A 57,671-nucleotide genomic window follows, 5' to 3' on the forward strand; every position below is an offset into this window, starting at 1 on the left:
CGCGGACGCTCGATCATGTTGGGGTCGATCTCGAGGCCGACACCTTCCAGAAAGTTGACCAAGCCGATACGCTCGATCATCTCACCGGTACGCTCGTGCTCGAGGGCGTTTTCGGCGAAGAAGTCGAGGATCTCTGTCGCCAACTCTTCCAACCACTCGAAATCCTCATCGGTCTCCAGCTTGTGGAAAGGCACGATCACGGTACCCATCAGATCGCCGATCTTAAGGGTTCGCTTACCGCCACAGAGCAGGGTAATACCCTTATCGTCACCGGGAGAGAGTGCCTTGTTCATCACGTTGATGCAGTGCATGCAACGGACACAGGAAGGATTGTCGACCGCCAGGGTATCGTCGTCATTCAGGGACAGGGCCTTGGTCGGGCAACGGGTGATGACATTGTCGATAACATACTTGCGGCCTTTATCAGCGACGAAGTTCTTGACCTCGTCCTGGTCGACCTTCATATCGTCACGCCAGGTACCAATGGTAGCCAGGTCGGCGCGCTGCACGGAGTTCATGCAGTCGTTGGGACAACCTGAAACCTTGTATTTAAACTTGTAGGGCAGCGCGGGACGATGCATGTCATCGAGGGCGTTGTTGACCAGCATACGCATGGTACGGCCTTCATCGAAACATGAATTCTCACAGCGAGCGGCACCGACACAGGACATACCGGTACGTACAGCCGGACCGGCACCACCAAGATCGAAGCCCATCTCGTTAATCTCGTCAAATGCGGGCTGAACGTTGTCGGTGGTGCAACCCTGGAACATGATATCACCGGACTGGCCATGGAATGCGATCAGACCGGATCCGTACTTCTCCCAGATGTCACAGAATTTGCGGATGGTGTTGGTGTCATAGTGCATGCCTGGAGGTGGCATGACGCGAAGAGTGTGGAACTCGGCTGCCGCAGGGAACAATGCTTTTCCGTCGTCACCCTTGAGTTCGGTAAAGCGGGGGATGATACCGCCACCATAACCGATCACGCCAACGGTACCGCCTTTCCAGTAACCCTTGCGTGTCTCGTATGAGGTCTCGAGCTGACCCAGCAGGTCAACCATCATGTCGTTATCGTTGGCGAGACGCTTGAGGCCGGTGACAAACGAGGGCCAGGGGCCGCTCTCCAGCTGGTCAAGCATGGGGGTATCATGCATCTGTTTTGCCATCACTCTTTCTCCCAATGGTCGTTTGTTCAGGTCTTTTTGCTGAATCTTCGCCTGATGTTCAAGCTGCGCCAAACACCTTGGCATAGAAAAACGGCTACAAACCTGCAATCCAAAACCGCGCTACAGGCAACAGGCCTGTTTCTACTGGTGCGAAATTTTAGGGATGTCTAATGCAGACCAATATCCTTCCGATGGGAGGGAAAGAGATATTTATGACTATCCCATTTGGGATATATTTTCATGAATTTTGGGGTAAAAAGGGGTCAAATATGGCACAAAATACAAAGTAATAACAATATGTTAAAGTCTTTAATTCATTTCTAATATTCAAAACACTCCCTTACTTTCATAAGGGTAGGTTTTACCGATAAACTTGGTCAGAAGAGCCTTGATCGAGCATCCCGCATGATGTTCAATATCAATACCTGAGTATTTTACTGCGTTTTGCTACGGCAATCGCCAGACCGCAGGGACAAAGTCAAAAATGCTGTATTTGAGTGAATTAATGATGCAACACCCAGAGGTCGACAGCTTCGATAGACTGCTGGAGGTGGTGAAGGAACGGTCGAAGACTGAGATGTTTTTTCGTATCGATGTCAAACCCCCTTTTTCCGACACCCCCGACAATTGGGAAGACCGCCTGGAAGCGACTTTCACCTGAGGTCGTGACAGAGACATTCAGGGTCAGTCAACAGGCCCCGGCAACAACTGAGAAGATTATTGTGAAGTACCTGGAATCTGAAGCCTTTATCGGTGACAACGAGAGTTCGGAAGATGCGATAAAATCAAGCAAGCTGCTGCAGCTCAAACTCGATGAGAAGCGTGAAGAGCTGTCTGCCCTGTCTGATGATGTCCCCAATGACAAGCGTCTTGAACTACAGCTCGAATCCGCCTATATCCTTCTCGACCTGGACAGGCGACAGGAGGCCGGGCAGATCGGTAAAGCTGTACTGGATCAAGCACTCGACGAGGAGTTGTGGCTAAGGGCCGTTGAAGCCTGCGACATCCTCTACCAGTCGGAGCAGACGAAGTCGATCAAGGCGCTGGCCCACGGAATCTGGCTAGGTGTGACATTCCCCATTGACCCCGAGCTAAGCGTGGCCATGCTGCAACATCTCATCGATGAGACCCCCGACAAATCAGACGGTGCGGCAGTGGCTGCGGTGACCGCCTGTTACGTGGTCGATATCCGTGCCGAGGGACAGGAGCGTGAGGATCTCAAGTTCTTCACCAACCAGTTGCTTGGCCAGGTCGCCAGGCGCCACAGTCAAGTGGAAGAGCAGGAGATCTTCGATTTCTGGGTCGAGCGCATGGAATTGAACGATCCGGGCAAGTTTCTACCCAGGTTGGCCAAGGTACTCGAAGTCATCATTGATGGAGACTGGTGGTTCGACAGGGATGCCCTGCGGGCGAAAATCCCAGCCGACGAGGTTTGATTAAATGAACGCGACCTTCTGGCAGGAAGAACAGGATGAAGAGCAGTTTGTGGTACCGGATAATGTGGTCGATCTGATATTCAGGATCAAATGCCCCTCTCTGCCCGTCGACCATGCCTGGTCCCTCTCCGATGAGATACATAGAGAACTGCCCTGGTTTCCCCTGGAGCCGCAAGCCGGTCTCCACCTGATTTACGGCGCCGACTCAGGCAATGGCTGGGTAAGGCCCAGCGATGGTGGCGAAACCCTCTATCTCTCTCGTCGCACACCTCTGATCCTGAGACTGCCAAAAGAGAGACTCGACGAAGCCACCAAACTCAGTGGTAAAACCCTGGACATCGATGGATTTGCAATGGAGATCGGCAAGTCGCACACCCGGTTTCTCGCTATGACCACAACGCTCTACTGCCGTTACCTGGCCTGTGAGACCGGTCAGAGCGAGGATGAGTTTGTTCAGTCTGCGGTCGAGTCATTGCAGTCTCTCAACCTGCGTTTTAAAAAGGTACTGTGCGGTAAAGGCACCCTGTTCACCACCCCACAGGCACCACTCCTTACCCGTAGCCTGATGGTCGCCGGATTATCCCTGGACGATGCGGTCACATTACAGGAGTACGGTATCGGCCCTCATCGAATTCGCGGCTTTGGCTTGTTTGTACCACACAAGACTGTATAAGATACCGCGCCTATAACCGAATAAATTCCAAAATAGACGGGGAAATGACCCCGCCGTTGTATCTGTTTGTAAGGAGAGATCAATGTCTTATGAAGTAAACGGTAAAACCATTGAGGCCGACGCCAACGGCTACCTGGTCGATCACACTGAATGGAGCGAGGATGTGGCCAAGGCCATCGCTGAGAGCGAAGGCATCAATCTGAGCGAAAAGGCTTGGGAAATCATCAACTTTCTGCGCGACGAATATTTCAATAACAATGGCAACCAGCCCAACGAGCGCAATATGGTCAAACACTTCAAGGGTGTGTGGACCGACGAGGGCAAAGTGGATGCAAAATCCCTCTACATTCACTTCCCCAAGGGACCGGCGAAACAGGCAAGCAAAATCGCCGGTCTGCCCGAGACCAAGCGCAAGGGTGGTTACTGATTGAATATGATGCGAAACGACTGACGTCGTTACTTTCCAAACAAGGCAGCCGTACCCTGGGTGGATTCTGCAGGGTACGGTCGTGTCATTCTGATATATTCCCCATATACGCCATTGGGTCCTCTTATAGTTGCTCATCCTCAACCATACGATGCAGCATGAATCTGAGCTTTACCAGCCCATCCGCATAAAACAACAACACTCACTGCAGATGCACCCGGTTAACGATTATCATTCCATGCACTTCGATGTTTGGATAAACCCACAGTTCGAGATCGTCACCTCCACTCGATTTCTACGTAGACAGGCCTTCTAAACAATTCTGAGATATCTGTATCACTCGATATGGTGTAGGGACAGATCGTATCTCAAGGGTGATCAGTATCTATTATTGAGACAGATCTTTCGGTTGGGATTACAGGCAACCGCCGCCCTCTCCGTTCTGACTGTGCATTCATAAATTGTTATATATCTGTGACGATAGCTAGACATCTACGCTTTACGCTCAATATAACTATTTGGAACAGTCCCTTGGAGTGGGTCATGTCAAGCGTAAACGAAAAGCATCCAAAATATAATAATCAGAGAAATCAAGAACTAAAAGAACTTCTAGCTGCTTGTGCGCTGAATGATCGGAGTGCGTTCGCCCGTCTATATCAACTCACGTCGCCAAAACTGTACGGTGTTGTACTGCATATCCTGAACAGAGAGGCGACTGCGCAAGAGTGCCTGCAGGATACTTATATCAAGATCTGGAACAACGCGGAAAGTTATCGGACCCACCTGGCGGCACCGATGACCTGGATGACGACAATTGCTCGTAACCAGGCGCTTGATCATCTACGGCGATGTCAGCGAGAGGTGATGGAGTCTGATGGCTATAGCTTCATAGAACAGATAGACACACAGCCTCTACCGTTGGAATTTTGTTCACATAGCAAAGAGAAAACCCAACTTATGGCCTGCTTGGATCAACTGAATGAAAACCAGCGACAGATGATCAGTCTGGCCTATTTCAGAGGCCTCACACACAGTGAACTTGCCAGCCGGACCAATACACCGATAGGTACTGTCAAGACACAGATTCGCAGAGGCCTGGAACAACTGAGGGGGTGCCTGGAAACATGACTTCGGGTGTGAACACCACACTCTGGCTGCAACTACTCATCCCCCCACATCCGCAACAGATTTGCATAGGACTTGTCCACCAAACCGGTGCTCTCTGTGTCCGACGCCGTTGCCAACAGATGCTCCCTGGCTTGATCCAGTTCATACAACAGCTCGCGTTGCGCCGGATCCCGCACGTAACTTTGAATCCAAGCCAGCGCCACCAAGCGTTCTCCCTTGGTCACCTCAGCGACATGGTGCAGACTCGATGAGGGATAGATCACCGCACTGCCCGCAGGTAACTTTACCCGTTTCTCTCCAAATGTGGTGCGCACCACCAACTCCCCACCCTCATAGGTCTCGGGTTCGCGCAGGAAGATTGTCATTGAGACGTCGCTGCGAAAGCGTTGTCCGCTGAGCCCCATCAACGGGTCATCCACATGGTCGCCATAGGTCATGCCCGGTTGGTAGCGGGCGAAAATCGGATCTGCCATGCGGTATGGCAGGACCGCAGAACGAAAGGTCTCATTATTCGCCATGGCACTGGTGAGTATTCGGATCAGCAGCTCCATCTGCCTTGGCTCACCCTTCAACTCCTGGTTGTTTTTCACCCGCTGTGCCGCTTTACCTGCAGTCAACTTACCATCGACGAATTCCGCCTGCGCCAATATTTGATCGATCTTGTCCAACTGCGCCTGCTGTAAAAGATCATCGATTTCCACCAGCATCCGCTTCTCCTTACAGATTCTCCAACACGGCCTGCATGCCTGACTCATTGAGGGGGAAGGTTAAAACAGCATGCACAGGATAGCGTTGTTTCACTTTCTCTAAATTATCCAGGTGCTTTTTATCCAACAACACGATCACCTTCGCATTCGCCTGATAACGCTGAAGCGTGGCGAGCAGGGATTCTAGATTACTGAGTCGATCGCGAAATTGAGGATCGGCATAAAACTCCGCCACAACAACGCTGGGTCTGTGCCGCTTCAGCCATGCCTGCGCCTTGCGAACCGAATTCACCATCTCCACTCGATAGCCATAGCGTTGATAGAGAGGCACCAAGTTTGGATATCCTCCAAGCTCGACCAATGCAAGTAATTCCCGATCATCCATATGCTTGATTTTACCTCTCTGGAGCCTGATCATAGCTACTGAAGCCCTGATCGAGGCAGAGGCTTCTCAACGGAATCACCAAGTAGTTTTTTTATTTTTACAGGGTCATGCAACTTAATCTGATTATCGATGACTGGTCAATGGACCTGAAGATCCCCGATGGTTATCTTGAAGCCATGCGCACCTCCTTCGACAACATGGATAAAGACATGGACAGGGGTTGGCAAATTGGCCAAAGATGGGTAAAAAACCCTAATCCAATTCAACGCTGCCAACTGGTCGCCGGTAAGTTGCTGACCGCCCTGGAAAGCGATAATGAACAACTCGCATTGATGATGGGCGGCTATATCCTGTCCCGAATGCCAAATGTCAAACAGGTTGTCATCGACAATACCGGTGTTCCGGAAGAGACTAGCTTCAACACCCAGACGTCATAAACAGGCTGCCGCTCAATTACAGCTTGTTGCCCTCCAGCAAAGACTTGATATCGACCCGGGCCTGATCCGGCTGCTCACGGTGAATCTTCAGCACTTCGCCAGCCAATGCCGACCAGTGTTCCCTGCCCTCCTGTATGGACACTTTCAGGGGCTGCCAATCACCCTCTGCATGCCATCTCTCGTAGGCGGTGATGAGACTGGGAAAGAGGGTTTTGCGCATACCGCTAAGCCCACCGACAAAGAAATGGACCGAGGCGCGATCTTCCCGCTCGATCAGGCGAGGCAGCGTAATCTGACAGTCTGCCCAATGATCACGTACCGCACGCGCCATCAATTCAGCCGGTGAACGCCCAAGCGCCGTCAGTAGCTGATTCCATTCCTCGCCCAGCAGTTTCCCCGCATGATACTCACCCTGCTCATGCAGTAGAACCACATCCAACTCCTGTTCCACCATCTGATCGAGGGCATGCTCAAGATCATCCTCAAAATCGTAATAGGCAAATGCCCGGCCCATGGCATTGTCCGGGCGGTGCCAACGCCAGTTTTCCAGCTTCTCCCATAGCAGGCGCCGGAACGACTCTTGACGGATGAAGATTCGATTGCCTTGACACATTGCCGCAGGGGCCATCAGATCACGTGCCAGTTCACGCCCGGCGACCCATACAGAGGCACCACCGGGCTCTTCCCTGCGTTCCAGATGACCGAGGAAAAAGAGGGGCTTGTTCCTGGAACCATAGCCCGCGCTATAGACCAGACCAAAGGGATCGAGCAGTTCATTGATCCGATCCACATCAAAGGGATCGAATAACCGGCCTGCAAACGGCAGTGGTGTGAAATCGTCATCGCTGAGGGAATCCCAAAGCTGCTCCCGCCTTGTCAGCCACTCGCCTACCGATTCGTTGGTCAACGATGCTCCGTAGTCGAGTCCATTCTCCCAGCGGTAGTATTCGCGCATTTTCAACAGGTAGGTACAGAGACCATAGTCGGCGCCATGACGCGCATCCGAGATATGACAATTCCGTTGAACGGCACAACAGAATTGGCTTAACGAGCCCTTCACTGGTGTGCCTTGCGGTAAAGATATTGAGGACAAACACTATTGGTGAATCTCATATTCCTGCATCCTCACCTATGTGCAATAGAGTCGGGTATATGGCTGTCATTGATTCTGAAGATTCTGACTCTCAATAGCAATCCTATCCCGACAGAGGCCTTTTACCACCCCTATTCTTCAGGGTATTCAATGAGCGGGTAAAATGCGAAGAAAAACAGGTTGTTTCGATTCACCCAAAACGGCCGGCAACAGATCCGATCAATAGTCGACCAGTTCACGCAACAATACCGTAGCGAAGCTCCCTGCAGGCAGAAAAAAACTCAATTCCAGGCACCCATCTCCGCCAAACTGCCATGCGAGATCATGCAAACGTATCCGCAGTGGTCTTCGTTCCTGTTCCAGGCCTACGAATTCGAGACCATGACGCCATGCCTCGAAGTCCAATAGTACCTTCGCCTCAAGTTCAGCGGCCTGACCGCTGACCAAAGGACGGCCACGCCCCCACATAGGCCCGCTTGGATGAATATCCTGCAACTGACAACGTCGTGAAAGATCGGCGCTCTGTTCCGGTTCATCGGCAAACCCTGCCCGACTACCATCAAGCTTGAAGTAATCACCCTGCAGCGGCATGTTCCAGCACCCCTGCTCAATGCGTTCAGCCAGAACCTGATTGAAAAGTTGAGATCGCACCGCTGAGATCACCAATCCGCGCATCTGCCTCTTCATTTGCGGCCTGGTTCGAGAAAAGAGCTGCTCAGCCAGAGTAAGATTCTGGTAATCATGGCCAAAACGCTGTTCACCGAAGTAGTTAGGCATGCCTAGCTCCCGCAACAGGGTCAGTCGACGTACCAGTTCCTTCTTGTCGACACTGAGATCCCGAATGCGGATTTGAAAACGATTTCCCCGCAGGGCCCCCCGGCGCAGCTTGCGGCGATGCCGATGCACCTGCAGAATCTCTACTAGATCACTCTCCAGCTGCCCCCATTCCGGCTCGGGGCGTCCCGCCATGCGTAGGGAGAACCACTGGGTCGTCACCGCATGCCGGTCTTTCATGCCCGCATAACTGACGTCATTACCGGGGATGCCTGCCAGCCTGGCCAATTGCCCGGCCAACCAGTGAGTATTGGTCTGCCGCTTTTTGACATGCAACAGCAGGTGCTCACCCCCTCCGTCAGGTTCGAAGCCCAGTATCTCGTCTACCTGAAAATCGTCAGGGGTAGTGCGTATCACCCCACTTCCAAGCGTAGGACCGCTTGCGCACGGCATCTTTTCAAGGGGCTGCCAAGGAGGTTCAGTCGACAAGCCTAGGCTCCTCCAACAACACAGTAGCCAGGGCGGCGATGCCTTCACCGCGACCGGTAAATCCCATGCCTTCGGTGGTGGTCGCCTTGATATTGATGCGTTGCTCCTCAAGCTGCAGATCCCCGGCCAAACAGTCGCGCATGGCATCCAAATAGGGAGCCAGTTTTGGCTGTTGGGCGATAATAGTCATATCCGCATTGGACACCTGTAAACCCTTGCTGTGGAGTTGTTCCATCACCCGCCGCAACAGTATCCGGCTATCGATCCCGGCATAGGACGGATCGTCATCGGGAAAGTGTCTGCCGATATCGCCAAGTCCGGCCGCGCCCAGCAGGGCATCACACAGGGCATGAATCAGAACATCCCCGTCCGAATGGGCCTTCAAGCCCTGATCATGGGGCACTTCTATACCCCCGAGCACAAGGTGCGAACCGGGTTCAAATCGATGGGCATCATAACCCTGTCCTATACGCATGCGTGTCACCCCACCTTAAAGTGTCATAGTGTAGTGTCGATAGTATTTTCTGACATTGTACGTAAAGCTCAGGTTAAATACCGCCCGTACAATCTAAGGAACCCTCTACAGAGCGACAAGTACATGATTCAAAGAGTTACCTCAGTCACAAGCAACCGTATCAAGAGAGTGCCTCTCCTCAGAAATCTGCCCAAGCGGGTGCTGGATTATGTTTTGAGCGAAACCCATGTAGAGCACCAAAACGCCGGGGTCGGAATTGCAACCGTGGGAGAACGGACAGAGCAGATCTATTACCTGTTGGAGGGTCAGGTCGAGGTGGTTTCAGAGGATGGAAGACGGCTGGCCTGCCAGGCCGATCAACCATGCAGCCTCTCACCGTTGGCGGAAAAGTCACCCAATAAGGATCACATCACCAGCCTTAGCGCAGTGGACCTGCTGTGTATACCCAGGGAGCTGCATGACGCAATCAAGCGTCTTCCGCCGGTGGCCAATACCCGTACCAACCAGACCATGGAACTGAAAGATGCGCAAGGCCCGGAAGATACCCTCTACTGGGAGTTCTACGAAACAATCAAGAACGGTACGCTTGAGCTGCCCAGCATGCCCGATATCACGATGCGCATCGCCAAAGTTATCAACGACGCCAATACCGATAGTGAAGAGATCGCCCGCGTGGTGCAGGCCGATCCCACGGTTGCCGCACGGATTATCAATGTGGTTAACAGCGCCGCATACCGAGGCAAGCAACCGATCGACAATCTCCCCGATGCCGTAACCCGCCTGGGACGCTCTGTCACCCACAATCTGGTGATCAGCTTCGCCCTGGGTAAGCTTTTCAGCAGCCGCTCAAAGCCCTTGAAAAAGCGCATGGTCGATCTCTGGAAGCACCTCAGCTACGTGGCGCCCATCTGCCACGAACTGGCTCAAGTCACTCCCGGTCTGGAAAATGATCAGGCCCTGTTATGCGGCCTGTTGCACGATATCGGCGCACTCGCCATCCTCGGTGCAGCCACACGAAGACCCGAATTAGAGGGGAATCCCAAACAGCTCGATATGATCATCGATCACTTGAAGGCTGAAGTAGGAGCAATGGTGCTACGCAAATGGGAATTTCCAGACTACTTCGTACAGGCTGCCCTGCATGCGGAGGATTGGATGGAGGATATCAGCCATGAACCCGACTACGTTGATTTGGTCGTTGTTGCCCAGTTGCATGCCTATGTCGGCACTTCCAAGATACACACCCTTCCCCGCCTCGACCTGGTACCCGCATTTCATAAGCTGGCACTGGGCAAGCTAACCCCGAGGCACTCTATCGGCATCATAGACAATGCGAAAGAGCAGATTAGGGAGCTACGGGAACTGCTGGCGATCTGATATAGAAGAAGCAGGCCGCGAATGAACGCCAATCACCGCAAATGATCGCGAAAGGGTGATTAGGCTTGATTAGTGTTAACAGGCCCTAGGACGAATTATGCCGAATGAATAATCAGTGCCATGGTATTAGTGTCACTGCCTTACTTTTTTATTAGCGTTTATTTGCGGTGATTGGCGTTCATTCGCGGCTAAATCATCTTTGTCATCAAATCAGTCAGAACGGGAAAGATAATCGGCGGCCAGCTGCAGGTCTTCCGGGCGAGTGATCTTGATATTGCCCGCATCGCCCTCAATCATCTTAGGCTGAAAACCTGCCAGCTCGACAGCGCTGGCGTCATCGGTCACCAATGCGCCTTTATGGATGGCGCTTTCCAGCGCTTGGTGGAGGATACCGATTCGAAACATCTGTGGGGTCAGGGCATGCCAAAGCCCTTCCCGGGACACTGTCCCCTCCACATTGCCCTCGGCATTGACCGATTTCAGGGTATCATGAACCGGCACCCCGAGCAGACCGCCAACAGGATGATTGATCAAGGTGTCGATTAAATGATCGAGATCTTTGCGAGAGAGGCAGGGACGAGCCGCATCATGCACCAACACCCAATCCTCCACGGCAGCCTGATGCTTCAACGCCCGTAAGGCATTCAGTACTGAGTGGCAGCGCTGCTCTCCACCTTCGACACGGGAAATTCTCGCATCATCGGCAAATTCGCATTCCCCCCACAGCCCGTCACGGGCAGAAAGCGCCAGGTATATCCCTGCTATTTGGGGGTGGCACAGGAACCTCTCCAGAGTATGGTCAATGACCCGCCGCCCAGCTATGCTCAGGTACTGTTTCGGTATTTGAGCACCCATGCGTTGCCCCACGCCCGCCGCCGGCACTACCACCCAACAGCAGGGCTTGCTACTCATCCCCTTTCTCTTCTTCGGGAGTTATCACCTGGTAGAAAGTCTCTCCCTCTTTGATCATGCCCAGTTCACTGCGGGCACGTTCTTCAATGGCGGTCTGACCACTGCGCAGATCCTCCACTTCCGCCTGCAGGGCACGGTTTCGTTCACGTAACCCGACCAGCTCCTTCTGCAGCTGGCTGATCTCCTGTTTCAGGTTATTGACTTCAGCCAGGCTCCCCTCGCCCACCCACAGGCGGTATTGCAGAAAAAGCAGTAGTCCGACCAGTATGGCAACCACGACTCGCATGGGCTGGGCCTTGTCAATACTGATCAGCCGATAGTGACAGGAAACGCATCCTTACCTGCATAGACCGCATCCTCACCGAGCTGATCCTCGATACGCATCAGTTGATTGTACTTGGCTACGCGATCCGAACGGGAAAGCGAACCGGTCTTGATTTGTCCGGTGCCTGTCGCCACGACCAGGTCGGCAATAGTCGTATCCTCGGTCTCACCCGAGCGGTGTGACACCACCGCGCTGTAACCTGCGGCTGTCGCCAGATCAATCGCAGCCAGGGTTTCGGTCAAGGTGCCAATCTGGTTGACCTTTATAAGAATGGAGTTGGCGATTTTTTCATCGATACCCCGCTGCAGAATCTTGGTATTGGTGACAAACAGATCGTCACCCACCAGCTGTACCCGCTGACCCAGCTTCTCGGTCAACAGTTTCCAACCTTCCCAGTCGCCTTCATCCATACCGTCCTCTATAGTGATGATCGGGTACTGATCGACCCAAGCAGATAGATAGTCGGCAAACTCGGCCGCGGTAAACTTTCGACCCTCAGATGCCAGGTTGTAGAGACCATTTTCATAGAACTCGGAACTGGCCACATCCAGGCCGAGATAGATATCCTTACCGGCACCGAATCCGACATTGTCTATGGCCTCCAGGATAACCTCGATTGCAGCTTCATTTGAGGGCAGATTGGGAGCGAAACCCCCCTCGTCACCTACCGCGGTAGCCAGGCCACGTTTTTTCAATACGCTCTGCAGGGCATGAAAGACCTCTGCGCCATAACGTACCGCTTCGCGAATGGAGTCGGCACCCACCGGCAGTATCATAAACTCCTGCAGATCGACACTGTTATCCGCATGGGCACCACCATTGATGATATTCATCATCGGCACAGGCAACCTGTAAGGGCCGGACGCCAGTGAGCGATAGAGTGGCAGGGCTCGCTCCTGGGCCGCGCCATGCGCTGCCGCCAGGGAAACCCCAAGTAACGCGTTCGCGCCCAGTTTGGATTTATTCTCTGTACCATCCAGATCGAGCATGCACTGGTCGATGGCCGTCTGATCGGTCACTTCCATTCCCATCAGCGCCTCTTTGATGGCCCCGTTGATATGGGATACCGCCTGCAAAACACCTTTGCCCAGATAGCGCCCTTTGTCGCCATCACGCAGTTCGAGGGCTTCACGGGAGCCGGTAGAGGCACCCGATGGCACCAACGCACGGCCAATGGCGCCGTCCGCAGTGATCACGTCGGCCTCGATGGTCGGATTTCCCCGTGAATCGAGGACTTCTCGACCACGAACATCAACAATTTCAGACATATTGTCTCCGTATTCTGTGTACTTTCAGTAATTATATAGGGTGATATCAGTTAATCGGGATCGTGTTACGGAAGGTGTCTGTAACAGTGTCACAGGGAGGTTTCAGCAAATTCCTTCCCCTTTACCAGGTGATCGATCTCCATCAGCGTCTCGAGCAGTTCCCTCATTTTAGGCAGTGGCCATGCATTCGGCCCGTCGCTCAGCGCCTTATCGGGTTGCGGATGGGTTTCCATGAACAGGCCTGAGACACCTGCAGCAACCGCCGCCCGCGCCAGTACCGGCACAAATTCACGCTGCCCGCCTGAACTGGCACCCTGGCCTCCCGGCAACTGAACCGAATGGGTGGCATCGTAGACGACAGGGCATCCTGTCTCACGCATCACCGCCAGGGAGCGCATATCCGAAACCAGGTTATTGTAGCCGAAGGAGGCACCCCGCTCACATACCATAATCCGGTCGTTACCCGAGGCCGTCGCCTTCTCGACCACATGCGTCATATCCCAGGGCGCGAGGAATTGTCCCTTCTTGATATTCACCGGCAAACCCTGCCGGGCCACATCACCGATAAAGTTGGTCTGACGACAGAGAAACGCCGGGGTCTGCAGAACATCCACCACGGACGCAACCTCTTGCAACGGGGTATCTTCGTGCACATCGGTCAATACCGGGACACCGATCGACGATTTGACCCGCTGCAGAATCTCCAATCCCCGCTCCAAACCCGGTCCACGAAAACTCCCGGCAGATGAACGATTCGCCTTATCGAAGGAGGATTTGTAGATGAAAGGGATACCGAGGTCCCGGGTCAGCATATTCAGTTCCCCGGCGGTATCCAGCGCCAATTGTTCACTCTCTATGACACAAGGACCTGCAATCAGGAAGAGCGGACGGTCCAACCCAACCTCAAAGCCACAGAGTTTCATTCCGTGCCATCCCGGTGCTTTCTCGCCGCTTCGATAAATCCGGAAAACAGCGGATGGCCATAGCGCGGTGTGGAGGTGAATTCCGGATGGAATTGGCAGGCCACGAACCACGGATGTTCAGGGATCTCGACTATCTCAACCAGTCGCCCATCGACTGAACGGCCCGACACCTTCATTCCTGCCGTGACTATATTGTCCAGATAACTGTTATTGAACTCATAGCGGTGGCGATGCCTCTCGGTAATGACCTCCTGGCCATAGAGATGATGGGGTTTACTGTTGGGTTCAAGCTGACACTGCTGTCCACCCAGACGCATGGTTCCGCCCAGATCAGACTCTTCGCTGCGTGTCTCAACCTTACCGTCCGCATTCAGCCACTCAGTGATCAGGCCGATTACCGGATGTGGCGTATCACGCTTGAACTCGGTGCTGTGCGCTCCCTCCAATCCGGCGACATGACGAGCGAACTCAATCACCGCCACCTGCATACCAAGACAGATTCCCAGATAGGGGATTCTGTTTTCGCGGGCATACTTGACTGCGGTGACTTTACCCTCAACCCCGCGGTTACCGAAGCCTCCAGGTACCAGGATGGCATCCATTCCCTCCAGGCTCTCGGTTCCGCTCCGCTCGATCTGCTCTGAATCCACATAGTGTATTACAACCCGATTTCCGGTATGGACGCCTGCATGTACCAAGGCTTCAGATAGCGATTTATAGGCCTCTGTAAGATGAACATATTTTCCTACCATGGCGATCTTGACCTCTTCAGCCAGGCTGTCGAGGCCTTCCAGAAACGCTTCCCATTCAGAGAGGTCCGCTGGCGGCAGATCCAGGTTGAATCGCTGGTTGACCAGTTCGTCCATCTCCTGGGCGTGCAACAGCACGGGAATGCGGTAGATCGAGTCAGCATCTACCGCCGAAATGACCGCTTTTTCGGGTACGTTGGTGAAGAGCGCGATCTTTTTGCGCTCGTTTTCAGGCAACGGCTGCTCGGAACGGCATACCAGAATGTCGGGTTGAATACCGATGGAGCGCAGCTCTTTCACCGAGTGTTGAGTCGGCTTGGTCTTTATTTCACCTGATGCCTTGATATAGGGCACCAGCGTCAGGTGCATGAACATCACCCGCTGCGGCCCCAACTCGACCCCCATCTGGCGGATCGCTTCCAGAAATGGCAGCGACTCAATGTCACCCACCGTTCCGCCGATCTCCACCAGACAGATATCATTGTCATCGGCACCCAACAACACGCTCTCTTTGATCTGATTGGTAATATGTGGGATTACCTGCACTGTACCGCCCAGATACTCGCCCTTGCGCTCCTTGCGAATCACACTGTCATAGATCTGACCGGTCGTGAAATTATTGTTTCGTCCCATGGTGCTGCGAATGAAGCGCTCATAGTGTCCAAGATCAAGGTCTGTCTCCGCCCCATCATCGGTAACGAAGACCTCACCGTGCTGGAATGGACTCATGGTTCCCGGATCAACATTGATATAGGGATCGAGCTTGATCATCGTGACATCGAGCCCGCGGGCCTCAAGCAGTGCAGCCAGAGATGCGGATGCGATTCCTTTGCCCAGGGAGGAGACAACGCCGCCCGTGATGAATATAAATCTAGTCATGAAACTTCTAGTTAACGTGCTGGATAAGGGGAACGGACGGAAGGGAACAGTAACAGATCAGACCGCCTCTCTCAATCGCATAAATGTTGGACTGATGCGATATATCTCATGCGACTGCTCAAGAATGTCATTTAATTCTATCTCCCCAGGGTCTATAATCGATTGGCGATTTCCGCGAATTACAACCACAGAGACCAGTTGGCAGTTACTCGGCGAGACCAAACCAAATTAAGACAGGCTCGGGATCAGCCTATATACACCTACAACACGTAACGACCAACTAATTGTTTTTCAATAGAAAAAGCAGTAATAAAAATCAATCTTTAAAGAGGAAGAAAGCATGATGAAATTTGCTAAGGTCATGAGCGTCGCTGCTCTCGTAGCTGTCTCCACAACCGCATCTGCATGGTGGGGTGGTGGTCCAGGCTGGGGTAACCGTGGCTGGAATAATGATGGCTGGGGCGACGGCTGGGGCGATGGCTCCGGCGATTTCAGCTTTGGCATGAGTGGCAGCGGCCGTGGTTCCGGTTATGGTCGCGGCAACAACTACTACCGCGATTACTATGGCTATGGCCCATACGGCTACGGCGCACCTTACGGCTACGGTGCACCTTACGGCGGCTATGGCGCACCTTACGGCGCACCCTACGGCTATCCGCCTGCAGCGCCTGCTGCGCCTGCGGCACCTGCTGCACCCGCCAAATAAGCGGTCAGCCAATAGCGCATAAAAAAAGCCGGCCTAATGGCCGGCTTTTTTTATGCAATATGATCTAAGATAATTAAATGTTTAAAATTACTTGATCCGGATCAAGAACTTCTGGAAAAATAGAAGCGAGAAGAAGCATCTGACAAGAATGCACCCTTAGCTGGAGCGGTTCCTTGACTAGCAGAAAAGTTGTCTCATTTGAAAATATCAAGGTCGCCTGCAAAAACTGCAGTCTTTCGACCCTATGCCTACCAATGGGACTGACCCCAGAAGACATTGAACGTCTCGACTCCATTATCAAGCGTGGACGTCCCTATCACCGTGGCGATCATCTCTACCGTGGTGGCGACAAGTTCCACAGCCTCCGGGTCATCACCAGTGGTTCAGTCAAAACCTATTCACCCAATGAGGACGGTGGTGAACAGGTCTTGGGATTCCACCTCCCCGGGGAACTGATTGGATTGGATGCCATCCAGGACAACAACCATAACTGCTCCGCAATCGCGCTCGAAACCACTGCGGTCTGTGAGATCCCCTTCTCTCAACTGGAATCTTTAAGTTCCATCATGCCCAGCCTGCAACACCAGATGTATCGCCTGCTCAGTCGCGAGATCGGCCAGGAGACAGAGATGCTCACTCTACTGGGCAAAAAGAGCGCCGAGGAGCGGCTCGCCACCTTTCTACTCAGCTTTTCAGAACGTTTCAAACAGCGCGGATTCTCAGCCAGTGATTTCTTTCTCAGCATGTCGCGCCACGAAATCGGTAACTACCTGGGGCTCGCAGTAGAGACTGTCAGCCGCTTGTTCACACGCTTCCAGGACGAACAGTTGCTGCATGTCGAGAGAAAGCATGTTCAATTGCTGGATATTCCCCGGCTTTATGAAATCGTACAGGGTACGGACAGGACAAAATCGAGTCAGTCGCGAGTCTAGGGCCTATAAACTCTCATCCAATTGGCCCTGCCAGGACTTTTTTCGTCCAACTATGAAAATGGGCGTGGGTGAATGATAACGCCGCGGGACGGAATAACAGCTCGAGCCCTTCGGGTTGCGCCTGATAAAGCACCCATTGGAAGAGTGTTTGCAGGCCCTAGTGCTTCTTTAACCAGATACAGGCCTCACCCATGGCTTTCAGTTGCTGCTCATGGGCCGCGAGTTCCTGCTGATCAGCGTGAACCACCTTCAGTTTTGGCCTGTTCGAAGGCAGACGCTGAATACTATCGACAGAATCATCACCAAACTCATCGCTGGCAACTCCGTCCAAAACCAGCGAAGCCTGCCCTCCGGTCATCATCAGGTAGACATCGGCCAGAATCTCGGCATCCAGGAGCGCTCCATGCAATTCCCTGTGTGAATTATCGATATCGTATCGCTTACAGAGCGCATCGAGGCTGTTTCTTTGACCCGGGTGCATCTTTTTCGCCATCACCAGGGTGTCAGTGACCGCGCACAAACTATCGATTCTCGCAGCACTCTCCATGAGGTGAAATTCATGGTCGAGAAAACCGACATCGAATGGAGCGTTATGAATGATCAGCTCCGCTCCACTCACATACTCGATGAAATCCTGAGCAACATCCCCGAATTTCGGTTTGTCTTCGAGAAATTCGTTGGTGATGCCATGCACCTCTACGGCAGCGGCATCGATCTCCCGTTCAGGTTGCAGATATTGATGGAAATTATTCCCGGTCAACCGACGATCAACCATCTCCACACAGCCGATTTCGATGATTCGGTGTCCATGCTCCGGTTCCAATCCTGTGGTTTCCGTATCCAGTACGATCTGCCGCATCAGTTCACTAGGGCCTGTTGACACTAATCCGATCGGCTCTGCTGGGACTATTTTTTTGCCCAGCAAGGCAGAATGAGTGATGTGTAGTTATTCTACATGAGCGAATGATAACGCCGCTGGGCGGAAAAATAGCCCCAGCCCTGCGGGTTACGCCTGAAAAAGCGCCACTCGGCGTTGCTCGTTGTTCATTTGGAAACACCAAACTTCTCTCCTCGCGCCTTGATTGGCGCTTTTTCAGACGCAACAGAGCCGACCGGATTAGTGTTGACAGGCCCTAGGACCTGTCGACCGGCCCTAACTCCTCGATACCGCGGTTAGCCAATTCATCCGCCAGTTCATTCTCGGTATGGCCGGAGTGACCTTTGACCCAGGCCCACTCTACCTGATGATTGTTGACCTCTGTATCCAACATTTGCCACAGGTCGGCATTCTTGACCGGTCTTTTCGCTGCCGTTCGCCAGCCATTCCGTTTCCAATTGTAAATCCACTGGGTGATTCCGTTTTTCACGTATTGGGAATCCGTGGTCACTTTCACCCGACTCCTTTTCGTCAGACTCTGCAGGCCACGGATGACCGCCATCAGTTCCATACGGTTGTTGGTGGTCTCATGTTCACCACCGAAAAGCTGTCTTTCATGTCGACCGTAGCGTAACACCACCCCCCAACCTCCGGGACCGGGATTCCCACGACAGGCGCCATCGCTATATAGTTCTACAACTTGAGTCATTCAACTTTTCTCATCGTCGGTTCTGCGGCAGTCGGCAGGACCCGCTTTTTCACCCGCCATTTCGACCGTAGCGGAGTCATCGTGACCTCCCGCTTGACCGCGAGTATGACATAGACACCACCAAACAGGGGATAGACTCTCTCACCCAATCGTTCCATAAAGGCCAGTCTCTGCATGATAGGTGAGTTGGTGACCGGGGGACGGAAGTGAAGATAAATCACCTCTTCCAACTCAAAGCCGAGCAACGAGAACCAATCCTGGATCCGCTTTCCGCTGAAGAAGTGCCCACACCAGGGAATCGTGGCAGACCTGAGACGCAGCAGACGCCACAATCCCCATTGACTCCAGGGATTGAAACCACAGAGCAATACCTTGCCCTCGGGGATCAATACCCGTTCAACCTCACGCAACACCTGATGGGGATCGGCCGTAAAATCGAGGGTGTGGGGCAATACCATCCCATCTACACTGTCACTGGCTAGAGGCAGGTGATGGCTGTCGGCTTGCAGATCGATGCCTGTACAATCATCTCCGCTGCCCACGACCACTCGGTTCCGCGCCGGGCTCATCCTCAGAAAATCCTGGTTCCTGCAGGGGAGCCCGAGCTGAACCACATGATAACCGAACAGGGTGGCAATCCTGGGATCCAGGCATTCCGCCTCCTGCTCGGCCAATAGCTTGCCCAAGTCACTCTCGAACCATGTTTGTAGCTGTTTCTGCCTACAAGATCCCAAATTCAACAGCTTATTTTCTCTCATATATCAAGGTATCGACTTTACCACCGACATAACTGTCAGGTAATCTGTGCAGTTCAGTACGCCTCATACGAGGTCTCAGGTTATCAGGCGGTATGCCCGAGTTTATCAGGCGGTATGCCCGAGTGACAGAATAACGGGATACCACGCAATTTGGAGTACCGGCCATGGAAATGATACGCGGCTCTGATACTATTTTCCTCCGATATAGAGTATGTCCACAACAAGCCTTAAAAGATCGATGCCGTTTTTCAAGTCTCCTCTGCGTATCATGAATCTATTCGCCACCTGCCTACTTGCCGCCTGTCAAAGCCTGCCCAATGGGGAGGCGACGAGCGCATTGCAGCAGGTCCCCCTCTCCCCGGCTGCTACGCAAGTATTGCAAACCCACCCGAGTGCAGACGAGAGCACCATGACTGCCGATGAGCTGCCGGAAATCGCCGAGGAGCTGCAGGCCGCCGTCACCGAAATGACAATTGCAGAAAAACCTGCCGATCTCTGGAGCCGGATGTTGGATGGTTATCGATTGACCTTTCCCCACAATCCCCGCATTGACCGCGAACTGAACTGGTACAAACAGCATCCTGGTTACATTCAACGCATTCAGGAGCGCTCACAACCCTATCTCCATTTTATATTGCAGGAGATCGAGAAAAGGGACATCCCCAGTGAAATCGCCTTGCTTCCCGCCGTCGAGAGCGCCTATCGGCCGTTTGCCTATTCACCGGGACGCGCTGCCGGCATGTGGCAGTTTATCCCATCCACCGGTCGTTATTACGGGTTGAAACAGAACTGGTGGTATGACGGTCGGCGGGATGTCGTAGCTTCAACCCATGCGGCATTGGACTATCTGCAGTCACTCAGCCGTCAGTTCAATAATGACTGGGAACTGGCGCTTGCCGCCTATAACTCGGGGGCCGGGACGGTACGCAGTGCGATTCGACGCAATCAAAAACGTGGCAAGCCAACCGATTACTGGTCACTGAAATTACCTGATGAGACCAGCGCCTATGTACCCCGCCTGCTGGCATTGGCTGAGATATTCAGGAATCCACAGCGCTACGAAGCTACGCTGCTTCCCATTGCTGATGAACCCTATTTCACCACTGTCGACATCCAGTCTCAGCTCGATCTCGCCCTGGCGGCAGAGATGGCGGATCTCTCCATTCAGGATCTCTATCTCCTCAACCCAGGCCTGAACCGATGGGCCACCGACCCAGACGGCCCCCACAGACTCAGCCTGCCACTGGACAAGGTCGAGACTTTTCTGCAAAAACTCGAGACGCTCCCCGCCGAAGATCGATTGACATGGAAACGCTACAAGATCAAGCAGGGGGATGCACTGAGTGTCATCGCCCGTAAACATGGTACGACCACTAAGGTGTTGAGGCAGATAAACAAACTCAAAGGCAACAAAATCCGTGCTGGGAAGCACCTGTTGATCCCTGTCTCCAGCAAGGGCCTCAACCAATACACCTTCAGCGCCGAGCAACGCAAGGCGGCTATCCAAAACAGATCCCGTAATGGCCACAAACAACACTATACAGTCAAACCGGGCGATAGCCTCTGGAAGATAGCCAAGGTCCATTCCGTCAGTCATCGTAAACTCGCAGCCTGGAACGGAATGGCCCCGGGTGATCCCCTCAAGCCGGGGCAAACACTCGTCATCTGGGTAAAAAAGGCCCCCGCTTCCGAACTCTCTCTTCTCAACCTACAGCCATCAGGCACACAGAGCAGGCTGCACTATAGAGTCAGACGCGGTGACTCACTCTCCCGTATCGCTCAGCGCTTCAAGGTTTCCGTTGCCGATCTCAAGCGTTGGAACACGCTTGGCAGCAAATATCTTCAACCTGGTCAACGACTTAAACTCTATGTGGATGTCACTGAACAGACCCTCTGAGGCAACACGGATGTGCGGCCGCAACGGAAGCGCCAGATATCTTTCACACTTGATCTGTATCAATAAAAGCCCCTAATTTTTTGACAGCAGGGCAGCGCCTGTCAGAGTATCGGTAAGCTAAGCAGTATTTACGAGATGTTTCCTATGAGTGAAGAGTGCCATTTAAGAGATGGGGTCGAATTAAACCTTGTCGATGTGGAAAAGATCGCACTTGGGCTGAAATCACTGGCAACCTATTCCATGCTTGCCTATGAACATGATGACGATCCGGAAGAGCTGGATGAGATCGTGCAGGAAGGGCTGGATGCTATTGATCGCCTGTTTAACTGCTGATTCGTTCTCAACCTTCTAACCGTTTTCATCCACCCCCTGGTTAAGGCCGTTGCACGCTGATAGCGGCCCAGCTGCAGGTAGTGTTCGATATCGAGACTCCCATCTTCGCGTCGCTTTGGTTCTACCTTAAACTCCCGTTTCATATCAACTGCCTCATCTGTTGACGCGACTGCTGGGTACGTCCTGCATACCCCCAAGCATCCGCGGCCACTTCATGAATGACCACATAGCTCGCCTCGGCGAGTGGACCCACTCGATCATTCAGCATTTGATGGATCGCATCGATCATGCCGGCCTTCTCTTCAGCCGTATTTGTACCGGCGGTAATGGTGATATCCACCTGGGCGGCGCGCAGATGGTCGTTGAGCGCTTCCCCTCCAATCGCCCAATTTGCGGATGGCAGCGACTGCACCATAACCGCGGTTACAGATGGGCGCTTACCCATGATCTCCTCAATCAGACGTGTCGTCGTTCGCTGTAATTCCTGCTGTTGCAACAGGGACAGCTGCCTACCTGAAAGTGCGATTGCGATAACTGGCATTGGTTGCTCCGAAATCTGTAGTGGCGACATGATCAGACTAGCAACAGTAAATTCATTAATAAAATGACTATTATTTAACTAATACATTTGTAATACTTATGAATTATGCCGCAGAATCTTGATATCGACCTGTTGCGAAGCCTGGTTGCCATTGCTGATCATGGCGGCTTTTCTCAAGCTGCGAAGCGCTTACATCGTACACAGTCAGCAATCAGTCTGCAGATGAAACGCCTTGAAGAATCGAGTGGCACTACATTGTTTCTAAAGTCCGGCCGCCGACGTATTCTGACCGAGTCTGGAGAACTGCTGCTTAACTACGCACGACGTATCCTGGATTTAAATGACGAGGCTGCGTCCTTGCTGCGGCCAGACCCGTTGCAAGGGCACCTGCGCTTGGGAGTCGCACAGGATTTCGCCGACCGAGGCCTGGCGGCCATCCTGGCGCAATTCACCCGCAGCCATCCGGCCGTACGCCTCGATGTTCAAATAGATACCAGTTCACTTCTGGTGGCGGCGATCCATGCTGAGCAACTCGATATGGCTGTTGCATTTCAAAGTCCCGGCGATGAGGGCGAATGTCTGGGACTTATTCCAATACAGTGGATCTTACCTGAACCTTTCCTATGGCAGCCCTCTCAAGTCCTACCCCTGGTAGTGTTTGCACCCCCCTGTCTGTTCCGCTCCCGGGTGATCGGCGCATTGGATCAGGCCGGAATCCCCTGGCGGGTTGCCTATACCAGCCCCAGCCTGCCTGGCATTCTCGCCGCAGTCGAGGCAGGCCTGGGAGTCACGGCAAGACTTGCTGCAAAGGGTACTGAGAAATCACCACTGCCTGCACTCAAACCGGTGGAGCTGGCCCTCTATCGAAATTCGTTCCACAGCAGTGATGCACTCAACGCACTCGATATCATTATCCGTGAATATTTAAAGACTGAGGATATAGTGGTTTAGGCAATCCTTGTTACCTTTCATGCTCAGCCATGGAAAAGCGTAGGCCTGTTAACCATGAACACTTCAGAAAGGTTTTTAGTTTTCTGATTACTCACCATTCTCAGCTATGTGCTTTAACCTACCTCACCCTTACTGAGGTGTCTGTGTAAGCAAGCCGCAAATATTCGCAAAACAGTTCTAAGTCCGCAAATGAAAGCGAATAAATAAATCTACTTTAAAACTCTCCACTGGGACGGATTGTATAGAACCTATCCTTCAGCTTGTGTGACACGGCACGAGTGAGGAGTGTCTCACCGTCACTCTTGGTTTAAACTGCTGAAAAAGGTGCTTATTTGCGAAAATTTGCGGACTTTTCATAAGATGCGTCTATTTGCGGCTTGCTAGGGCCATCGGCATGACCAGCTGCTCCCAAATACAATTCAGCCTGACGTGAAGGCTCCCTCAACCACCCTTGATCTAAAGACGAAACGATGGGTGGTCACAAGATCACCCAAGCCGCCAAGCCAATCCAGAGCAAGCCTTTGGCGAGGAAGAACAGAAAGCTGGCAGCGGTCAAATGTTGCAGCCAATTCGGGAGTGTTGCAAATCGTTTACGAATCGCTCGCGTTATTTGATCGGTTATCATCTCATCTCTCCGGGGCCACCTGATGTGTTACTCCCCATTCAATAGGCGAAACACATCGCCGGCATGGTTACACCCATCCTGCTAGATACCCATGGTCGTTTCGGCCGGAATTCCAGTCGATGGCTAATTGCGTCACGAGAGAATGCGGTTCCGCCACGAAAGACCGCTCAGCTATCCTCGTTGCGGCGTGATTACTATTTTATGACTTCCTCAGCCTTGCCAAGTTTAATCAGTGGTTAGGATTCTTATAGGACATATTCGAGATAAATACAGGGTTCGTTATTTGCCTTATATATGTTGTATTTCAATTTACCTACTCGTTGTCCCCAACTTATTTCAGCAATCTCAGTTTCATGGATCCATTACCGAATGTTGGATTGACCTCCAACGATATGTCTATGGCATTTCACTCAATTACGCGTCTTCTGACACACTAAAAGAGTAATTAAAAAAACATATATCACTGTATTTATGGAATTTATTTTTACGGCACACTTCTTGACTGTGAGTATTGACCAAAAATACCATGAGGATGAAGAGATGCTAAAAATAGTGCGGCTGAAGCTTACAGTCCTGGTTGTTACTTTAATTCTAATCAATCCACTCAATGCAGCACCAAGAGTGGTTGTCTCACTGCCTGAATTGCATTCCCTCGTGGCTGCTTTAATGCAGGGAACAGCTGAACCAATATTGCTGTTTCAAAGCGAGTCAGATATGGCGGGAGATCTGGATCCCTTTCAAACGAGCGGGCTGCTGAGCGCCGACCTGGTAATTTGGGTGGGATCAGGCCTGGAAAAATCCGTCGGGTATGCCCTGGATAAATTTCCACCAATAGCCGATCACTTTCTGACGCTATCGAATACACTCCCCCTACTGTTGAAAAGGGGCTATGAGGAGATCGGCGATCAGCGACAAATTTCCCGTGATCTCCATTTCTGGAGCGATCCACGCATCACCATTATGGCAGTCAAACAGATCACGCCACTACTGGTGCGGATCGATCCAGACAATACAGAGCGTTACCTGGATAATGAAATCGCACTGCTGAAAAGGATAAAAAAAGTAGAGCAAGAGATTTCTAAACAGTTGGCGCCCATTGGAGCTGTATCCTCGAAGATCGCGAATACATTCGATCCCTATTTCATTCACCGCTTCATTCGTGAAATAAAGCCAGATGGCAGCTCAAATGAAGGCCTTCAGAAAGTTTCCAACCACCCCCTCAAGACTTGCAGGCAGGGAGAGATTACGTCACCGTTCCCCCGGCCCGGATCTCTATTTTCAGACCCTGCTCACCCATGCCAAACATCTAGACCAGTGTGTCAATTCACGTCACAGGATCAAAAACAGGGTTGAAGTCCGTAACAATCGGTACCAAAGGAGTTGATGAGGGCGGGGCCACACCCGCCGAATACGCATCATGCACAGAGCCATGAGATGGCGGCAAGTAAATCATAAAAGCGGCTGAATTGTTTTGAGTGTTGAGGTTTTGGTGGAAGGGTTCGCTTTGCTTATGCCGGATTGATTTTTCATTTCCCAGGACCTGCGTGAACGGTCAGCCGGGAAATGCCACTACATGATCCACGGCAAGACGCACGCCTATCCTTTCACCGACCGCATGATCGTGATGACTCTGCACCAGACAGAGCAACTCGGTGCCGTCATCCAGGGAGAGCGTATAGAGATACTCAGCGCCTTGAAAAACCTTTCCAACGATCTTCAGCTTAAAGTCACTCTCGTCATCATGAATGATATCGTCGGGACGCAGCAACAGCTCAACTGAATCCCCTGCCTGGTGTTGCTGCTTGAAATCGGCGGACATGGTGCCGAGTGCCGATTCGATACGACCACCCGCCAATACCCGACCCGGGATCATAGCGCCCTGTCCGACAAACTCCGCCACGAATCGATCCGCCGGCCTGTGGTAGATGTGGTAGCCGCTGTCCCATTGACGTAAACGCCCGCTACCCAATACACCGATGATGTCAGCCAACGCGAATGCTTCCAATTGATCGTGTGTCACGAGGATCGCTGTCACGCCCTCTCTTTTCAATATTGCCCGAACCTCTCCCGCCAACTGTTCCCTCAACTCCACATCGAGACCGGAAAAGGGTTCGTCGAGCAGCAGTATCTCCGGTCTTGGCGCCATGGCCCGGATCAATGCAATCCGTTGTTGTTGCCCACCGGAGAGCTGATGGGGATATTTATCCTCCAGGCCGCTGAGACCGACCAACACCAACAACTCCCCAACTCGTTGTCGTTGCGACTTACCACTGATCCCACGCAGTCCAAAGACGACATTCTCCCCAACAGTAAGGTGGGGATAGAGGGCAAAATCCTGAAACACCATACCGACCCGGCGCTTCTCGGGGGCAAGTGTGTGCCCCGGACGTGAGACCTGGCGCCCGTGCAGCAGAATCTCTCCGTGGACCAAGGGTTCGAATCCCGCAATGGCGCGCAGCAGGCTGGTTTTGCCACAGCCGCTCGGCCCCAGCAGACAACCTATAACGCCGCTCTCCAGTTCAAAGCTGACATCGTCCACCACGACCTGGCGGCCATATCGTACACTGGCGTGTCTGACTTCAAGCTGATTTGGCATGGCGAGACCGGGTAATGGTACGACTCAACAGTATCACCGGGAGAATACCCACGGCAACAATCGTCAACGCCGCATATGAGGCATCGGCCAACCGTTCGTCAGAGGCCAGTTCATAGGCCCTGACAGCCAGGGTATTGTAATTGAAGGGGCGTAATATCAGGGTAGCGGGCAGCTCTTTCAAAACATCCACAAACACCAGCAACAGGGCTGTCAGCAGACTCCCTTTCAACATCGGTATATGCACCCTGCGCACAATCTCCCCGGAACCGGTACCCAGCGAACGAGCCACTTCGTCCATGGTCGGCCGGATCTTGCCCAATCCCGCTTCAACCGTTTGCAGGGATACCGCCAGAAAGCGTACCAGGTAAGCGAACACCAAGGCGATCAAGGTACCGCTCAGCAACAGTCCGGTTGACCAGCCGAACTGTTCTCTAGCCCAGCTATCGAGCGCATTGTCAAAGGCGGCAAATGGTATCATGACACCGATGGCGATAACCGTACCCGGAATGGCATAACCCATCCCCGCCAGCCTCACCGCAAACAGGGTCGACCAGCTCTTCTGTTGCCGTTTTCCGTAACCCAACAGCAGCGCCAACATCAGTGCCAGCAGTGAGGCGGTACCCGCCAACACGATTGTATGGGTGATCAGATTCAAAAAACGGCTATCGAGATTCTCCTCTGCGGTGGTCAATGCCCACCACAAAAGCTGCCCTGCAGGCAGGATGAACCCGAAAAACAGCGCCCCTGAACAGATCAGAAAGGCCATCACCGATTGCCTGGCATTCAATTCGAAGCGGGTCAATGCCTGATGGCGTTGACTGGTATGGTGATAGCGCGCCTGTTTGCGGGAAATTTTTTCCAGAATGATCAAGGCGAACACCACCAGCAACAACATAGCGGAGAGTTGTGCCGCTGCGGCTGCATTGTTCAGGCCATACCAGGTACGGAAAATACCCGTGGTAAAGGTCGAAACGCCAAAATACTGCACCGTACCGTAGTCGGCCAGGGTCTCCATCAGGGCCAGTGAGAGACCCGCCACGATTGCCGGTCTGGCCAAAGGTAGGGCGACCGAAAAGAAAGTCCGCCAGGGACCGTTACCCAGGGTACGGCTGACATCCAGCACACAGATCGATTGCCCCAGAAAGGCGGCTCTCGATAACAGATAGACATAAGGATAGAGCACCAGTGCGAGCATCAATGCCGCACCTTCGATGGAACGGATCTCTGGGAACCAGTAGTCGCCGTAACCCCAGCCGGTCCACTCCCGGATCATCGTCTGCACAGGGCCGGCAAAATCGAACAGACCGGTATAGGTATAGGCAATGATGTAGGCGGGTATCGCCATCGGCAGCAGCAATGCCCATTCGAACACCGATCTCCCTGGAAACTGGCACATACTGGTAAGCCAGGCCGTACTGACACCCAACAACAACACACCGATAGCCACACCAACCATCAACAACAGGGAGTTGATGACATAGTCCCGTAAAACCGTATCAGCCAGATGGCGCCAGACCTCACCGGCAGGTTCAAAAAGATAGCTGAGCACAACGATCACAGGCACCGCCAGCAAAAGCGCTAACGAGAGTACCGTCACACTCCACCCATTCAGCCTGATGGAGAGGTGGGGCCATGGAAATCGGCTGGCCGTGGGTCGCACGTCAGATCACTTCCATCCCGCCCGATCCATCATTCGCAGTGCATCCGGATTGAGCAGACCCAGCTGAGCCAGGTTGAGCCGGTCCATCTTGAAATCACCCCATTCTTTGAGAAGTTCGTTAGGTTCCACATCTGTTCGAACCGGATATTCCCCATTCGCCTCAGCATACCAGGCCTGAGAGTCGCGATTGACAAGGAATTCCAACAGCTTTACTGCATTTTTCCTGTTTTTTGCCGCTTTGGTCAGGGCCGCCCCACTCACATTCACATGCGCACCCCGACCCTGCTGATTCGGCCAGAAGACTGCCATTTTCGCAGCCGCATCGCGCTGTGCCTGATCCTTCGAGGTTAGCATGCCGGCAAGGTAGTAGGTATTCGCAATGGCGATATCACACAGGCCGGCCGCAGCAGCCTTGATTTGATCCCGGTCCCCTCCCTTGGGTGGACGCGCGAACTGTTTGACGAAGGCTTTGGCCCAGGTCTCCGTCGCTTCCGCACCATTGGCGGCGATCATCGAAGCCACCAGGGATTGATTGTAGATATTGCCGGACGAGCGGATACAGATTCTGTTATCCCAGTCAGGATCTATCAGTGCTTCATAAGTCGATAATCTCGACGGATCCACCTTTCCTTTGACATACAGAATAGGTCGAGCCCGCAATGAGAGGCCGTACCAGTGGCTATCCGGATCGCGAAAACTCTCCGGCACCACGTCCCGAAGGACCTTGGATTCCACCGCCTGGGTGACCCCTGCCGCTTTAGCCCGATGCAGTCGACCCGCATCGGTGGTGATCAACATGTCGGCGGGCGTGTTGCGCCCTTCGCTCTGCAACCGCTGCAGGAGAGCATCGGCCTTACCGGTAACAAGATTGACTTTAATCCCCGTCTGCTCGCTGAATCGGTCAAGTAGCGGTTTGATCAGTTGCTCTTTTCTTGCCGAGTATAGATTGACGACCTCATCCGCCAGACTCAACGAAGGCGCTATGAAGGTCAGCATTAGACTCAGCAAAATTGATTTTGATACAGGTGACACAATGACCTCCTTTCAAGATCTTCAATAATTGATATAGTATGGTATATAAGAATGATAACGATTATTATTTAGATTAGCAAAATATAATGGCTCAAAGCAACCGACACTCGGCCTTTCCGGCTGATGGCGCTAGATTTATTCAGGACTTGTCGATACTCACCCGATCGGCCCTGTTGTACACGAAAAGGTGACCATCCGGCAGCCGGGAGAGAAGTCTGATTCATTCAAATAGGTGATGGGCGGCATGGAGTGGCGCTTGCACATGCCCAATTCGCAGTGACAGGGGCTATTTATTCCGCCCAACGGCGTTATCATTTGCTCACCGACCATGCAGGACGAATACAATGTCCCAACAGTACCTATTAGATGCTCGATAGCAGGCCCTAATGAAACAGCGACAAAAGAGAACCGGCATAACCCTCGTCCTCACCGGCGAGGGCAAGGGCAAATCATCCAGCGCCTTCGGCACCGCATTCAGGGCGGCAGGCTGGAATATGCAGGTACTCGTGATTCAGTTCATCAAGGGAAAATGGAAGACAGGCGAACAACAGGCTGCCTCCCGATTTGAGAATATCGAGTGGCATGCCCTGGGTGACGGATTCACCTGGGATACCAAAAATCCCGAGCAGGACCGCCGCACCAGCCGGGAGATCTGGCAACTCTGCCAGCAGAAGATTCGCACCCGACATTATGATTTAGTGGTACTGGATGAGATCAACTACGTCTGCCAATATGGCTGGATCAGCGGGCAGGAGATAGCAGCCTTCATCCAACAGGAGAAGCCGCCCTGGATGCACCTGATCCTAACCGGACGAGGCGCATCCAAAGAGGTCATCGACATCGCAGATACAGTGACCGAGATGAGATTGGTCAAACACGCCTTTGAGCAGGGTATTCATGCTGAACAGGGGATTGAGTTCTAGCACCCGTCGTCACCAACCCTATAGGTTCCGTCGTGACTATTTTCCGTCCAGCAACCTACCGATACCGCCGAGTACGGAACCCTCTCCCTGATCACCGCCGCCCGATGAAGGTGCGTTCGCCAGGATCCGATCGGCCATGCGCGAGAATGGGAGACTCTGCAACCAGACGGTACCCTGCCCTTTCAGGGTCGCCAGGAACATACCCTCGCCACCGAACACCATGGACTTGAGGTTGCCCGCGCGCTGGATGTCATAATCGATGCCTCCGGTGAATCCGACCAGACAACCGGTATCCACCCGCAAAGTCTCCCCGGAAAGGCGTTTTTCAATGACCGTACCACCGGCCTGGATGAAGGCCATGCCGTCCCCCTCCAGGGCCTGCAGGATAAAACCCTCCCCACCGAACAGCCCCACGCCAAGGCGGCGATTGAATGCGATATCGACCTTGGTGCCGAGGGCCGCACAGAGAAAGGCGTCTTTCTGGCAGGTCACCTTTTCACCCAGCTGCTGCATATTCAGGGGCACGATATTGCCTGGATAGGGGGCGGCAAATGAGACCCTTTTTTTACCGTTACCCCGATTCGTGAAATGAGTGGTAAAGATCGACTCGCCGGTGAAGACCCGCTTGCCCGCGGAAAAGAGCTTACCCATCAAACCCTCATCCGCGTTGGAACCGTCACCCATCTTGGTCTCGAAATCGATCCCCTCCTCCATATAGGTCATGGCGCCCGCTTCGGCGATCACCGTCTCGCCCGGATCCAGTTCCACTTCCACCAGCTGCATTTCGGATCCAAGGATCTCATAGTCCACTTCATGACAACGCATCGATCTCACTCCTTTTCGGGCTCAAAATAGATTGATTGACAGCGAAACATTTCACCAATGTGCAAAATAATATCAAGTAGTATTCTAATTTAAGCTTGGCGAGTTTTCCGCGCTAGATTGCCATCGTGCCGGTAACCATTGTTACTATTGTAGTTTTGATTTGGAGCGTGCCAATTGCCAAGTTGACCTATGTAACAATGGGCATGTATGCTGCCCGCAGGCCCTCCAGCAAGGGAAAGCGTTTTATGTCCTTGGTCAGTTGGTTAACTACACCTAGCTCCACCGACCACTCGTGTATTGTCTGCGGCAACAAACAAGGCAATAAGATCATCCTCAACGCGCTGCATTGGCATCCTGAACATGGCCAGCTCGAAGTTGCACGGTGTGGTGGTTGTGGAAGCGCTTTCACACTAAACGCAAGGAAATTGATCACCCCATACCCATCGGCCGATATGGATCTTCAAGATCCATATTTTATCTATCTGATCTATCTCTACCTGGAGTTAAACGCAGGTTTGGGATGGAAAATCCCACTTCTTGAACGCCTTCCCTACCATCGCTACAAGTCCATGTTGGAGATCGGTTGCAATGTCGGTGTCGCGCTCGATTATTGCCGTACAGTATGGCAGATAGATGCCCTTGGACTCGAGCCTTCAGCCTACGGCATCAAAGGGGCAGAGTTGTTGGATATTCCTATCATCAATGCCTATACCCATGAAGCCGAGGAGTTGCGCAACAGAAGATTCAGTTTCATCTATGCCACCGAAGTCCTCGAGCACGTTAGCGATCCACTTGCATTCTTAAAGGAGATACGTTCATACCTTGAGCCTGACGGAGTCCTGCTCATTACAACCCCCTGCTCATCATCAATTCACAAACTAACTACCCCAGGTGAGTTGTATGCAATATTGTCGCCTGGCGCCCACTACTTCGTACTCTCACAGAAACAGCTTCGACAACTTTCCAAACAAGCTGGTTTTCTACATTCTGTCATCGAGTTGAACGGTAACACTATTATCGCATACCTATCCGACCGGCCCATTACACTCGAATCCACATCCTCAACTGAGATGCGGATGACTGCATATTACGATGCGAAAATCTCAACTGAAGCAAAACTTGACGACCGAGTCTATCTCGGCCAGCTGATTAACTACTACATATCTGCCGTCAAATCCAATACTCCATTTGATGAGCATGGCGTTTCTCGGAAGATCGACAAAATATTTTACCGCCTATTCAAGCTCTCTTTTGAAGCCCCCCTGGAACTGGCAGAGCGGGTAAACCAACAAACATCCCTATTTGATTTTGGAATGACAGTCCCCTATTCACTGGCAATCTATCTCTATCATCGAGCCGAGTATCTTCGAGGCATTGATGCATCAACGGGGCACTACTACGAACTGGCTGCGCTAGTTGCTGCCAAAAGCCTACAAGTCGACTTCAAAAGTCAGTTTCTCAACCACTACTTCCTTAAGCAGGCTCAACGGCAAATCCAATCCATGCCAGCCAGGTCACGCAATTCAAGCCAGACCTCCGTACAACTGCGCGAGATCACTGATACAATAACTGCCACTATACCTGAGCTTAAGAACCCGTCACTCAATACTCTCTCTAAAATCAGGCGTAGATTTAAATCGCTTCTCAACCGATGGCAGCAATAGAGACTGAGTAAGAATTAATAGATCACCACTAACTTAGGCGGTATTCTCACAAGTCCATGAAAGCACAAAACAATAAGAGGTTCCCAGATATTGATACCGTATTAATATGTAAAAACTGGTGACATTTTGTTCTTGTAAATCGGTTGACGGCTGAAATTCTAATCATTGGGGCATAGAATCTAAGCCACCTCATCACCATCGCCAAATTCTGCCGGAGGGCCACAAACAATGACAACACTGATCGTGCTACTGGTAATCATTCTGGGCCTCATCGGATTCGGTGTTGGCCTCTACAATAAGCTAATCACCGGACGTAACCGCTATCAAAACGCCTTCGCTCAGATCGATGTGCAGCTGACAAGACGCCATGACCTGATTCCAAACCTGGTGGAAACGGCGAAGGGTTATATGAAGCACGAGAAAGAGACCCTGGAGGCGGTGATCGAGGCGCGTAACCGGGCGGTGAGCGGTTTGCAGCAAGCGGCCAAGGACCCCTCCGATCCCGATGCAATGAAACAACTTGCAGAGGCGGAAAAGGGACTGAGCGGCGCCCTGGGACGGCTCTTCGCTTTGGCGGAGGCCTATCCCGATTTAAAGGCCAATGAAAACATGATGCAACTCTCTGAAGAACTGGTGAGCACAGAAAACAAGGTCGCATTTGCCCGCCAGGCTTACAATGACGCTGTGATGCAATACAACATCGACCGGGAGTCCTTTCCCAGCAACCTGATCTCAGGTTGGTTCCGATTCCAGGCCGCAACCCTATTGGAAATAGAGGATGAAGCCAAACGTGAGGTACCGAAGGTCTCATTCAATTAATATTTCGTCTTTCATTGAGGCGATCTGTTACTAGGCCCTAGATAGGATCACGGAACGTGAATTTCTTCGAACATCAGGACCAAGCCAAGCGCAACACACGACGCCTGGTGTTGCTGTTTTTGCTTGCTGTCGTAATCATTGTCATCACCATCGATGCGGTGTTGCTACTGCTGTTCGGCAACGTGCTCAGTGACACCGCGGGAACAAGCCAAACCCTGAGTGGCTTTCTTACTGACAACAGCGCCATTTTGCTGTTCGGTAGCGGAGGAACCGGCGCTGCAATCGGGCTGGCCAGTCTCTTCCGTAGCGCCAGCTTGAGGGATGGCGGCGGTGCTGTGGCACGCCAAATGGGAGGGGTGCCGGTAGAAGCCGACCCGAAGGACCCGCTACGTCAGCGTCTGCGCAACGTGGTGGAAGAGATCGCCATCGCCTCCGGCGTGCCGGTGCCCGAGATCTACATCATGGAGCAGGAATCCGGCATCAATGCCTTTGCCGCCGGTTATTCACCCAGTGACGCTGCGGTGGCGGTAACCCGGGGCACCCTCGAAAATTTGAACCGCGAGGAGCTGCAGGGCGTCATCGCCCACGAGTTCAGTCATATCTTCAATGGCGACATGCGCCTCAACATTAGGCTTATCGGCGCCCTGTTCGGCATCATGATCCTGGCGATTGCCGGGCGGCGCATCCTCTCCGGCGCTCGCTTCTCCTCAAGTTCAAAAAACAATAACGCTGGCGCGATAATCCTGTTTGCCGCAGCACTCACCGCCATCGGCTATATCGGTCTGTTCTTCGCCCGCTGGATCAAGGCTGCCGTCTCCCGTCAGCGGGAGTATCTGGCCGATGCCTCCGCAGTACAGTTTACCCGCAACCCACAAGGTATCGCCGGCGCGCTGAAAAAGATTGCCGCGCACAGCCAGGGCGCCTCTTTGACCAGGGACAGTGAGGAGATTGCCCATATGTTGTTCGGACAGGGAATGCGGGCCACGCTATTTGCCACCCATCCTCCCATCATCGGACGCATTCAACGTATCGAACCTGGGTTTCGGGAACAGGAGCTGGGTGAAATTGCCAAACGCATGCTGCGACGCTCACGAAGAGAAGCGGAACGGGAGGCTGCCGCAACCCAGGCCAGCGCGAAACGCGCCCCCTTCGATCCGCGTACGATCATCGAGGGGATAGGTCGACCCGGCTGGGAGCAGATTATGGCTGCGGCGGCCCTTGCTGCCACCCTGCCCGAGAGTCTGGTCTCGGCGGCCCGTTCAACCGAGTGGGCACCGGAGCTCTTACTCTGCATTCTGCTCGACAAGGAGGAGTCAATACGCGACCAACAGCTCTTTGCCATCGCCCGCAGACTGGGAGCGGAGAGTGAAACACAAGTGCGATACCTGATGACATCCGCCATGCCGATCCAACCTGAGCAGCGCCTTCCCCTGCTGGAGATCGCCTTCCCCGCCCTGAAACGTCGACCGGTCGAGTTCATTCATCGTCTGCTCGACACCGTTACCGAGATCGTACATCTCGATGGCAAAATAGAGGTATTTGAGTTTCTGCTAGCGAAGGTGATCAGTCTCCACCTGACGGATGCGCTCAACCCCGCCCAAAGCCACACCGGCGGTAACCGAACCCTGGCGGACCAGGCTCAGGCGGTTCGGGATGTGATCGCTATCCTTGCCGATCATGGCCATAAAGAGAGTGAGCTGATTCATCGCAGCTATGAAAACGGCATCAACAGTATTGGGCTGGAACATCTACCCATGCAGCGGCCGACCGATTGGGTAAAAACACTGGATATGGCGCTGGATCAACTCGACGACCTCAAGAACAAGGAGAAGGAGCGGCTCATTACCGCATTGATGGAAACAATCCTTACCGACACCCAGGTCGCCACTGAAGAGCTGGAACTCCTGAGGGCGATCGGCTCAGCCCTGCATATACCGCTCCCCTTGATGAGCGATCGCTCTGTATCGCGTCAGCTCTGATTAACCCCACTCGAAAACATTCCCAGACCGCGCTTACTAGGGCCTGTTAACACTAATCCGGCGACTAAATAAATTACTTTTTCTGTTTCAGCAGATCGGCCAACTCACCGAAAGGCTGATAGGTACTGGCACGGTTCGCAGCTGTTTCGGCAGAGGAGTACCCGGCATCCGCATCGAGGTGGCGCGAATGTTCATTATCATGACAATAGATACACAGCAATTCCCAATTGCTACCGTCCGGAGGATTGTTATCATGATCATGATCGCGATGATGTACCGTCAGCTCCCTGAGATTTTCCCGGGTAAACTCCCTCGCACAACGGCCGCAAACCCATGGATAGAGCTTCAATGCCTGTTCCCGATAACCCTTCTCCCGCTGTTCCCTGTCGCGACGGGCCTGGGCGACGATCCGGTCCAGTTTCTCTTTTGACTGCTCCGACGACATATTCAACCTCTGATTGACGGAAACATTAGGGATGCGGCGTACGAGTGACACCAATCAATGGTAAATATAGTCGTTTTCCCTGGCCCTTACCCACTCCCGGACCAGAGTTGACCGACATACCCTTGGCCAAGATCGCTCCCATTGTGGCATCGTGGCTGACGGCTGCATCCCACACTGATAACATCGATCACCTTGAGACCTAATCAGTAGAGTATCCCACTGTGAAAAACTCTCTTCTACTTCGATTCGGAACGGTTATCACCATCCTCTTCATCCTGGCGGTATCGGGAATGGTGAGTTCAATGATCATTGCTGAAACCGCCGAAGGTTACGCCGCAGCCATCAATCAGGCCGGTACATTGCGCATGCAATCCTATCGTATTGCCAGCAGCCTGGTGCATAGAACGAAGTTCCATGACGAATTGGCCACCACCCGGACCAGGGAGCTGGTCACTGAATATAATCAACGCCTGTTCAGTCACCGTATCCACGATGTACTGACAAAGGGACCCCATAAAAAAGTCACCGAAAGCTATGAAAAAGTCGAATCCCAATGGCGGGAGCTGATGCTGCCCAATTTGGAAGATTACCTGAAATTGAGCGCATCCACTTCCCTATCGACCAATGAAAGGCGCCAACTCGACATCAGTCAGCGTAACTATCTGTCATTGGTGGACAACTTCGTCGACGATATCCACAGATTTGTCGAGGCCCTCGAAATCGATGCCGAAGAGATAAACCAACAGCTCAGAATCATCCAGATCATACTGTTGACCCTGACGTTTCTGGTTGCACTGATCAGCCTCTATCTGACCAAGACACGGGTACTCAATCCGCTGCGTGATCTGCTGGCCTGCGCCAATGCGGCACGACACGGCGACTTTTCCATACGTAGCCGTTATCTCAGTGATGATGAACTGGGTCAACTGGGTCAGGCGTTTAATGTAATGGCCGAGGATCTTTCCGTGATCTATGCGGATCTTGAAAACCGGGTACGAAAAAAGACCCATGACCTGGAACAGAGCAATCGCACACTGGAACTGCTCTATTCCGCGACCAAGCGGTTGAGCGACTCCACGTTGAGCGAAGATGTACTGATCGCGGTGATACACGATATCGAGGCGTTATTGGGCGTGAACAACGGCACCATCTGTCTCGGTCAGCCCGGTGATCAACATGCCTATCGATATGCCTCCACGCGAGACGCCGATATCCTCTCAAAGGAAAAACCGGACAATCAGTGTGCGATCTGTCTCGGTGAGGGGAGATCACATACCTTCAAAATTGCCAAGTCAGATACGCATGCGCCGGTTAATGTCTTTTCCACTCCAATCAGGGACAAGACCCAGCAATACGGCGTATTGCTGGTGGAATTTCCCGTAACCACGCAGCTGGAGGAGTGGCAGGAGCGCCTGTTGGAGACCGTTGCCAGCCATATTGCCCTGGCAATCAACGTCGCACAGCAAGTGACCCAGAGTCGAAAGCTCTCATTAATGGAGGAACGCAGTGTCATTGCAAGAGAGCTGCATGACTCCATTGCCCAATCCCTCTCCTACCTGAAGATCCAGGTAGCCAAGTTGGAAAAGTCGATAAACGATGAGCGCGATAAAAAAGATATTTTATTGGTTAGCGCGGCCTTGCGCTCTGCGCTCAACGGCGCCTATCGACAACTGCGGGAACTGTTGACCACCTTCAGACTCAGGGTGACCGACGCCGACCTGGGCAAACTGATCAGGGAGACTGTTGAGGAGTTTGAAAACAGATCAGGATTTGTTATTGAATACACCAACCATATCGGAAATTGTCAATTCACGCCCAATGCAGAGATTCACATCATACAGATCATCCGCGAGGCGCTCTCGAACGTCATTCGCCATGCCAATGCAAGACGGGCCAGGGTGGTGCTGGAGTGCAATCAGACGGGACGGGTCAATGTCAGCATCGAGGATGACGGCATCGGAATCAATGACGAAAGTGATATGATGCAACATTATGGACTGCCTATCATGAAAGAGCGTGCTGAGTGGCTGGGCGGAACATTGACCATCAACGAACCGGCAGGTGGCGGCACCCGAATAGATCTCAATTTCAATATTACGGACGCCTCCAACAGTGAATCCAAGAAGATGTTGATCGAGCAGTTAAAACATGGCTGAACAGCAAACCTACACCGTACTCACTATCGACGACCATCCTCTGTTCAGGAAGGGTGTATCCGATCTGATCGATATGGATGATACCCTGGAGTTGGTGGGTGAGGCCGCCAATGGACCGGACGGGCTGGTAGTGGCGAAACAGTTCAATCCCGACCTGATCCTGCTGGATATCAATATGAAGGGCATGAACGGACTCGAAACCCTGAAGGCGATCAGAGAACAGGAGATCGATTCCAGGGTGCTTATGCTCACCGTGTCCGATAATGAAGAGGATGTACTGACCGCCTTACGCCTGGGTGCGGACGGCTACCTGCTGAAGGATATGGAACCTGAGGATATCCTAAAATCGATCCGTAAGGCGGTGGAAGGCTCCCTGGTGATCAGCGACCACCTGACTCAATTACTGGCGAAAGCACTGAGGGAGGATGACAAACTCAAAGTGAAGGATCCCATCACCTCGCTGACTGCCAGGGAGAAGGAGATTTTGCAATGCATCGCCCAGGGCCAGAGCAACAAACAGATTGCGAATGTCCTGAATATCTCGGAAGGAACGGTCAAGGTACATGTCAAGCATCTGCTCAAGAAGCTCAACCGGCACTCCCGAACCGAAGCGGCTGTGTGGGCATTGAAAGAGGGAATCACCGCTGGCCGTTAATCATTTCAAGCGCCTCTAACCGATCCGTTCAGGTCATTATTTTCGACCATCAACCCGATTCTCTACCTCATACGACATACAGCCTACCCAAATAGTAGTAATAGGGACTACCAAAATATTGGTAACTTCTTGATTCTATTAATAAATTCTTAATCTTTTCCATTCAATCCTTGATCCGTGTCAAAGCAGTCGCACCCCTCTGGTGAAACACTTTAGGCTCATTGAGAGATTGTCACCTAATCCGGTGAGCTATCGCCGATTCGACTACCTCGATTGAGGCATGATTTTGGATATATCCATAGACAGAGTTCAGTTCCTCCGTGGCGACGTCAACAGTCGCCGCAGAGGCATACATCCACCCTGGTCGATTGGGGATTCCAGCTTCCTGGAACTCTGCAACCGTTGCGATGAGTGCATCAAGGCATGCCCGCCCGGAATTATCATCAACGGGTCAGGCGGCTTCCCTGTGATTGACTTCACTCGGGGTCATTGCACATTTTGCGGCGACTGCGTAAAGGCGTGCCAACCCAAGGCTTTGGAATTCCCTGAAGATTTATCCACTCCACCCTGGTCGCTTGAGATCGAAATCGAACAGTCGTGCCTCTCCCTCAATGGCGTTGTCTGCAGAAGCTGCGGCGACATCTGCGAGGAACGTGCAATTCGGTTTCAGCTTCAAACGGGTGGCCGCTCACAGCCGCAACCCGATCCTGCAACCTGTACCGGTTGCGGGGCCTGCGTCGCAGTTTGTCCGAGTAAATCAATAACAATTACCCCCATTTCAAATGACCACGCGGTATCAACACAAGTCCGTGAGGAGATGCTCAATCCATGAATATATGCAGCTTGATCGTCCATACCAAACCGACCCAGGGAGCCGAGGTGTGCCAACGCCTGCTAGGGTTCCAGGGAGTCGAGGTCCATGGAGGAACCGAGGAAGACAAATTGATTGTCACTATTGAGGACGAGGGTGAGTCGATGTCACCCGTGTCAGACACTATGAATGCCCTTCGTGACGTGAAAGGCGTCGTGAACACTGTTTTGATTTATCACTATGGCGGTGAAGAGTCGATGGAGGAAATGAACCGTGAAATTAACTAGAAGAGATTTTATTAAGAGTAATGCAGTGGCCGCAGCAGCCTCCGTGGCTGGTGTTACCCTGCCGGTCAGCCAATCCGTTGCTGCCGAAGCAGACGACGGCATTCGTTGGGACAAGGCTGCCTGCCGTTACTGCGGTACCGGCTGCAGCGTACTGATGGGTGTAAAAGACGGTAAAGTCGTGGCCAGTCAGGGCGATCCTGACGCACCGGTCAACAAGGGCCTCAACTGTATCAAGGGCTACTTTCTGCCGAAGATCCTCTATGGTGAGGATCGGCTGACCAAACCGTTGTTGCGCAAAACCAACGGCAAATATGACAAGAACGGCAAATTCGAAGCCGTTTCTTGGGAAGAGGCCTTCAAGACGATGGCCGAGAAATGGGTCGCAGCCCGTAAGGCCAAGGGCCCGAAAGGTGTCGGCATGTTTGGCTCCGGTCAGTGGACTGTGTGGGAAGGCTATGCCGCACAGAAACTGTTGAAGGCAGGTTTCCGTTCCAACAGCCTGGAACCCAACGCCCGTCACTGCATGGCCTCTGCGGTAGGCGCCTTCATGCGCGCTTTCGGTATCGATGAGCCGATGGGTTGTTACGACGATCTGGAGCACGCCGATGTCTTCGTGCTGTGGGGCGCCAACATGGCGGAGATGCACCCGATTCTCTGGTCCCGTCTCACCGACACCCGTCTGACCAAGCCCGGCTGCGAAGTCCATGTGCTCTCCACCTTCGAGCACCGCTGCTACGAGCTTGCAGATAACGATATGATCTTCGAGCCCCAGACCGATCTGGCGATCCTCAACTACATCGCCAACTACATCATCCAGAACAAGGCCTATAACAAGGAGTTCATCGACAAGCACGTCAACTTCACCAAGACCCCGACCGATATCGGTTACGGTCTGCGTGCCAATGATCCCCGCGAGAAGGCCGCCAAGAACCGGAACAAGGGCAAGCTCACCAAGATCAGTTTCGAAGAGTACGCCAAGTCGGTTGAACCCTACACCCTGGAGTACACCTCCAAGCTCTCCAAGGTACCGAAGGACAAACTGCTGAGACTGGCCAAAGCCTACGCCGATCCCAAGAAGAAGGTCTCCTCTTACTGGACCATGGGCTTCAACCAGCATACCCGCGGTGTCTGGGTCAACGGCCTCTGTTATAACGTCCACCTGTTGATGGGCAAGATCTCAGAACCCGGCAACAGCCCCTTCTCCCTTACTGGTCAGCCCTCCGCTTGCGGTACCGCACGCGAGGTCGGCACCTTCACCCACCGTCTGCCCGCAGACCTGGTCACCAAGAAGGATGCCCACTGTAAGTTCGCCGAGAAGACCTGGAAACTGCCGGCCGGCACGATTCCAAGAGCCAACGGCAAGACCGACGGCGCCGATCAGACCGATATCAGCGGCAAACCCATGGGCAAGACCCTGATCCATGCGGTCGCCATGCATCGCGCCCTCAACGACGGCAAGATGAATACCTTCTGGGTCATGTGTAACAACAACATGCAGGCTGCGGCCAACATGAATGACGAGAGTTATCCCGGTTGGCGCAACCCGGACAACTTCATCACCGTCTCCGACCCCTATCCGACGGTATCGGCCCAGGCCGCAGACCTGATCCTGCCGACCGCCATGTGGATCGAGAAGGAGGGTGCCTACGGTAACGCAGAACGTCGTACCCAGTTCTGGCGTCAGCAGGTTGCCGCACCGGGTGAGGCCAAATCTGACGTCTGGCAGGTCATGGAGTTCGCCAAATACGTCAAGGTCGAGGATGTCTGGCCTGCAGACCTTATCGCGAAAATGCCTGAGTATGCGGGCAAGACCCTGTTTGACGTGCTCTACGCCAACGGGCAGGTCGACAAGTTCCCGGTGGAACAGGTCACCGACAGCCGTGGCAACAAGTACGACAACGACGAGTCGGCTGACTTCGGTTTCTATGTACAGAAGGGTCTGTTCGAAGAGTATCGCCTCTTCAACTCCGTTGAGGGTATCCCGAAAAAGGGTCACGAGATGGCCGACTTCGATACCTACCACAAGGTCCGCGGTATGCGCTGGCCTGTGATCGACGGCAAGGAGACCCTGTGGCGTTTCCGCGAAGGCTACGATCCCCATGTGGCCAAGGGTGATGGGGTCAAGTTCTACGGCAAGCCTGACGGCAAGGCCAACATCATCACCGCGCCCTATGAGCCGGCCGCCGAGCCACCGGATAAAGAGTACGATCTGTGGCTCTGCACCGGCCGTGTATTGGAGCACTGGCACTCCGGCTCGATGACCCGTCGCGTACCCGAGCTCTATCGCGCGGTGCCCGACGCGGTGGTCTACATGCATCCGAAAGACGCCAAGAAACGTCGGCTGCGTAACGGTGCGCTGGCCAAGCTCACCACCCGTCGTGGCGAGATCGTGTGCAAGGTCGACACCAAGGGTCGCAACAAGTGTCCCGAGGGCCTGATCTTCGTGCCCTGGTTCGATGCGGGACGCCTGGTCAACAAACTGACCCTCGACCAGACCGATCCGCTCTCGAAAGAGACGGACTACAAGAAATGCGGTGTCAAGGTGACACGCGCATAGCTTGTACGGTGCCGGTCCGGGCAACCGGACCGGCGGTTAACTGAAAACGGAAGCACTGAATCGCAGTATCACATCAGTCATGTCAGAAACAGAGAGAAAAAACGAGATCAACCGCCGGCAGTTTCTGGGCAATATGCTCAAAACCGCCTGTGGTGTAGGATTGGTCGGACTGGGACTGGGCGCCTATTCGAAACGGGCCTCTACCATGCCGGCCAACTACATTCGCCCCCCCGGCGCCTTGCCGGAGGAGGATTTTCTCGGCGCCTGCATTCGCTGCGGCCTCTGTGTGCGCGATTGTCCCTACGACATTCTGTTTCTGGGTGAGGTCGGTGACGAAGTTGCCACGGGAACGCCCTATTTCATCGCCCGTACCGGGCCGTGTGAGATGTGCGAGGACATTCCCTGTGTGGTGGCCTGTCCCACCAACGCCCTCGACCATGACCTGAAAGATATCGAAGATTCGCGTATGGGCCTGGCTGTGCTCATCGACCAGGAGAACTGCATTGCGTTCCACGGACTGCGTTGCGAAGTCTGTTTCAATGTCTGTCCGATCCGCAATCGCGCCATCACCCTGGACATGCAGCACAACACCCGTTCCGGTAAGCATGCCCTGTTCATTCCCGTGGTCCACTCCGAGGCCTGTACCGGCTGTGGACTCTGTGAACGTGCATGCATTCTGGAAGAGGCGGCCATCAAGGTCTTTCCCATGCACCTTGCGAAGGGTGAATTGGGCAAGCACTACCGTTTGGGCTGGGAGGAGAAAGAGAAAGCGGGCAAGTCACTGGTCACGCCCGACACCGAGCATCGTTACAACCTGCCCGAAGGGGTGCGTTACGACCTGCAGGGTGAAGGCTTGATCATCGAAGGCGAGGCCGAGGAGACACCCTTCTCCTCCAATCCTCTGGATACACTCAATAGCGGTTTCATGGACAAGTAGCATGTTAGACATGAAGACATTGGGTGACGACGCCATTGCCGAAAAAGGCTGGTTCAAGGCCCACAAGTTCCTGATCCTGAGGCGACTCAGTCAACTCGGGATTCTGGCGCTGTTCTTGACCGGTCCCTGGCTCGGCATCTGGATCGTGAAGGGCAACCTGGCCTCAAACCTGACCCTGGACGTGCTGCCGCTGACCGACCCCTATGTGTTGCTGCAAGCCAGTCTGTCGGGAGTGGTTCCGGAGACTGCCGCCATTATCGGCGTGGTCATCGTGCTGGTCTTCTACTTCCTGGTGGGAGGCCGGGTCTACTGCTCCTGGGTCTGCCCGGTCAACATGGTCACCGACCTGGCCGCCTGGTTGCGGCGCAAGCTGGGGATCAGAACCACCTCGCAGCTCTCGCGTTCCACCCGCTACTGGATGTTGGCGCTGACGTTGATCCTGCCGCTGGTGGTGACCGGGGGCATCATCTGGGAACTGGTCAATCCGGTCTCCATGATGTTCCGCGGCATTGTCTTCGGCATGGGTGCGGCCTGGATCATGGTCCTGGGGATCTTTCTGTTCGATCTGATTGTGGCTAAAGACGGCTGGTGCGGACACATCTGTCCAGTGGGCGCTTTCTACAACCTGGTCGGCAGTAAGAGCCTGTTGCGGGTCAACGCCCTTGAGCGTCACGCCTGCAACGACTGTATGGAGTGCTACGTGGTCTGTCCGGAACCGCAGGTGATCAAGCCGGCGCTGAAGGGAGAGAAGAAGGGGCTGAGCCCGGTGATTCTCTCTTCCGACTGCACCAATTGTGGGCACTGTATCGATATCTGTGCACCAGAGGTTTTCAGTTATGGCGGACGTCACGCCAAAAAAATCGACGAGTACAAGCGAGAGGTTGAAGTCAATCGGGGTGTCCGGACCTGACCGGCACATCAAACCAATTCTGTTTATGAGAGTGATGATGGAGAAAGGTATGAAAAAAATCGCACTACTGACACTTGCGGCAATCGCAACCATGTTCCTGTCGACTGCCCTGTTGGCCGACGTTCAATCGCTGCGTGGCGATGCACTCGACACCATGGCGAAAAAACCGGCCGACCTGAAGCTCGTCAATGTGAAAGGCGGCATCGAAAGAAGCTTCAAGCTGCAACCGCCCATGGTGCCGCACGAAGTGGACAAATACGAAGTCAACCTGAAGAACAACGGTTGCATGAAATGTCACAGCGAAGCCACCTACGAGAAAGAGAAGGCGCCCAAGGTGGGTGATAGCCACTATGAGGATCGTGAGGGCAAGGTTCTGAAGACTATCTCCAGCCGCCGATACTTCTGTAACCAGTGCCATGCACCCCAGGTGGGCGCGGATCCCCTGGTGCAAAACAACTTTCAAGGTGCCAAATAGTATTCAGCCGAATCGGGTCGCCTCGAATGGAGGCGGCCACGATTCACTGAATAGCAGTAGACAAATCAACTAGTGAAAAGTAAGTATGAACGAAAGTAAGAAAAAAGGCGGGCTGTTCCTGATAGCCGTCGGTATCGTTGCCGGTATCATACTCTGGGGCGGATTCAACACCGCAATGGAGATGACAAATACCGAAACCTTCTGTATTTCATGCCATGAAATGGAACAGACAGTCTACCAAGAGCTGCAGGAGACGATCCACTTCACCAACAGGACCGGTGTTCGCGCCACCTGCCCTGACTGCCATGTCCCCAAGGAGTGGATCCACAAAGTCGTGCGCAAGATTCAGGCGACCAATGAGCTCTACCACAAGATGCTGGGAACCATCGACACGCCGGAGAAGTACGAAGCCAAGCGTCTCGAGCTGGCACAGAATGTCTGGCGCTCGATGAAGAAGACCGACTCCCGGGAGTGCCGTAACTGCCACAAGTTCGTCTCAATGGATCTGGACAGACAGGCACCACGCAGTTCCGAGCAGCACGATCCTCACTACTGGGACGCTGTGGATGGAAAGGAACCGCAAAAAACCTGTATCGATTGCCACAAAGGGATTGCCCATTCACTCCCCGAAGGGTTCGATCCCAACGCCGAGTTTTAATATGGACAGACGGAAGTTTTTCCTGCACTCAATTAAAAGTAGTTTGTAATCAAACGGTTAAGAATGGCTGCCGGTAAACCCCTTAATAGCCAGGATGCACCGTCAGCCAACCAGGTTATGAATGCAGTCTTTGAGAAGCTGTAGTGGCATATTCAGCGACTGAGGGAAAACAGTTGACCTTTTCCCAATCCCGTTGAATGATTAGGTTTACTGATAGGTCTATAATGACAAAAAATGATAGTGTGAGAGGCGGCCATGCTAAGTGACACATTCGGCAGACGGATCGAGTACCTGCGCCTATCCGTTACCGATCGCTGTGATTTTCGCTGTTTTTATTGCCTTCCCAGGAGCCATAGAGCGTTCGAGACACCCGATGATTGGCTCACTACCGATGAAGTGGAACGGCTTATCGCTCAATTTGCCGCGCTTGGCGTCAAACACGTCAGACTCACCGGAGGTGAGCCTCTTGTCCGCAAGGAACTGGAGGACATTGCCCGCCGTATCGCCGCCCTTCAAGGTATCGAGGAGTTGTCCCTCAGCACCAATGCATCCCGCCTCAGCCAATTCGCCGGGCCATTGAGCGATGCGGGCGTGACACGACTCAATATCAGTCTCGATTCACTCAACGAGAAAAAATTTAAAACGATCACCGGCAGCCGGTTGCAACCGGTTTTGGAAGGTATAGCCAGCGCACAGGCGGCTGGATTGACACCGATAAAACTGAACATGGTCATCATGCGGGGCATCAACGACGATGAAGTCGAGAGCATGATTGAGTACTGCATGGAACGGGGCCTCACCCTGCGCTTTATCGAAACCATGCCGGTCGGTCAGGGCGGACTGTCCGCCTCTGAGCATTACATGCCGCTCTCCGAGATCGAGGCACGGCTTAAAAAACGCTATAAATTACAACCCGCGGCGATGCGCGGAAGCGGTCCGGCTCGCTATTTCCAGATCGAGGACTCCGATCTCGTAATCGGTTTCATCACCCCCCAATCACAACACTTCTGCGCAACCTGCAATCGTGTACGAGTCTCCGTGACCGGTGATCTCCACCTCTGCCTTGGACAGGAAGATAAGCTGGCACTGCGCCCCCTGATACGCGAGGGTGCAACGGATGCAGACATACAGGCGGCGATTCACTCCGCCATTGCACGGAAGCCGGAACGACACCATTTCGGTGAAACGCCGACCGCGATAATTCGCCCGATGTCGGCCCTTGGCGGCTGAATAACCATCAACCCACGGGTTTATACAGGGCGCCTTTCTTTTTAACGGCAGGTAGCCTCAATACATCCACACCGATTTGGTGGGGTGTATAGAGTGTGGTACGTATCAACCACCCGCCTCCCGGTATACGGGCCTGTTCCGTCATGCTTCTGATGTGCGTGGTATCGTCGTATTGATCTTCGATGACTTCGTATTCCAGTTTCATACTACCCCCTATTCTTGTATTAGAGTGAAGCAGGTGGTAACAACTGGGGGGCGTTCTTACGCGTCCCCGCACCGGTAAGCATAGGCCATTTTCAAGGGAGTTTGCCTAGGGCGGCTAATACTCATCCAGTTGGCCCTAGACTGCCACTCAGGGTCATTTGAGGAAATGGTATCTCCCATCCGTTTTCAGTACAGGCATCCACGCACCAACGTTGAATGGCACGGCGCAGGCGATTATAGAGATCCCCGAGTTCACCACTGAAATCCGCAATCACGGTGATATCGAGCGAAGAGCTGTTGGCCTGAGAAAATTCAACACTCAAATTGAGCAGATGTTCAGTATAACCCTCCTGCTCCAGTCGTAGCTGAATCGTGTTCCGCAGGATTTCCGGAATGGTTTCCGTACTCTTCTCCTGGAGTGCGTAACTGACGCCAATCACCTCCTTGATGCGGAAGTTCGTTGCAAGGTTGCGTGGCGAAGCGGCAAGGAAATCACTGGTTTGGTAGGTCAGTTGTGCACCACCCCGTTCCACCAGCCGCACCAGTTCCGGGGAAATTCCGGTCACTCGACCCCTGACTCCATCACTGAGAATCACCCAGTCGCCCTTTTGGCAAGGAAACCATGGCTCATCCGGATGACTGGGTCTCGATTTATGATCAACCAGTTCATCGATTGGTACACGCAGGCCAAGCTCTGCATCCGGATTCTCCAGGATGGTAAAGACATTGATCTGCTCAACCCGCCAGGGCAATCCATCCAAAAATATACGCTCCCCCTCACGCACTGAGCCGATATTCAGAAACAACTGTATCTGGTGCCAATATCTGGGCAAGGCCTGGCGAAGCCCCCATGCCATTCCCAACAGCAGGAGAATACCCAAACTGAACAACACCCAATCTTCGACAACATAGAAAACCACCATGGGTCCAATGATGATCAGCAAGGTGGTCACTATCCGATGCACAAGCTCCAATAGCCTGACACGAAAACTGCGGTGTCTCTTTTTGAAGCCAGGCATCAGGCGTCTCATCGCCTTGTCACTCATCCTGGAGAGGAAAATAACGATCACAATCACCAATATCGCCTCAATCAGATAGAGCCCGCGGCGCTGAAAGAACTGCTTCAAATAGTCCTGTGAAGCATCGGTGATCGAGACCTCGGAAGCGAGTATTTCATCAAGCTGTAATTCTGCCGCTTGATATTCACTGCTCATGAAGGCGTGACTCTTGAGCCATTTTTCAGCAAGCGTATCGAGGGACTCCTTCAACTTGTCCGAATCACTTTCCATACGCAAAGCTTCAATATTTTTAAGGGCGTCATCGAGTATCTTCAGCCTTTCACCGTAATAGGCGATCTTCTCCTTCAACTCCGATTTCTGACGCACCTTCGATGTCATATCCTTCATCTCGTCGATGGCGGGCTTGAGCAAGGAGAACAACTCCCGCTTGAGATCGAACTGAGTCTCTTCCTCGCTACGCAGGCTTGTCAGATCGATCCCCGCGGAGATATTCTCGAAATTCTCGACAGTGCGTGATAGCTCGGCATCCAGTTTCAACAACTGTTGTTTCAATGATGCCTTTTGCGTCTCCGACTCCGCAGCGGCGACGGATCTGCTTAATGATGCAATATCCCCTTCTATATTCTCTCTGATGGTTACCAGATTGAGCAGTGTAGAGAGGGTATTTCTCTCTTTGTCGGCGGACCTTCCAGCATCCTCCTCCGCAAGAGCCGGACAAGGCATGATCAGAAGGAGCGCAACAATATTAATTCCAATCAGGCGCCGGCAGAACAAGTAAATCGACATAGCCATAATCATGTCACCATAAATAGCTGTACTCTATATTTTCAGACATCATTCTCCGATACGACCAGTGATTTGAGAAACATCCCTCGCCGATTATTGAAGCAGGCCATACTTACCCACGACAGCAACTACAGTGACCAGCATTCCAAAGGTGAGATTAATCAGTATCAGTTGTCGTATCAGGCTGACGGCCTCCACTAACTTCGGCTTGTCATCCTCTTTTCGCGCCACCCGAATCTGTTTGTAGGGAATGGCATAGATAAAGACGAAAATAGCGGACATCAAGATACCCACTACCGTCATGAATCCCAACCACAATCCGATGTTATCTTCATAGAACATGAACAACATCCAGAATCCGCTGGCCAATATGGCAATGACAGCCACCCAAACCCAGGGAAAGAAACCATCAAAGACTCGCAAAAGAAGCGATAAACGTTGCGGGGCCTCCAGAGAATCATTGAGCGCGGGACGCAGAACCATATGCGCAAAGAACATCCCTCCAACCCAAATAATGACGCCAATGATATGCAGGGTCATAGCAATCGACATAACTCTCCACCTCTACAAGGGGTTGATTCAAGAAGGACCGTCCATTGTGCCTAACCGCCGTCCAATCTCCAACTGCCGTATTGTCGAAGGCCGCCATTCATCTCATTGCATGGTTGTGAAATCAAGATCGGAATCCACAGACCCTGCCGGCACAGAAGTTTGAAAAACTGCATCTGGCTAGGTAGACTATTCGATTCCCTGTCGATTTTGGCGGGACTAACGCATTGACTGGCGTCCTAAACGGATGCCTTTTTTGTTTTATGGGTACGCACATGGTCGACTCTCTGATGACGACTTACAATCGGTTACCTATAACCTTCCTACGGGGTGAGGGCGCCCGGCTGTGGGATGATCAGGGCCGTTCCTATCTTGACGCCATCGCCGGCATTGCCGTCTGCGGATTGGGACATGCACACCCTGAAATTCGAGACGCCTTGTGTGACCAGGCCGGAACCCTGCTCCACACATCCAATATCTATGGCATTGCCTACCAGGAAAAGCTGGGCGATAAACTGTGCGAAATGGCCTCGATGGACCGGGTATTTTTCGCCAACTCCGGTGCCGAGGCCAACGAAGCGGCGATAAAGATCGCCCGTCTCCATGGCAATAAAAAAGGGGTCAGGAATCCCGCAATCATCGTCATGGACCAGAGTTTCCATGGTCGCACCCTTGCCACGCTGACCGCCACCGGCAGCCGCAAGGTTCAGGCCGGATTCGAACCCCTGGTTCAGGGTTTTATACGTGTTCCATACGATGATATCGAAGCGATCACTGAAATCGCCAATAACAGCAACAACGTGGTAGCGGTGCTTGTCGAACCCATCCAGGGCGAAGGCGGCATCAACATCCCCGACGGGGATTACCTCAATCGGATACGCGAGATCTGTGATGAAAACGATTGGTTGATGATGCTGGATGAAATTCAGACCGGAATCGGGCGCACCGGCCGTATGTTCAGTCACCAGCATAACGACATCCTGCCGGATGTCATGACCCTGGCGAAAGGATTGGGCAACGGCGTTCCTATAGGCGCCTGCCTGGCAAGGGGTGCCGCGGCCGAGATGTTCTCACCCGGGAAACACGGTTCCACCTTCGGCGGCAATCCACTCGCCTGCCGGGTTGCACTGACGGTATTGGAGCAAATTGAGTCCCACCAGTTGGCAGCAAGGGCCGCACAGCTGGGTGAACGCATGCGAAACGGCTTTCAATCCAAGCTTGGCGAACAACAGGGAGTGGTCTCGATTCGCGTATCCGGCCTTATGATCGGTATCGAACTTGACCGGCCATGCTTTGAGCTGGTAACCCGCGCCCTTGATCAGGGCATACTGATCAATGTCACTGCCGATAAGATTGTACGACTGTTACCTCCACTGATCATCAGTGACGCCGAATGCGAAGAGATCATCGACAAGGTCAGTGCATTGGTCCTGGGATATCTTTGATTGTCTGTTTGAGACAGTAACTATGACAAGGCATTTTCTATCACTTCTCGATCTCAGCAGCGATGAACTGCATGCGCTGATCCGCAGGGCCAGTGAACTCAAGCGCATACAGCACCGAGGCGATATCCATACGCCACTGAAGGGCAAAAATCTCGGCATGATTTTCGAGAAATCATCCACCCGTACCCGCGTCTCCTTTGAGGTAGGGATGTCGCAGCTGGGTGGACACGCCCTCTTTCTCTCACCCAGGGATACTCAACTGGGGCGTGGCGAACCGATTGAAGACAGTGCGCGCGTGTTGTCGCGTATGCTCGATATCATCATGATCCGCACCTACGATCAATCTGTCCTGGAGCGATTCGCCGCCCACTCCAAGGTGCCTGTCATCAATGCGCTCACCGATCTGTTCCATCCTTGCCAACTGCTGGCGGATATGCAGACATATTTCGAGCATCGGGGTGATATCCGCGACAAACGTGTGGCCTGGATCGGCGACGGGAATAACATGTGCCACTCCTATATCAACGCAGCGAAACGGTTCGACTTCCACTTGAACATCGCATGTCCGGAGGGTTACGATCCCGATCCAACGGTCCTGCAGGCCGCTAAGGAACAGGTTTCCATTGTGAGAGATCCCCTGCTTGCGGCAGAAGATGCCGACCTGATCGTCACAGATGTCTGGGCCAGTATGGGACAGGAGGAGGAACAGGTGCAGCGGGAGAAGGCGTTCGCCCGTTACCAGGTGAATGACGGGCTGATGGCACGGGCGGCCGATGACGCGCTTTTCTTTCACTGTCTGCCTGCCCATCGCGGTGAAGAGGTGAGTGCATCCGTCATTGACAGAGAAGAGAGCGTGGTATGGGACGAAGCGGAAAATCGCCTCCACTCTCAAAAGGCGTTGATGGAGTTTCTACTGCTCGGCAGGTAAACAGCCTGTAAAAATGTGGTCTGTTTTGTAACAAGGAACGCTTAGAGTTGTAAAATGCCCGATAATCGTCGGACTGAGAGATTGCCATGAAGAGATTCACTATTTCGATCTTCTGCCTGCTGCTACTGCCCGCGGTGGTTCAGGCTAAAACCTACTATGTTACCGACGACTTCAAAATCGCCATGCGCACCGGCGAGAGTATCAAACACCGCATAACCCGTTACATCAACACCGGCACAGCAGTGGAGGTCATCTCCACCAACAAGGAGACCGGTTACAGCAAGGTTCGCATGGGCACCAAAGAGGGCTTCGTACTCACCAGGCAGCTGCTGAGTGAACCTGTCGCACGTAGCCAATTGGAGACCATGCGCAAAGAGATTGATGCGTTGAAGGCAGCTCCGGGAGAACTGCGGAGTAACCTTGCCGACCTGCAGAAGAATCACCGTGAACTGCAGGCCTCACACAAAAAGCTGCAACAGATCAAGGACAAGCAGGAACAGGAGCTGCAAAGCATCCAGAGAACCGCTTCCAATGCGATTCGCATCTCCAATGAACGCAATGAACTGCGCAAACAGGTTGCCGATCTGACCCGTGAAGCGGAGGAGCTGAAGCAGGAAAACCGCGACCTCAGCAACGAAGCCACACGTGACTGGTTCCTTATCGGTGCGGGTGTCATCATTGCCGGCATTTTGATTGGCCTGATCCTGCCACATCTGCGATTCCAAAGACGCCGCAGCAGCTGGGGTTCTCTTTAAACAATTGAGTTGCTGCCTTATCTACGATTATTTATCCAAGACCTGAAAAGGCAGCACATAAACGCTCCATTTCTTCTGCGCCATGAGCATGACAAGCGTGCGGCAAGTGCATGCTTTAGGGAACTAGCCGTCACAGCCCTCAATGGCCGCCTATAAATTAGACATCACGCATATTCAGCCGCGTGAAGCCACATCCAGAATTAACTTCTTCTTTCAACCATCACTTCGGAAAATGTGTGATCTAAGTCACAAAAGTACTAAAGATTTTGTCATCCATACCGTTAAAACCAGAAATTCTTAGGCTAATACATGTCCAGAACCTCTCTGGAACGACAGGCTATCAAACTCAATGCAGAAGGGATGCACTCAAGAGTGTAGGCTGATCCTTCTATCTGACATTAAAGCTTAATTTAATCAACTCTTTACCCTGGATTAATGAAGGGGTCTCTGCTTGGCCGGTTAGTGACAATCAGAGGAACATGGATATTAGGTGACTTGAATGTCAGACGCTCTAAAAAATTCTCATATTGATGAACACACTGCTGAGACGGCCGGATATCCGATGCAGATGGCATTCATTGATCAGCCTCAATGGGATTTAACCATTCCGAAAGGTGTTGACCTGAGCTTGTGGGCCAAACATTTAGCACATTCTGTCGCACGCGAACCATTCAACCTGATCAACCATGTTCGCAGAGTACGCTTACACTTGGCATGCAATGATGCTGATGCATCATTCGGCGCCATGCTGGACCTTCACTTGGTACTTGGCGACAAGGGCATCAGTCTACGGGGCAGCCTTTTACGACAGTTGAAAAAAATACTGCCTCAAGACCGTTATGACCTGTTTCTCAAGCACTATAAGCCTGGGCTGCGGCCTGATCAGTCGCTGCCCGCCAGTCGCCATTCCGTGCTCGGCAACTTTTTTGCAGGAAATACAATTCTCGTAAAAAAGGAAACCCCTCGAACCACGCCCAGCTTGAAACAACAAAACCCATTGGACTTAGCGAGAGAAGAACTCAATTTTGGCGATGTATCCAAGGCACAGCAGATCCTGGAAGAGGCATTGATAGAAGCACCGAAAACACCTGAACTGCATCACGAGTTACTGGAACTGTATAGCCATACACGTTCACTTGAAGACCTGATACGCATGCAGGAGAGGCTTGGCAACAACATTGTTATTGCGCTTGAAGAATGGAATCAGACACGCAGTAAGCTGGAAAATTGAGGAATCTTTATGTCTGCTCGAAACGATCAAAAGCTATTCAAAATAGCGCTATTGGGAGTCAGCGATAGGGATATGGCCATGCTCGAACTGTTCCTCCAAGGGCAGAACAAAGATAAATATACCATAGTGCCGGAACAACAGGCGCAGTTGTGTATCCTGGATTTAGACAGTTTAAACGGTAAAAAACTACTTCAGCATCAGCGCAATCGCTATCCTCACCGCCCTATACTCGCACTCTCGGTGCGTGATCAGGAAATTGATGGCGTGCAGTTCCTGCGTAAACCCATAAAGGTCGATTTACTCAAGACAATTATTGACTTTTATCGCAATGAACCAATCCATAAAAACGTAGATAACGAAACCAAAACCCCGGTTAAAGTCCAAAAAGTTGAATCTCCTCCTAAGCCGTCAGTACAACCGATCACTACCGGACAGCCTGATACTGAAGAGAAGCGAATCCCGGTAGGGTTCGCAGCCAACGACACTCAAAATGCCGTACGCAACCTTGAAACGCTTACCCGTATCACCCATGAGTGTTGTGGCACTGAAAACAGTACAGACTTAGCCAATGGAGCAGACCGCGACAAGCTTTTTTACGATTCCCAAAACCTGTTTCAACACATCCTGGAGACCGCCATAGCACGCTGCCGGAAAGATGCATATCCGATCGCCCTCCATCTGCCTGGCGGAAAAAGCATCACCCTTTTGCCAAAAGCCAGTGTTGCTTTGACTGACCTCAGTGATTCCAGGTTACGCCCACGCTGCCTCATGGCAGTCAAACCGGACGAGATTCGTTTTGAGAATCCTCGCGTTAGCGAAACCAACCTGTTGCGCCTCAGTAAGCAGACACCTCAAAATATGGACGCGTTGCTCTGGAAAGTGACCTTATGGAGTGCCCGCGGCCGCCTCCCGCTTAATACGGATATTCATGCTCCGGTGCATCTACGACAGTGGCCTAATTTAACCCGTCTATTGAGTATTTCACCATTTCTTCGTATCGCCGCATTGTGGTCCCGAACTCCGGTTTCCCTGGTCCAGACTGCGGATACCCTGGGCATGGAAGCGCGCTATGTTTGTGCCTTTTACTCCGCTTGCCATAACTTGGGCTTGGTACGATTTCAATCAATACCCGGGGGTGAGGAAATGGTTCAGATGCAAAAAGCAGAGCCTTCACGTAAAGGACTGCTGGGGCGCATCCTGAATCATCTGCGTGCTGCATGATGAATGCTGAGACCGGATCATGAAAACCTATGGCAAATTATAAAATCATTTTCACCGGCCCTGTAGGCGCCGGCAAAACAACGGCTATCAGCGTTCTGTCAGATGTCCCCATGGTTACCACTGATGAGTTGGCCAGTGACATGACGAAAGATCGCAAATCCCAAACCACAGTCGCGATGGATTACGGCATTATGCAGTTGGCTGGAGATGAACGCATCCACTTATACGGCACCCCCGGTCAGGAGCGTTTTGACTTTATGTGGGACATTCTCACACAAGGCGGCCTCGGCTTGGTATTGCTGATCGACAATTCACGGATCGAACCGTTTCGCGACCTCCACTTTTTTCTTGATGCCTTTAAAGATTTTATCGGCTGTACAGCGGTTTCCATCGGCATTACCCGTATGGATGAAAAGTCCACCCCGACAATCAGCGATTATCAACGTGAACTGTCCGCCCTCGGCTGGTCCACGCTGCCGCTATTGGAGGTGGATGCCCGCAAAAAGGGCGATGTCTCTCTATTGGTGCAGTCTCTGCTCTACTCCCTGGATCCCACGTTGGCGAACTAATGTTATGACCATGAATCTGGATACCTCCGCCTATTTTGAACCCACCCCGGCAGGCGCCTTCTATGCGGCGAGTTCAAGCCATATGGAACCGGCAAGACGATTGTTATTTGGCATTCTGGCGCAAGACAGCTGTCCGGTTGCAGTTAGTGAGCGTCTTACCAACTGGAGCGGACTGGATCAGCAAGCGACCGTGGAGCTGATCTCCAGGCTACAGGACCTCGGCTGGTTGACTGGACTCGATTCCCCCCTGTCGGCACCGGTGGGCCCGCTGGAGGATGTACTGCCTGAACTGTTGAAGCAGCTTTCCTTCACCGGCAAGGCGCTGCTGGCGGACAACCAGGGATTTTACCTTGCGACCAGCGGTATACCTCATGAGGCCGCTGAAGCGCTATCCGCCGTCAGTGCCGATCTGGGTTCCCTGTATGAACGCCACCAGCACTTGCTCGCCAATAACCTGGGCCTGAACCAACAAGCTTGGACGCTGGCTGACGCCTCAGGCAACAGCCAGCTTGGATTCTGGCCCCTGCATATCGGCCAACAACGCTTTGTGCTGGTTGTCGAAGACCGTCCCTGCCTCAATCAACCGGCATTTCGCGATCTGGTGTGGACACTAACCCTGCGTTACTCGACAGAAAAACTATGGGAGAACCAAACCGACAATGAGTGACATCAACAGGGTGGAGCGAAAACTCTGTGAATCATTCTGCCAAATCGAAGAGCTTGACCAACTCTTCCGGATAACAGGCATGAGCCGGACACTGCTCAACAATATGGTCGGTACTTACATAAAAACAGAACCCTAGCTGTATTAATTTTTTATACCACTCCAGGAGTAAACGACAATGCGTGAAGACATGTTGGCATCGATATTGAGTGAGCTCAACGGCACCTCTGCAGACATAGAGGCCTCTGCGGTCATATCTACTGACGGCCTGATCATGGCCTCCCTGTTACCCGCCAACCTGGATGAGGACCGGGTGGGTGCGATGAGTGCAGCCATGCTCTCCCTGGGTGACCGAACCGCCCAAGAACTGGCCCGTGGGGAACTTGAACAGGTATTGATTAAGGGTAATCAGGGCTATGTCATCATGACCCATGCCGGTGAAGAAGCGGTCATATCCGTTTTAGCCAAATCCAGCACTAAACTTGGTTTGATCTTCCTTGATGTGAAACGAGCGGCGGAAGGTATCTCAAAACTCATCTAACCGTACTCAGTGAGACCACTTGGAGCTCATTACCATGCATGATATGAACCCAGACGACATTGTTGGCGAATACCGTGAGCACACGCTCACCTTCCAGGATGGCACTAGTCGCCATGTTTTGGTGACGGATATCGAGTCACCCTATCCGGATGGTCGCCTCATCGTTTCCCGTACCGATCCCGCCGGTATCATCACCCAGGTCAACCACTCCTTTGTGGAGATGGCCGTTTACAGTGAAGAAGAGCTGCTGGGTCAGCCTCACCACATCCTGCGTCATCCGGACATGCCTCCGGCTGCCTTCAAGGATTTATGGGATACGGTGCAAAAAGGAGAAAAGTGGCATGGCTATGTTAAAAATCTGCGAAAGGATGGCGGCTTCTATTGGGTATTGGCGACGGTTATCCCCAATGTGCGTAACGGCAAGATTACCGGTTACACCTCTGTCCGCCGTAAACCTGCCCGGAGAAAGGTCGAGGAGTGCATCAAGACCTACCCAACCCTATTCTAAGCTGGAGATCCCAAGATGCCATTTCAACTCACTGTAAGCCCTGACTTTACACCCGATCATATCTCCGGCTGGTATATATTCAACACCTGGCTGCAGAAGGCCCTTGATGAAGGGGTCCATCTGGAGCTATACAATAATTTCAACGATCAGCGGTCCGCGATCCAATCCGACCAGGTGGATCTGATCTATGCCAATCCCTACGATGCGGCCATGCTGGTGCGCGAAAAAGGATTCCTGCCTGTGGCCAGGCCCGGCGGTGTGGCGGATGAAGCGATTATTGCTGTACGGGATGACAGCTCAACACAGGTAGTGGAAGACCTAAGCAGCGGAATACGAATCGCCGCTACCGATGATCCCGACGTCAACCTCATGTGCGCCATCATGCTCGAACCGGCCGAACTCAATGCCGAGAACACACAACGCGAGGAGAAGGAAAGCTACCCGCTTGTTGCCAAGGCTGTGATCCAAGGTCAGGTTGATCTGGGTTTCTTTCTGGCTGAGGCATTTAACTCTCTGTCCGGCGTCACCCGCAAGCAGTTGCGTCCACTCGTCACCAGTCAGATCCATATCATCCACCATGCCTTACTGGTAGGTCCCAAGCTGGCGCACAGGCAACAGCAGCTGAGCGAATTGTTGGCGGGTATGTCTGAGGATCCCAAGGGGAGCGGTGTACTTCA

The 57,671-nt window shown here is 52.9% G+C and carries 61 protein-coding genes (2 of these 61 cut by a window edge); 38 read left to right on the top strand and 23 right to left on the bottom strand.

The features are described from left to right. Positions 1–1,169 carry the 5' portion of a dissimilatory-type sulfite reductase subunit alpha gene (gene dsrA, locus CODIS_RS12055; RefSeq protein WP_069125504.1) on the bottom strand. Its footprint begins 73 nt before the window's first position, so 1,169 of the gene's 1,242 nt are visible here — the first part of the coding sequence; it begins with the start codon at positions 1,167–1,169; its stop codon lies beyond the left edge, outside the window. A 505-nt stretch (positions 1,170–1,674) separates the two neighbouring features. Here dsrA and CODIS_RS12060 point away from each other — a divergent pair. From CODIS_RS12060 to CODIS_RS12080, 5 genes are all read left to right on the top strand, one after another. Then, the gene (locus tag CODIS_RS12060) at positions 1,675–1,830 is read left to right on the top strand and encodes a sulfur relay protein DsrC (protein ID WP_417903658.1); all 156 of its coding nucleotides are present in this window, start codon (positions 1,675–1,677) and stop codon (positions 1,828–1,830) included. Between the two features lie 61 nt (positions 1,831–1,891). Continuing rightward, complete coding sequence (locus CODIS_RS12065) at positions 1,892–2,605, top strand: hypothetical protein (RefSeq protein ID WP_069125510.1); 714 nt, start codon at positions 1,892–1,894, stop codon at positions 2,603–2,605. A gap of 4 nt (positions 2,606–2,609) precedes the next feature. Continuing rightward, positions 2,610–3,278: a type I-MYXAN CRISPR-associated protein Cas6/Cmx6 gene (locus CODIS_RS12070; RefSeq protein ID WP_069125303.1), complete on the top strand. Its 669-nt coding sequence runs from the start codon at positions 2,610–2,612 to the stop codon at positions 3,276–3,278. Between the two features lie 82 nt (positions 3,279–3,360). Then, positions 3,361–3,705, top strand: coding sequence for a TusE/DsrC/DsvC family sulfur relay protein (locus CODIS_RS12075; protein ID WP_069125306.1), 345 nt, complete (start codon positions 3,361–3,363; stop codon positions 3,703–3,705). A gap of 543 nt (positions 3,706–4,248) precedes the next feature. Then, a complete protein-coding gene (locus CODIS_RS12080; RefSeq protein ID WP_069125308.1) occupies positions 4,249–4,833 on the top strand; it encodes a sigma-70 family RNA polymerase sigma factor in 585 nt (194 codons plus the stop codon). A gap of 32 nt (positions 4,834–4,865) precedes the next feature. Here the strand turns inward: CODIS_RS12080 and CODIS_RS12085 are convergent, their stop codons facing one another. Together CODIS_RS12085 and CODIS_RS12090 are read right to left on the bottom strand one after the other, a co-directional pair. Then, positions 4,866–5,540, bottom strand: coding sequence for a Fe2+-dependent dioxygenase (locus CODIS_RS12085; RefSeq protein WP_069125310.1), 675 nt, complete (start codon positions 5,538–5,540; stop codon positions 4,866–4,868). Between the two features lie 10 nt (positions 5,541–5,550). Continuing rightward, positions 5,551–5,958 carry a hypothetical protein gene (locus CODIS_RS12090; protein WP_235615204.1) on the bottom strand — a complete coding sequence of 136 codons (408 nt, stop codon included), beginning with the start codon at positions 5,956–5,958 and terminating at the stop codon, positions 5,551–5,553. A gap of 74 nt (positions 5,959–6,032) precedes the next feature. On the opposite strand from CODIS_RS12090, the gene CODIS_RS12095 reads away from it, so the two are divergent. After that, a complete protein-coding gene (locus tag CODIS_RS12095) occupies positions 6,033–6,362 on the top strand; it encodes a hypothetical protein (RefSeq protein ID WP_069125312.1) in 330 nt (109 codons plus the stop codon). A gap of 16 nt (positions 6,363–6,378) precedes the next feature. Here the strand turns inward: CODIS_RS12095 and CODIS_RS12100 are convergent, their stop codons facing one another. The 3 genes from CODIS_RS12100 to ispF all read right to left on the bottom strand — a co-directional run bounded on the left by CODIS_RS12100 (position 6,379) and on the right by ispF (position 9,193). Beyond that, on the bottom strand, positions 6,379–7,422 hold the full coding sequence (locus CODIS_RS12100) for an Sfum_1244 family protein (RefSeq protein WP_069125314.1): 1,044 nt from the start codon (positions 7,420–7,422) through the stop codon (positions 6,379–6,381). Between the two features lie 252 nt (positions 7,423–7,674). Next, on the bottom strand, positions 7,675–8,718 hold the full coding sequence (gene truD / locus CODIS_RS12105) for a tRNA pseudouridine(13) synthase TruD (protein WP_235615205.1): 1,044 nt from the start codon (positions 8,716–8,718) through the stop codon (positions 7,675–7,677). Continuing rightward, entirely contained in the window at positions 8,708–9,193 is a 486-nt protein-coding gene (ispF, locus tag CODIS_RS12110; protein WP_069125317.1) for a 2-C-methyl-D-erythritol 2,4-cyclodiphosphate synthase, read from the bottom strand. Before ispF ends, truD begins: the two co-directional genes overlap by 11 nt. Positions 9,194–9,316: 123 nt before the next feature. Here ispF and CODIS_RS12115 point away from each other — a divergent pair, with 123 nt between their 5' ends. Next, a complete protein-coding gene (locus CODIS_RS12115; protein ID WP_069125320.1) occupies positions 9,317–10,570 on the top strand; it encodes an HDOD domain-containing protein in 1,254 nt (417 codons plus the stop codon). Positions 10,571–10,780: 210 nt separating this feature from the next. On the opposite strand, the gene ispD is transcribed toward CODIS_RS12115, so the two are convergent. The 5 genes from ispD to CODIS_RS12140 all read right to left on the bottom strand — a co-directional run bounded on the left by ispD (position 10,781) and on the right by CODIS_RS12140 (position 15,626). Beyond that, on the bottom strand, positions 10,781–11,482 hold the full coding sequence (gene ispD, locus CODIS_RS12120) for a 2-C-methyl-D-erythritol 4-phosphate cytidylyltransferase (RefSeq protein WP_069125323.1): 702 nt from the start codon (positions 11,480–11,482) through the stop codon (positions 10,781–10,783). Then, a complete protein-coding gene (gene ftsB / locus CODIS_RS12125) occupies positions 11,475–11,768 on the bottom strand; it encodes a cell division protein FtsB (RefSeq protein WP_069125326.1) in 294 nt (97 codons plus the stop codon). Before ftsB ends, ispD begins: the two co-directional genes overlap by 8 nt. Positions 11,769–11,791: 23 nt before the next feature. Then, positions 11,792–13,075, bottom strand: a complete 1,284-nt coding sequence (gene eno, locus CODIS_RS12130; RefSeq protein ID WP_069125332.1) for a phosphopyruvate hydratase — start codon at positions 13,073–13,075, stop codon at positions 11,792–11,794. Positions 13,076–13,164: 89 nt separating this feature from the next. Further along, positions 13,165–13,998: a 3-deoxy-8-phosphooctulonate synthase gene (gene kdsA / locus CODIS_RS12135; protein WP_069125335.1), complete on the bottom strand. Its 834-nt coding sequence runs from the start codon at positions 13,996–13,998 to the stop codon at positions 13,165–13,167. Then, entirely contained in the window at positions 13,995–15,626 is a 1,632-nt protein-coding gene (locus CODIS_RS12140) for a CTP synthase (protein WP_069125338.1), read from the bottom strand. Before CODIS_RS12140 ends, kdsA begins: the two co-directional genes overlap by 4 nt. Positions 15,627–15,966: 340 nt before the next feature. Between CODIS_RS12140 and CODIS_RS12145 the strand changes: the two genes are divergently transcribed. Continuing rightward, entirely contained in the window at positions 15,967–16,332 is a 366-nt protein-coding gene (locus tag CODIS_RS12145; protein ID WP_069125341.1) for a sulfur globule family protein, read from the top strand. 173 nt (positions 16,333–16,505) lie between these two features. Further along, positions 16,506–17,264: a fumarate/nitrate reduction transcriptional regulator Fnr gene (gene fnr, locus CODIS_RS12150; RefSeq protein WP_069125344.1), complete on the top strand. Its 759-nt coding sequence runs from the start codon at positions 16,506–16,508 to the stop codon at positions 17,262–17,264. Positions 17,265–17,421: 157 nt separating this feature from the next. On the opposite strand, the gene dnaQ is transcribed toward fnr, so the two are convergent. The 3 genes from dnaQ to CODIS_RS12165 form a co-directional block, all read right to left on the bottom strand. Further along, on the bottom strand, positions 17,422–18,123 hold the full coding sequence (dnaQ, locus tag CODIS_RS12155; protein ID WP_069125347.1) for a DNA polymerase III subunit epsilon: 702 nt from the start codon (positions 18,121–18,123) through the stop codon (positions 17,422–17,424). A 274-nt stretch (positions 18,124–18,397) separates the two neighbouring features. After that, positions 18,398–18,850: a ribonuclease HI gene (rnhA, locus tag CODIS_RS12160; RefSeq protein ID WP_069125350.1), complete on the bottom strand. Its 453-nt coding sequence runs from the start codon at positions 18,848–18,850 to the stop codon at positions 18,398–18,400. Continuing rightward, complete coding sequence (locus CODIS_RS12165; protein ID WP_235615206.1) at positions 18,847–19,536, bottom strand: class I SAM-dependent methyltransferase; 690 nt, start codon at positions 19,534–19,536, stop codon at positions 18,847–18,849. Before CODIS_RS12165 ends, rnhA begins: the two co-directional genes overlap by 4 nt. A gap of 283 nt (positions 19,537–19,819) precedes the next feature. Between CODIS_RS12165 and CODIS_RS12170 the strand changes: the two genes are divergently transcribed. Both CODIS_RS12170 and CODIS_RS12175 read left to right on the top strand, forming a co-directional pair. After that, a complete protein-coding gene (locus CODIS_RS12170; RefSeq protein ID WP_083220725.1) occupies positions 19,820–21,505 on the top strand; it encodes a lytic transglycosylase in 1,686 nt (561 codons plus the stop codon). Between the two features lie 144 nt (positions 21,506–21,649). Beyond that, positions 21,650–21,838 carry a ribonuclease H gene (locus CODIS_RS12175; RefSeq protein ID WP_069125519.1) on the top strand — a complete coding sequence of 63 codons (189 nt, stop codon included), beginning with the start codon at positions 21,650–21,652 and terminating at the stop codon, positions 21,836–21,838. A gap of 139 nt (positions 21,839–21,977) precedes the next feature. Here CODIS_RS12175 and CODIS_RS12180 read toward each other — a convergent pair whose 3' ends face one another. After that, a complete protein-coding gene (locus CODIS_RS12180; RefSeq protein WP_069125356.1) occupies positions 21,978–22,379 on the bottom strand; it encodes a tautomerase family protein in 402 nt (133 codons plus the stop codon). A gap of 105 nt (positions 22,380–22,484) precedes the next feature. Here CODIS_RS12180 and CODIS_RS12185 point away from each other — a divergent pair, with 105 nt between their 5' ends. Both CODIS_RS12185 and CODIS_RS12190 read left to right on the top strand, forming a co-directional pair. Further along, positions 22,485–23,330, top strand: a complete 846-nt coding sequence (locus tag CODIS_RS12185) for a LysR substrate-binding domain-containing protein (RefSeq protein ID WP_069125359.1) — start codon at positions 22,485–22,487, stop codon at positions 23,328–23,330. 1,096 nt (positions 23,331–24,426) lie between these two features. Then, positions 24,427–25,308: a metal ABC transporter solute-binding protein, Zn/Mn family gene (locus CODIS_RS12190; protein ID WP_069125361.1), complete on the top strand. Its 882-nt coding sequence runs from the start codon at positions 24,427–24,429 to the stop codon at positions 25,306–25,308. Positions 25,309–25,507: 199 nt separating this feature from the next. Here the strand turns inward: CODIS_RS12190 and CODIS_RS12195 are convergent, their stop codons facing one another. Genes CODIS_RS12195 through CODIS_RS12205 form a run of 3 tightly spaced genes read right to left on the bottom strand, consistent with a single transcriptional unit; the run spans position 25,508 to position 29,207 of the window. Then, a complete protein-coding gene (locus tag CODIS_RS12195; RefSeq protein ID WP_069125364.1) occupies positions 25,508–26,551 on the bottom strand; it encodes an ABC transporter ATP-binding protein in 1,044 nt (347 codons plus the stop codon). Continuing rightward, the gene (locus tag CODIS_RS12200) at positions 26,535–28,211 is read right to left on the bottom strand and encodes an ABC transporter permease (protein ID WP_083220727.1); all 1,677 of its coding nucleotides are present in this window, start codon (positions 28,209–28,211) and stop codon (positions 26,535–26,537) included. The genes CODIS_RS12195 and CODIS_RS12200 overlap by 17 nt, the downstream gene beginning before the upstream one ends. Before the next feature lie 6 nt (positions 28,212–28,217). Beyond that, on the bottom strand, positions 28,218–29,207 hold the full coding sequence (locus CODIS_RS12205) for a Fe(3+) ABC transporter substrate-binding protein (RefSeq protein ID WP_069125367.1): 990 nt from the start codon (positions 29,205–29,207) through the stop codon (positions 28,218–28,220). A 422-nt stretch (positions 29,208–29,629) separates the two neighbouring features. On the opposite strand from CODIS_RS12205, the gene cobO reads away from it, so the two are divergent. Further along, positions 29,630–30,166 carry a cob(I)yrinic acid a,c-diamide adenosyltransferase gene (gene cobO / locus CODIS_RS12210; protein ID WP_069125370.1) on the top strand — a complete coding sequence of 179 codons (537 nt, stop codon included), beginning with the start codon at positions 29,630–29,632 and terminating at the stop codon, positions 30,164–30,166. Positions 30,167–30,202: 36 nt separating this feature from the next. Here cobO and CODIS_RS12215 read toward each other — a convergent pair whose 3' ends face one another. Continuing rightward, positions 30,203–30,991, bottom strand: coding sequence for a TIGR00266 family protein (locus CODIS_RS12215; protein ID WP_069125373.1), 789 nt, complete (start codon positions 30,989–30,991; stop codon positions 30,203–30,205). Between the two features lie 125 nt (positions 30,992–31,116). Here CODIS_RS12215 and CODIS_RS12220 point away from each other — a divergent pair, with 125 nt between their 5' ends. The 3 genes from CODIS_RS12220 to CODIS_RS12230 all read left to right on the top strand — a co-directional run bounded on the left by CODIS_RS12220 (position 31,117) and on the right by CODIS_RS12230 (position 35,453). Next, on the top strand, positions 31,117–32,655 hold the full coding sequence (locus tag CODIS_RS12220; protein ID WP_154723110.1) for a class I SAM-dependent methyltransferase: 1,539 nt from the start codon (positions 31,117–31,119) through the stop codon (positions 32,653–32,655). A 228-nt stretch (positions 32,656–32,883) separates the two neighbouring features. Beyond that, entirely contained in the window at positions 32,884–33,474 is a 591-nt protein-coding gene (locus tag CODIS_RS12225; protein ID WP_069125378.1) for a LemA family protein, read from the top strand. A 56-nt stretch (positions 33,475–33,530) separates the two neighbouring features. Beyond that, positions 33,531–35,453, top strand: coding sequence for a M48 family metallopeptidase (locus CODIS_RS12230; RefSeq protein ID WP_069125381.1), 1,923 nt, complete (start codon positions 33,531–33,533; stop codon positions 35,451–35,453). A gap of 73 nt (positions 35,454–35,526) precedes the next feature. On the opposite strand, the gene CODIS_RS12235 is transcribed toward CODIS_RS12230, so the two are convergent. After that, the gene (locus CODIS_RS12235; protein WP_069125384.1) at positions 35,527–35,898 is read right to left on the bottom strand and encodes a YajD family HNH nuclease; all 372 of its coding nucleotides are present in this window, start codon (positions 35,896–35,898) and stop codon (positions 35,527–35,529) included. A gap of 221 nt (positions 35,899–36,119) precedes the next feature. Here CODIS_RS12235 and CODIS_RS12240 point away from each other — a divergent pair, with 221 nt between their 5' ends. From CODIS_RS12240 to moaA, 10 genes are all read left to right on the top strand, one after another. Further along, entirely contained in the window at positions 36,120–38,054 is a 1,935-nt protein-coding gene (locus CODIS_RS12240; RefSeq protein WP_069125386.1) for an ATP-binding protein, read from the top strand. Then, positions 38,047–38,709 (top strand): two-component system response regulator NarL, encoded by a 663-nt coding sequence (narL, locus tag CODIS_RS12245; protein ID WP_069125388.1) that lies wholly within the window; start codon positions 38,047–38,049, stop codon positions 38,707–38,709. The genes CODIS_RS12240 and narL overlap by 8 nt, the downstream gene beginning before the upstream one ends. A 280-nt stretch (positions 38,710–38,989) precedes the next feature. Next, positions 38,990–39,541 carry a ferredoxin-type protein NapF gene (gene napF, locus CODIS_RS21740; protein WP_083220729.1) on the top strand — a complete coding sequence of 184 codons (552 nt, stop codon included), beginning with the start codon at positions 38,990–38,992 and terminating at the stop codon, positions 39,539–39,541. Continuing rightward, complete coding sequence (locus tag CODIS_RS12250; protein ID WP_069125390.1) at positions 39,538–39,807, top strand: chaperone NapD; 270 nt, start codon at positions 39,538–39,540, stop codon at positions 39,805–39,807. Before napF ends, CODIS_RS12250 begins: the two co-directional genes overlap by 4 nt. Continuing rightward, a complete protein-coding gene (gene napA, locus CODIS_RS12255) occupies positions 39,794–42,364 on the top strand; it encodes a nitrate reductase catalytic subunit NapA (protein WP_069125393.1) in 2,571 nt (856 codons plus the stop codon). Before CODIS_RS12250 ends, napA begins: the two co-directional genes overlap by 14 nt. Positions 42,365–42,443: 79 nt before the next feature. Beyond that, the gene (napG, locus tag CODIS_RS12260) at positions 42,444–43,301 is read left to right on the top strand and encodes a ferredoxin-type protein NapG (protein WP_069125395.1); all 858 of its coding nucleotides are present in this window, start codon (positions 42,444–42,446) and stop codon (positions 43,299–43,301) included. 1 nt (position 43,302) lies between these two features. Beyond that, a complete protein-coding gene (napH, locus tag CODIS_RS12265) occupies positions 43,303–44,211 on the top strand; it encodes a quinol dehydrogenase ferredoxin subunit NapH (protein WP_069125398.1) in 909 nt (302 codons plus the stop codon). Between the two features lie 49 nt (positions 44,212–44,260). Then, positions 44,261–44,686, top strand: coding sequence for a nitrate reductase cytochrome c-type subunit (locus CODIS_RS12270; protein WP_083220735.1), 426 nt, complete (start codon positions 44,261–44,263; stop codon positions 44,684–44,686). An 85-nt stretch (positions 44,687–44,771) separates the two neighbouring features. Beyond that, entirely contained in the window at positions 44,772–45,344 is a 573-nt protein-coding gene (locus CODIS_RS12275; RefSeq protein ID WP_069125404.1) for a NapC/NirT family cytochrome c, read from the top strand. A gap of 255 nt (positions 45,345–45,599) precedes the next feature. Continuing rightward, positions 45,600–46,574, top strand: coding sequence for a GTP 3',8-cyclase MoaA (gene moaA / locus CODIS_RS12280; RefSeq protein WP_069125407.1), 975 nt, complete (start codon positions 45,600–45,602; stop codon positions 46,572–46,574). Between the two features lie 7 nt (positions 46,575–46,581). On the opposite strand, the gene CODIS_RS12285 is transcribed toward moaA, so the two are convergent. The 3 genes from CODIS_RS12285 to CODIS_RS12295 all read right to left on the bottom strand — a co-directional run bounded on the left by CODIS_RS12285 (position 46,582) and on the right by CODIS_RS12295 (position 49,135). After that, positions 46,582–46,779, bottom strand: a complete 198-nt coding sequence (locus tag CODIS_RS12285) for a hypothetical protein (protein WP_069125409.1) — start codon at positions 46,777–46,779, stop codon at positions 46,582–46,584. Between the two features lie 121 nt (positions 46,780–46,900). Beyond that, complete coding sequence (locus tag CODIS_RS12290) at positions 46,901–48,583, bottom strand: hypothetical protein (RefSeq protein ID WP_069125525.1); 1,683 nt, start codon at positions 48,581–48,583, stop codon at positions 46,901–46,903. 93 nt (positions 48,584–48,676) lie between these two features. Continuing rightward, the gene (locus tag CODIS_RS12295; protein WP_069125410.1) at positions 48,677–49,135 is read right to left on the bottom strand and encodes a CopD family protein; all 459 of its coding nucleotides are present in this window, start codon (positions 49,133–49,135) and stop codon (positions 48,677–48,679) included. A gap of 272 nt (positions 49,136–49,407) precedes the next feature. On the opposite strand from CODIS_RS12295, the gene CODIS_RS12300 reads away from it, so the two are divergent. From CODIS_RS12300 to CODIS_RS12345, 11 genes are all read left to right on the top strand, one after another. Beyond that, positions 49,408–50,577 (top strand): aspartate aminotransferase family protein, encoded by a 1,170-nt coding sequence (locus CODIS_RS12300; protein ID WP_069125527.1) that lies wholly within the window; start codon positions 49,408–49,410, stop codon positions 50,575–50,577. Positions 50,578–50,599: 22 nt separating this feature from the next. Then, complete coding sequence (gene argF, locus CODIS_RS12305) at positions 50,600–51,505, top strand: ornithine carbamoyltransferase (RefSeq protein WP_069125411.1); 906 nt, start codon at positions 50,600–50,602, stop codon at positions 51,503–51,505. Between the two features lie 86 nt (positions 51,506–51,591). Then, positions 51,592–52,260 (top strand): TIGR04211 family SH3 domain-containing protein, encoded by a 669-nt coding sequence (locus tag CODIS_RS12310; protein WP_069125413.1) that lies wholly within the window; start codon positions 51,592–51,594, stop codon positions 52,258–52,260. Positions 52,261–52,759: 499 nt separating this feature from the next. Then, on the top strand, positions 52,760–53,491 hold the full coding sequence (locus CODIS_RS12315; protein WP_069125416.1) for a tetratricopeptide repeat protein: 732 nt from the start codon (positions 52,760–52,762) through the stop codon (positions 53,489–53,491). 9 nt (positions 53,492–53,500) lie between these two features. Beyond that, positions 53,501–54,712 carry a response regulator gene (locus tag CODIS_RS12320; RefSeq protein ID WP_069125418.1) on the top strand — a complete coding sequence of 404 codons (1,212 nt, stop codon included), beginning with the start codon at positions 53,501–53,503 and terminating at the stop codon, positions 54,710–54,712. A gap of 29 nt (positions 54,713–54,741) precedes the next feature. Then, positions 54,742–55,281: a GTP-binding protein gene (locus CODIS_RS12325; RefSeq protein ID WP_069125421.1), complete on the top strand. Its 540-nt coding sequence runs from the start codon at positions 54,742–54,744 to the stop codon at positions 55,279–55,281. Positions 55,282–55,285: 4 nt separating this feature from the next. After that, on the top strand, positions 55,286–55,948 hold the full coding sequence (locus CODIS_RS12330) for a hypothetical protein (protein ID WP_069125424.1): 663 nt from the start codon (positions 55,286–55,288) through the stop codon (positions 55,946–55,948). Beyond that, positions 55,941–56,084, top strand: a complete 144-nt coding sequence (locus CODIS_RS20970) for a hypothetical protein (protein ID WP_154723111.1) — start codon at positions 55,941–55,943, stop codon at positions 56,082–56,084. The genes CODIS_RS12330 and CODIS_RS20970 overlap by 8 nt, the downstream gene beginning before the upstream one ends. Positions 56,085–56,123: 39 nt before the next feature. Then, positions 56,124–56,486, top strand: a complete 363-nt coding sequence (locus CODIS_RS12335) for a roadblock/LC7 domain-containing protein (RefSeq protein ID WP_069125428.1) — start codon at positions 56,124–56,126, stop codon at positions 56,484–56,486. Between the two features lie 34 nt (positions 56,487–56,520). Beyond that, positions 56,521–56,994: a PAS domain-containing protein gene (locus CODIS_RS12340; protein ID WP_069125438.1), complete on the top strand. Its 474-nt coding sequence runs from the start codon at positions 56,521–56,523 to the stop codon at positions 56,992–56,994. 15 nt (positions 56,995–57,009) lie between these two features. Further along, positions 57,010–57,671: the 5' portion of a phosphate/phosphite/phosphonate ABC transporter substrate-binding protein gene (locus CODIS_RS12345; protein ID WP_069125440.1), read on the top strand. The gene runs 94 nt beyond the window's last position; the window shows 662 of its 756 coding nt (coding positions 1–662); its start codon is at positions 57,010–57,012; its stop codon lies beyond the right edge, outside the window.

The sequence above is a fragment of the Candidatus Thiodiazotropha endolucinida genome (assembly GCF_001715975.1).
Taxonomy (GTDB): Bacteria; Pseudomonadota; Gammaproteobacteria; order Chromatiales; family Chromatiaceae; genus Thiodiazotropha; species Thiodiazotropha endolucinida.

Coding starts and splice junctions, on each gene's coding strand:
- CODIS_RS12340 (WP_069125438.1), top strand. CDS start 56,521: ATGCATGATATGAACCCAGACGACATTGTTGGCGAATACCGTGAGCAC.
- argF (WP_069125411.1), top strand. CDS start 50,600: ATGACAAGGCATTTTCTATCACTTCTCGATCTCAGCAGCGATGAACTG.
- CODIS_RS12250 (WP_069125390.1), top strand. CDS start 39,538: ATGAATATATGCAGCTTGATCGTCCATACCAAACCGACCCAGGGAGCC.
- narL (WP_069125388.1), top strand. CDS start 38,047: ATGGCTGAACAGCAAACCTACACCGTACTCACTATCGACGACCATCCT.
- CODIS_RS12330 (WP_069125424.1), top strand. CDS start 55,286: ATGACCATGAATCTGGATACCTCCGCCTATTTTGAACCCACCCCGGCA.
- kdsA (WP_069125335.1), bottom strand. CDS start 13,998: ATGAAACTCTGTGGCTTTGAGGTTGGGTTGGACCGTCCGCTCTTCCTG.
- CODIS_RS12175 (WP_069125519.1), top strand. CDS start 21,650: ATGAGTGAAGAGTGCCATTTAAGAGATGGGGTCGAATTAAACCTTGTC.
- CODIS_RS12335 (WP_069125428.1), top strand. CDS start 56,124: ATGCGTGAAGACATGTTGGCATCGATATTGAGTGAGCTCAACGGCACC.
- CODIS_RS12310 (WP_069125413.1), top strand. CDS start 51,592: ATGAAGAGATTCACTATTTCGATCTTCTGCCTGCTGCTACTGCCCGCG.
- ispF (WP_069125317.1), bottom strand. CDS start 9,193: ATGCGTATAGGACAGGGTTATGATGCCCATCGATTTGAACCCGGTTCG.
- cobO (WP_069125370.1), top strand. CDS start 29,630: ATGAAACAGCGACAAAAGAGAACCGGCATAACCCTCGTCCTCACCGGC.
- CODIS_RS12225 (WP_069125378.1), top strand. CDS start 32,884: ATGACAACACTGATCGTGCTACTGGTAATCATTCTGGGCCTCATCGGA.
- dnaQ (WP_069125347.1), bottom strand. CDS start 18,123: ATGCGGCAGATCGTACTGGATACGGAAACCACAGGATTGGAACCGGAG.
- CODIS_RS12275 (WP_069125404.1), top strand. CDS start 44,772: ATGAACGAAAGTAAGAAAAAAGGCGGGCTGTTCCTGATAGCCGTCGGT.
- CODIS_RS12300 (WP_069125527.1), top strand. CDS start 49,408: ATGGTCGACTCTCTGATGACGACTTACAATCGGTTACCTATAACCTTC.
- eno (WP_069125332.1), bottom strand. CDS start 13,075: ATGTCTGAAATTGTTGATGTTCGTGGTCGAGAAGTCCTCGATTCACGG.
- CODIS_RS12190 (WP_069125361.1), top strand. CDS start 24,427: ATGGAATTTATTTTTACGGCACACTTCTTGACTGTGAGTATTGACCAA.
- CODIS_RS12140 (WP_069125338.1), bottom strand. CDS start 15,626: ATGACTAGATTTATATTCATCACGGGCGGCGTTGTCTCCTCCCTGGGC.
- CODIS_RS12180 (WP_069125356.1), bottom strand. CDS start 22,379: ATGCCAGTTATCGCAATCGCACTTTCAGGTAGGCAGCTGTCCCTGTTG.
- CODIS_RS12075 (WP_069125306.1), top strand. CDS start 3,361: ATGTCTTATGAAGTAAACGGTAAAACCATTGAGGCCGACGCCAACGGC.
- CODIS_RS12320 (WP_069125418.1), top strand. CDS start 53,501: ATGTCTGCTCGAAACGATCAAAAGCTATTCAAAATAGCGCTATTGGGA.
- CODIS_RS12085 (WP_069125310.1), bottom strand. CDS start 5,540: ATGCTGGTGGAAATCGATGATCTTTTACAGCAGGCGCAGTTGGACAAG.
- napF (WP_083220729.1), top strand. CDS start 38,990: ATGATTTTGGATATATCCATAGACAGAGTTCAGTTCCTCCGTGGCGAC.
- napH (WP_069125398.1), top strand. CDS start 43,303: ATGTTAGACATGAAGACATTGGGTGACGACGCCATTGCCGAAAAAGGC.
- CODIS_RS12285 (WP_069125409.1), bottom strand. CDS start 46,779: ATGAAACTGGAATACGAAGTCATCGAAGATCAATACGACGATACCACG.
- CODIS_RS12205 (WP_069125367.1), bottom strand. CDS start 29,207: ATGCTGACCTTCATAGCGCCTTCGTTGAGTCTGGCGGATGAGGTCGTC.
- CODIS_RS12060 (WP_417903658.1), top strand. CDS start 1,675: ATGATGCAACACCCAGAGGTCGACAGCTTCGATAGACTGCTGGAGGTG.
- ispD (WP_069125323.1), bottom strand. CDS start 11,482: ATGAGTAGCAAGCCCTGCTGTTGGGTGGTAGTGCCGGCGGCGGGCGTG.
- CODIS_RS12095 (WP_069125312.1), top strand. CDS start 6,033: ATGCAACTTAATCTGATTATCGATGACTGGTCAATGGACCTGAAGATC.
- CODIS_RS20970 (WP_154723111.1), top strand. CDS start 55,941: ATGAGTGACATCAACAGGGTGGAGCGAAAACTCTGTGAATCATTCTGC.
- CODIS_RS12315 (WP_069125416.1), top strand. CDS start 52,760: ATGTCAGACGCTCTAAAAAATTCTCATATTGATGAACACACTGCTGAG.
- CODIS_RS12325 (WP_069125421.1), top strand. CDS start 54,742: ATGGCAAATTATAAAATCATTTTCACCGGCCCTGTAGGCGCCGGCAAA.
- CODIS_RS12235 (WP_069125384.1), bottom strand. CDS start 35,898: ATGTCGTCGGAGCAGTCAAAAGAGAAACTGGACCGGATCGTCGCCCAG.
- CODIS_RS12080 (WP_069125308.1), top strand. CDS start 4,249: ATGTCAAGCGTAAACGAAAAGCATCCAAAATATAATAATCAGAGAAAT.
- moaA (WP_069125407.1), top strand. CDS start 45,600: ATGCTAAGTGACACATTCGGCAGACGGATCGAGTACCTGCGCCTATCC.
- CODIS_RS12195 (WP_069125364.1), bottom strand. CDS start 26,551: ATGCCAAATCAGCTTGAAGTCAGACACGCCAGTGTACGATATGGCCGC.
- CODIS_RS12115 (WP_069125320.1), top strand. CDS start 9,317: ATGATTCAAAGAGTTACCTCAGTCACAAGCAACCGTATCAAGAGAGTG.
- CODIS_RS12145 (WP_069125341.1), top strand. CDS start 15,967: ATGATGAAATTTGCTAAGGTCATGAGCGTCGCTGCTCTCGTAGCTGTC.
- CODIS_RS12070 (WP_069125303.1), top strand. CDS start 2,610: ATGAACGCGACCTTCTGGCAGGAAGAACAGGATGAAGAGCAGTTTGTG.
- napG (WP_069125395.1), top strand. CDS start 42,444: ATGTCAGAAACAGAGAGAAAAAACGAGATCAACCGCCGGCAGTTTCTG.
- CODIS_RS12295 (WP_069125410.1), bottom strand. CDS start 49,135: ATGTCGATTGCTATGACCCTGCATATCATTGGCGTCATTATTTGGGTT.
- ftsB (WP_069125326.1), bottom strand. CDS start 11,768: ATGCGAGTCGTGGTTGCCATACTGGTCGGACTACTGCTTTTTCTGCAA.
- CODIS_RS12290 (WP_069125525.1), bottom strand. CDS start 48,583: ATGTCGATTTACTTGTTCTGCCGGCGCCTGATTGGAATTAATATTGTT.
- CODIS_RS12185 (WP_069125359.1), top strand. CDS start 22,485: ATGCCGCAGAATCTTGATATCGACCTGTTGCGAAGCCTGGTTGCCATT.
- rnhA (WP_069125350.1), bottom strand. CDS start 18,850: ATGACTCAAGTTGTAGAACTATATAGCGATGGCGCCTGTCGTGGGAAT.
- CODIS_RS12090 (WP_235615204.1), bottom strand. CDS start 5,958: ATGATCAGGCTCCAGAGAGGTAAAATCAAGCATATGGATGATCGGGAA.
- CODIS_RS12215 (WP_069125373.1), bottom strand. CDS start 30,991: ATGCGTTGTCATGAAGTGGACTATGAGATCCTTGGATCCGAAATGCAG.
- CODIS_RS12270 (WP_083220735.1), top strand. CDS start 44,261: ATGAAAAAAATCGCACTACTGACACTTGCGGCAATCGCAACCATGTTC.
- CODIS_RS12170 (WP_083220725.1), top strand. CDS start 19,820: ATGTCCACAACAAGCCTTAAAAGATCGATGCCGTTTTTCAAGTCTCCT.